This window comes from Pseudoalteromonas sp. T1lg10, assembly GCF_002964545.1.
Lineage (GTDB): Bacteria > Pseudomonadota > Gammaproteobacteria > Enterobacterales > Alteromonadaceae > Pseudoalteromonas.
Map to the genome: position 1 here is coordinate 332 of NZ_PQBV01000037.1, position 57,671 is coordinate 58,002.

The 57,671-nt window shown below is 49.1% G+C and carries 47 protein-coding genes and 6 tRNA genes (1 of these 53 cut by a window edge); 11 read left to right on the forward strand and 42 right to left on the reverse strand.

What is annotated here, in order from left to right; genetic code table 11:
• Nucleotides 1–257: 257 nt before the first annotated feature.
• Nucleotides 258–1,673 (forward strand): alanine/glycine:cation symporter family protein, encoded by a 1,416-nt coding sequence (locus C2M17_RS08690; RefSeq protein WP_105200430.1) that lies wholly within the window; start codon nt 258–260, stop codon nt 1,671–1,673.
• Between the two features lie 30 nt (nt 1,674–1,703).
• Here the strand turns inward: C2M17_RS08690 and C2M17_RS08695 are convergent, their stop codons facing one another.
• Nucleotides 1,704–3,317, reverse strand: coding sequence for a Na/Pi cotransporter family protein (locus C2M17_RS08695; RefSeq protein ID WP_199776012.1), 1,614 nt, complete (start codon nt 3,315–3,317; stop codon nt 1,704–1,706).
• 123 nt (nt 3,318–3,440) lie between these two features.
• Between C2M17_RS08695 and C2M17_RS08700 the strand changes: the two genes are divergently transcribed.
• The gene (locus C2M17_RS08700) at nt 3,441–4,772 is read left to right on the forward strand and encodes an NfeD family protein (protein ID WP_105200431.1); all 1,332 of its coding nucleotides are present in this window, start codon (nt 3,441–3,443) and stop codon (nt 4,770–4,772) included.
• Nucleotides 4,773–4,775: 3 nt separating this feature from the next.
• On the forward strand, nt 4,776–5,552 hold the full coding sequence (locus C2M17_RS08705; protein WP_105200432.1) for a slipin family protein: 777 nt from the start codon (nt 4,776–4,778) through the stop codon (nt 5,550–5,552).
• Between the two features lie 164 nt (nt 5,553–5,716).
• On the opposite strand, the gene C2M17_RS08710 is transcribed toward C2M17_RS08705, so the two are convergent.
• Nucleotides 5,717–5,790: transfer RNA gene (locus C2M17_RS08710), tRNA-Cys, on the reverse strand.
• A gap of 36 nt (nt 5,791–5,826) precedes the next feature.
• A tRNA-Gly gene (locus C2M17_RS08715) sits at nt 5,827–5,902 on the reverse strand.
• A 673-nt stretch (nt 5,903–6,575) separates the two neighbouring features.
• Between C2M17_RS08715 and C2M17_RS08720 the strand changes: the two genes are divergently transcribed.
• Complete coding sequence (locus C2M17_RS08720; protein WP_105200433.1) at nt 6,576–7,850, forward strand: hypothetical protein; 1,275 nt, start codon at nt 6,576–6,578, stop codon at nt 7,848–7,850.
• Nucleotides 7,851–7,922: 72 nt separating this feature from the next.
• Here C2M17_RS08720 and C2M17_RS08725 read toward each other — a convergent pair whose 3' ends face one another.
• The 9 genes from C2M17_RS08725 to C2M17_RS08765 all read right to left on the reverse strand — a co-directional run bounded on the left by C2M17_RS08725 (nt 7,923) and on the right by C2M17_RS08765 (nt 15,776).
• Nucleotides 7,923–9,728 (reverse strand): Ig-like domain-containing protein, encoded by a 1,806-nt coding sequence (locus tag C2M17_RS08725; protein ID WP_105200434.1) that lies wholly within the window; start codon nt 9,726–9,728, stop codon nt 7,923–7,925.
• A 1,114-nt stretch (nt 9,729–10,842) separates the two neighbouring features.
• Nucleotides 10,843–10,918 (reverse strand) — tRNA-Gly (locus tag C2M17_RS08730).
• Between the two features lie 101 nt (nt 10,919–11,019).
• Nucleotides 11,020–11,106, reverse strand: a tRNA-Leu gene (locus C2M17_RS08735).
• A 36-nt stretch (nt 11,107–11,142) separates the two neighbouring features.
• A tRNA-Cys gene (locus C2M17_RS08740) sits at nt 11,143–11,216 on the reverse strand.
• A gap of 9 nt (nt 11,217–11,225) precedes the next feature.
• Nucleotides 11,226–11,301, reverse strand: a tRNA-Gly gene (locus tag C2M17_RS08745).
• A 178-nt stretch (nt 11,302–11,479) separates the two neighbouring features.
• Nucleotides 11,480–12,031, reverse strand: coding sequence for a CDP-diacylglycerol--glycerol-3-phosphate 3-phosphatidyltransferase (pgsA, locus tag C2M17_RS08750; protein WP_105200435.1), 552 nt, complete (start codon nt 12,029–12,031; stop codon nt 11,480–11,482).
• A 44-nt stretch (nt 12,032–12,075) separates the two neighbouring features.
• Nucleotides 12,076–13,896 carry an excinuclease ABC subunit UvrC gene (gene uvrC / locus C2M17_RS08755; RefSeq protein WP_105200436.1) on the reverse strand — a complete coding sequence of 607 codons (1,821 nt, stop codon included), beginning with the start codon at nt 13,894–13,896 and terminating at the stop codon, nt 12,076–12,078.
• Nucleotides 13,897–13,905: 9 nt separating this feature from the next.
• Nucleotides 13,906–14,556, reverse strand: a complete 651-nt coding sequence (gene uvrY / locus C2M17_RS08760; RefSeq protein ID WP_105200437.1) for a UvrY/SirA/GacA family response regulator transcription factor — start codon at nt 14,554–14,556, stop codon at nt 13,906–13,908.
• A 68-nt stretch (nt 14,557–14,624) separates the two neighbouring features.
• Complete coding sequence (locus C2M17_RS08765) at nt 14,625–15,776, reverse strand: dicarboxylate/amino acid:cation symporter (RefSeq protein WP_105200438.1); 1,152 nt, start codon at nt 15,774–15,776, stop codon at nt 14,625–14,627.
• Nucleotides 15,777–16,138: 362 nt separating this feature from the next.
• On the opposite strand from C2M17_RS08765, the gene cysK reads away from it, so the two are divergent.
• A complete protein-coding gene (cysK, locus tag C2M17_RS08770) occupies nt 16,139–17,107 on the forward strand; it encodes a cysteine synthase A (RefSeq protein WP_105200439.1) in 969 nt (322 codons plus the stop codon).
• A gap of 149 nt (nt 17,108–17,256) precedes the next feature.
• On the opposite strand, the gene C2M17_RS08775 is transcribed toward cysK, so the two are convergent.
• Complete coding sequence (locus tag C2M17_RS08775) at nt 17,257–19,533, reverse strand: acyl-CoA dehydrogenase (protein WP_105200440.1); 2,277 nt, start codon at nt 19,531–19,533, stop codon at nt 17,257–17,259.
• A gap of 163 nt (nt 19,534–19,696) precedes the next feature.
• Between C2M17_RS08775 and C2M17_RS08780 the strand changes: the two genes are divergently transcribed.
• The gene (locus tag C2M17_RS08780) at nt 19,697–21,544 is read left to right on the forward strand and encodes a M2 family metallopeptidase (RefSeq protein ID WP_105200441.1); all 1,848 of its coding nucleotides are present in this window, start codon (nt 19,697–19,699) and stop codon (nt 21,542–21,544) included.
• A 72-nt stretch (nt 21,545–21,616) separates the two neighbouring features.
• Here C2M17_RS08780 and C2M17_RS08785 read toward each other — a convergent pair whose 3' ends face one another.
• From C2M17_RS08785 to nagK, 10 genes are all read right to left on the reverse strand, one after another.
• Nucleotides 21,617–22,408: a putative porin gene (locus tag C2M17_RS08785; protein ID WP_105200442.1), complete on the reverse strand. Its 792-nt coding sequence runs from the start codon at nt 22,406–22,408 to the stop codon at nt 21,617–21,619.
• Between the two features lie 125 nt (nt 22,409–22,533).
• Entirely contained in the window at nt 22,534–22,908 is a 375-nt protein-coding gene (locus tag C2M17_RS08790) for a PH domain-containing protein (protein WP_105200443.1), read from the reverse strand.
• Nucleotide 22,909: 1 nt separating this feature from the next.
• Nucleotides 22,910–23,821, reverse strand: coding sequence for an ABC transporter ATP-binding protein (locus tag C2M17_RS08795; RefSeq protein ID WP_105200444.1), 912 nt, complete (start codon nt 23,819–23,821; stop codon nt 22,910–22,912).
• Nucleotides 23,818–24,627, reverse strand: a complete 810-nt coding sequence (locus tag C2M17_RS08800; RefSeq protein WP_105200445.1) for an ABC transporter permease subunit — start codon at nt 24,625–24,627, stop codon at nt 23,818–23,820. Before C2M17_RS08800 ends, C2M17_RS08795 begins: the two co-directional genes overlap by 4 nt.
• A 109-nt stretch (nt 24,628–24,736) precedes the next feature.
• Nucleotides 24,737–25,915, reverse strand: coding sequence for a cystathionine beta-lyase (locus C2M17_RS08805; protein ID WP_105200446.1), 1,179 nt, complete (start codon nt 25,913–25,915; stop codon nt 24,737–24,739).
• A complete protein-coding gene (gene nudC, locus C2M17_RS08810; protein WP_105200447.1) occupies nt 25,912–26,832 on the reverse strand; it encodes an NAD(+) diphosphatase in 921 nt (306 codons plus the stop codon). The genes C2M17_RS08805 and nudC overlap by 4 nt, the downstream gene beginning before the upstream one ends.
• 105 nt (nt 26,833–26,937) lie before the next feature.
• On the reverse strand, nt 26,938–27,732 hold the full coding sequence (nagB, locus tag C2M17_RS08815) for a glucosamine-6-phosphate deaminase (RefSeq protein ID WP_105200840.1): 795 nt from the start codon (nt 27,730–27,732) through the stop codon (nt 26,938–26,940).
• Between the two features lie 228 nt (nt 27,733–27,960).
• Nucleotides 27,961–29,097 carry a transmembrane glucosamine N-acetyltransferase NagX gene (nagX, locus tag C2M17_RS08820; protein WP_105200448.1) on the reverse strand — a complete coding sequence of 379 codons (1,137 nt, stop codon included), beginning with the start codon at nt 29,095–29,097 and terminating at the stop codon, nt 27,961–27,963.
• An 88-nt stretch (nt 29,098–29,185) separates the two neighbouring features.
• Nucleotides 29,186–30,307 carry an N-acetylglucosamine-6-phosphate deacetylase gene (nagA, locus tag C2M17_RS08825; RefSeq protein ID WP_105200449.1) on the reverse strand — a complete coding sequence of 374 codons (1,122 nt, stop codon included), beginning with the start codon at nt 30,305–30,307 and terminating at the stop codon, nt 29,186–29,188.
• 49 nt (nt 30,308–30,356) lie between these two features.
• A complete protein-coding gene (nagK, locus tag C2M17_RS08830; protein ID WP_105200450.1) occupies nt 30,357–31,253 on the reverse strand; it encodes an N-acetylglucosamine kinase in 897 nt (298 codons plus the stop codon).
• A gap of 346 nt (nt 31,254–31,599) precedes the next feature.
• On the opposite strand from nagK, the gene C2M17_RS08835 reads away from it, so the two are divergent.
• Nucleotides 31,600–32,223: a hypothetical protein gene (locus C2M17_RS08835; protein WP_105200451.1), complete on the forward strand. Its 624-nt coding sequence runs from the start codon at nt 31,600–31,602 to the stop codon at nt 32,221–32,223.
• A complete protein-coding gene (locus C2M17_RS08840; protein ID WP_105200452.1) occupies nt 32,216–32,977 on the forward strand; it encodes a DUF3307 domain-containing protein in 762 nt (253 codons plus the stop codon). Before C2M17_RS08835 ends, C2M17_RS08840 begins: the two co-directional genes overlap by 8 nt.
• Before the next feature lie 68 nt (nt 32,978–33,045).
• Here C2M17_RS08840 and C2M17_RS08845 read toward each other — a convergent pair whose 3' ends face one another.
• From C2M17_RS08845 to metE, 3 genes are all read right to left on the reverse strand, one after another.
• A complete protein-coding gene (locus C2M17_RS08845) occupies nt 33,046–33,885 on the reverse strand; it encodes an isopenicillin N synthase family dioxygenase (protein WP_105200453.1) in 840 nt (279 codons plus the stop codon).
• A 230-nt stretch (nt 33,886–34,115) separates the two neighbouring features.
• The gene (gene pyrC, locus C2M17_RS08850) at nt 34,116–35,159 is read right to left on the reverse strand and encodes a dihydroorotase (protein WP_105200454.1); all 1,044 of its coding nucleotides are present in this window, start codon (nt 35,157–35,159) and stop codon (nt 34,116–34,118) included.
• A gap of 120 nt (nt 35,160–35,279) precedes the next feature.
• Nucleotides 35,280–37,553, reverse strand: coding sequence for a 5-methyltetrahydropteroyltriglutamate--homocysteine S-methyltransferase (gene metE / locus C2M17_RS08855; protein ID WP_105200455.1), 2,274 nt, complete (start codon nt 37,551–37,553; stop codon nt 35,280–35,282).
• A 301-nt stretch (nt 37,554–37,854) separates the two neighbouring features.
• On the opposite strand from metE, the gene C2M17_RS08860 reads away from it, so the two are divergent.
• Complete coding sequence (locus C2M17_RS08860; RefSeq protein WP_105200456.1) at nt 37,855–38,745, forward strand: LysR substrate-binding domain-containing protein; 891 nt, start codon at nt 37,855–37,857, stop codon at nt 38,743–38,745.
• Between the two features lie 257 nt (nt 38,746–39,002).
• Here C2M17_RS08860 and C2M17_RS08865 read toward each other — a convergent pair whose 3' ends face one another.
• Nucleotides 39,003–39,755, reverse strand: coding sequence for a Nif3-like dinuclear metal center hexameric protein (locus C2M17_RS08865; protein WP_105200457.1), 753 nt, complete (start codon nt 39,753–39,755; stop codon nt 39,003–39,005).
• A gap of 162 nt (nt 39,756–39,917) precedes the next feature.
• Between C2M17_RS08865 and C2M17_RS08870 the strand changes: the two genes are divergently transcribed.
• Nucleotides 39,918–40,307: a hypothetical protein gene (locus C2M17_RS08870; RefSeq protein WP_105200458.1), complete on the forward strand. Its 390-nt coding sequence runs from the start codon at nt 39,918–39,920 to the stop codon at nt 40,305–40,307.
• A 51-nt stretch (nt 40,308–40,358) separates the two neighbouring features.
• On the opposite strand, the gene prpF is transcribed toward C2M17_RS08870, so the two are convergent.
• The 5 genes from prpF to C2M17_RS08895 all read right to left on the reverse strand — a co-directional run bounded on the left by prpF (nt 40,359) and on the right by C2M17_RS08895 (nt 47,017).
• Entirely contained in the window at nt 40,359–41,534 is a 1,176-nt protein-coding gene (prpF, locus tag C2M17_RS08875; protein ID WP_199776013.1) for a 2-methylaconitate cis-trans isomerase PrpF, read from the reverse strand.
• Nucleotides 41,535–41,594: 60 nt separating this feature from the next.
• The gene (gene acnD, locus C2M17_RS08880; RefSeq protein ID WP_105200842.1) at nt 41,595–44,186 is read right to left on the reverse strand and encodes a Fe/S-dependent 2-methylisocitrate dehydratase AcnD; all 2,592 of its coding nucleotides are present in this window, start codon (nt 44,184–44,186) and stop codon (nt 41,595–41,597) included.
• A 78-nt stretch (nt 44,187–44,264) separates the two neighbouring features.
• A complete protein-coding gene (prpC, locus tag C2M17_RS08885) occupies nt 44,265–45,389 on the reverse strand; it encodes a bifunctional 2-methylcitrate synthase/citrate synthase (RefSeq protein ID WP_105200459.1) in 1,125 nt (374 codons plus the stop codon).
• 35 nt (nt 45,390–45,424) lie between these two features.
• On the reverse strand, nt 45,425–46,303 hold the full coding sequence (gene prpB, locus C2M17_RS08890; RefSeq protein ID WP_105200460.1) for a methylisocitrate lyase: 879 nt from the start codon (nt 46,301–46,303) through the stop codon (nt 45,425–45,427).
• Nucleotides 46,304–46,333: 30 nt separating this feature from the next.
• Nucleotides 46,334–47,017 (reverse strand): GntR family transcriptional regulator, encoded by a 684-nt coding sequence (locus C2M17_RS08895; RefSeq protein ID WP_233997951.1) that lies wholly within the window; start codon nt 47,015–47,017, stop codon nt 46,334–46,336.
• A gap of 240 nt (nt 47,018–47,257) precedes the next feature.
• Between C2M17_RS08895 and rsmF the strand changes: the two genes are divergently transcribed.
• The gene (gene rsmF, locus C2M17_RS08900; RefSeq protein WP_105200461.1) at nt 47,258–48,712 is read left to right on the forward strand and encodes a 16S rRNA (cytosine(1407)-C(5))-methyltransferase RsmF; all 1,455 of its coding nucleotides are present in this window, start codon (nt 47,258–47,260) and stop codon (nt 48,710–48,712) included.
• 316 nt (nt 48,713–49,028) lie between these two features.
• On the opposite strand, the gene C2M17_RS08905 is transcribed toward rsmF, so the two are convergent.
• The 10 genes from C2M17_RS08905 to fabG form a co-directional block, all read right to left on the reverse strand.
• The gene (locus C2M17_RS08905) at nt 49,029–50,870 is read right to left on the reverse strand and encodes an alkaline phosphatase D family protein (RefSeq protein WP_233997952.1); all 1,842 of its coding nucleotides are present in this window, start codon (nt 50,868–50,870) and stop codon (nt 49,029–49,031) included.
• 20 nt (nt 50,871–50,890) lie between these two features.
• Nucleotides 50,891–51,670, reverse strand: a complete 780-nt coding sequence (locus C2M17_RS08910; protein WP_105200463.1) for a TatD family hydrolase — start codon at nt 51,668–51,670, stop codon at nt 50,891–50,893.
• A gap of 34 nt (nt 51,671–51,704) precedes the next feature.
• Complete coding sequence (locus tag C2M17_RS08915) at nt 51,705–52,031, reverse strand: PilZ domain-containing protein (RefSeq protein ID WP_105200464.1); 327 nt, start codon at nt 52,029–52,031, stop codon at nt 51,705–51,707.
• A gap of 13 nt (nt 52,032–52,044) precedes the next feature.
• Nucleotides 52,045–52,944, reverse strand: coding sequence for a DNA polymerase III subunit delta' (gene holB / locus C2M17_RS08920; RefSeq protein ID WP_105200465.1), 900 nt, complete (start codon nt 52,942–52,944; stop codon nt 52,045–52,047).
• A complete protein-coding gene (tmk, locus tag C2M17_RS08925) occupies nt 52,944–53,567 on the reverse strand; it encodes a dTMP kinase (RefSeq protein WP_105200466.1) in 624 nt (207 codons plus the stop codon). Before tmk ends, holB begins: the two co-directional genes overlap by 1 nt.
• Complete coding sequence (mltG, locus tag C2M17_RS08930) at nt 53,557–54,546, reverse strand: endolytic transglycosylase MltG (RefSeq protein ID WP_105200467.1); 990 nt, start codon at nt 54,544–54,546, stop codon at nt 53,557–53,559. Before mltG ends, tmk begins: the two co-directional genes overlap by 11 nt.
• On the reverse strand, nt 54,543–55,355 hold the full coding sequence (gene pabC, locus C2M17_RS08935) for an aminodeoxychorismate lyase (protein ID WP_105200468.1): 813 nt from the start codon (nt 55,353–55,355) through the stop codon (nt 54,543–54,545). Before pabC ends, mltG begins: the two co-directional genes overlap by 4 nt.
• 82 nt (nt 55,356–55,437) lie before the next feature.
• Nucleotides 55,438–56,676: a beta-ketoacyl-ACP synthase II gene (fabF, locus tag C2M17_RS08940; protein ID WP_105200469.1), complete on the reverse strand. Its 1,239-nt coding sequence runs from the start codon at nt 56,674–56,676 to the stop codon at nt 55,438–55,440.
• A gap of 84 nt (nt 56,677–56,760) precedes the next feature.
• Nucleotides 56,761–56,997, reverse strand: a complete 237-nt coding sequence (acpP, locus tag C2M17_RS08945) for an acyl carrier protein (protein WP_010374019.1) — start codon at nt 56,995–56,997, stop codon at nt 56,761–56,763.
• 243 nt (nt 56,998–57,240) lie between these two features.
• Nucleotides 57,241–57,671, reverse strand: the 3' portion of a protein-coding gene (gene fabG, locus C2M17_RS08950; RefSeq protein ID WP_105200470.1) for a 3-oxoacyl-ACP reductase FabG. It continues 316 nt past the right edge of the window; only the last 431 of its 747 coding nucleotides appear in the window; its start codon lies beyond the right edge, outside the window; its stop codon occupies nt 57,241–57,243.

Consider the following 57,671-nt stretch of genomic DNA (forward strand, 5'->3'; position numbering starts at 1 on the left):
GTTGCTTTTCAGCGTTGTGCTCCGTGTCGGTGGATGCGCATTATAGGGAGAAACGATTTCGACGCAACCCCTTTTTTAAAGAAAATGACAAAAAGATTTCACCCCCACTTTTAACTACACCCTACCCACCAGTTATTCACAAATTCCTGTGGATAACCAAATGAATTAGCTATCTTATGTACTAAGGCACTAAAAGTTTGCTCGTCTATATGCTAGATTGCGCCTCAATTTTTTACTCGTTCAAAGGTACTCTTGTTATGACCGAAATCGCTAACGCTATTAGCGGCCTTATTTGGGGGCATGTACTTATCTATCTGCTGATAGCTGCAGGTGTATTTTTCACTGTTCGTTTGGGCTTTATTCAATTTCGAGACTTTGGGTACTCTTTTAAAGTCATGTTCGCTAGTCGTGAAGGAGCCAAAGGCGGTATCTCATCCTTCCAGGCTTTCTGTACTTCACTTGCCGCTCGTGTTGGTACCGGTAATATGGCCGGCGTTGCCGTTGCCTTATACCTAGGTGGTCCGGGCGCGATTTTCTGGATGTGGCTTATCGCACTAATAGGTATGGCCACCAGTTTCGCTGAAAGCACCCTGGCCCAGGCCTACAAAATAAAAGATGAAGAAGGCAACTTCCGTGGTGGCCCAGCTTATTATATGGAGCTTGGTCTAGGTAAGCGCTGGATGGGGGTGCTATTTTCACTCTGCCTTATCCTGGCTTTTGGCTTGGTCTTTAATGCCGTACAGGCTAACTCCATTGCCGCAGCCTTTAATGTGGCCTTTGATATTCCCAAGTATGCTGTTGGCATAGCCCTGGTGATTGGCTCCGGCTTTATTATTTTCGGCGGCCTTAAAACCATTGCCCGCTTTGCCGAAATCGTGGTGCCCTTTATGGCCATTGCTTATCTTCTATTGGCTATATATGTATGTGCGGTCAACGCGGAGCAATTGCCCGGCGTATTTATGCTGATCATTGATCATGCTTTCGGTATTGAGCAGGCTGGTGCCGGCGCCATTGGTTATGGCGTTATGCAGGCTATGATACAAGGCATAAAGCGCGGCCTGTTTTCAAATGAAGCTGGTATGGGTAGTGCTGCCAACGCCGCCGCCACGGCTACGCCTAACCCGCCTCACCCGGCCTCTCAGGGTTATGTGCAGATGCTTGGCGTATTTATTGATACCTTAGTGATCTGTAGTGCCACGGCGGCGCTGATTTTATTATCGGGTCAACTTGAACCTGGCTCTGGCCTGACCGGCATTGCCTTAACCCAACAAGCATTAGTGACACACGTTGGTGAATGGGGCTCAACCTTTATCGCCATCGCTATTTTATTCTTTGCCTTTACCTCTATCGTTGCTAACTACTCTTATGCAGAAACCAACCTGCTGTTTTTGGAGCACAACCATCAAAAAGGCATGTTGATCTTCCGCTTATTGGTGCTCGCCATGGTTATGTTTGGCTCGCTCGGTGAAATTAAGCTGGTGTGGACACTTGCAGATATTTCCATGGGGATGATGGCCATCGTCAATGTTATCGCTCTGTTTATGCTTTCAGGCGTGGTGATCTGGTTAGCTAAAGACTATCGCAGACAACTTAAGGCCGGAGACGTACCCACTTTTAATCGTCGCGACCATAAAAAGCTGGATAAGGACTTACCCCCGGGAATTTGGGAGTAATAATGAAGGCCGCACTTGCGGCCTTTTTTGTTATTTAATTTCTTGCCACCGATTAAGATGCAAACAAACCCGGCGAATATGGTAGATAGTTTTTTGCAGGTGCCGGTATTGCTCCAAGTAGTCCTCGGCCTCTGGTACCCCCAGCCGGCCTACGGCTATATCATGCATCCGCTGAGCTCGGGCCCTCGCTAACTCGCTTTCCACTTCGTCACCCAGGCTCTGCGCCTGTTGCCACAAACGGAGGTTGTCACCTTCATTAATACTCAGCATCATATTATTCAGGGCTTGCTCCGTATTTATAAGGAGTGCGCTAAAATGCCCGTTTCTCATAATAAGTTCGCCATCTCTGTCATACCATGGGTCATCACCCAAGACTTTGCATCTTTCATGCAAACGCTGCATATGATCTAGAATATGAATCAGCTCCAGTAACTGAGACCAGCTCGGTTTATCTTTTTGCTGTAAATGGATCAGGTCAACATAGACATGGGTTTCGTCCAGTGCACTTTGAAGCTCGGGAAAAGAGGGAGCATTAACAAAGTCTCCCGGCTTTAGCCGAGTGCGAAGATAACAGAGGAGATCATGAAATTGCCGATACACACTGGCATGAACCGTTTTTAAAGCAAGGTCCACATCCCGCAATAAGGTGTTGTCCAATGCCTCGGTGTACGACTGCCCCCGTTGAGGAACCAGCATTCGCATGAGGTGCTCAAACTGATTGGTAAAAGGCAAAACCAAAAACAGCCCCAAGACATTAAAGAGCGTATGAAAGGCCACCAGAGCCAGCTGCGCCTGGGTTTCAACTGATTGTGTGAACAGCCATTGCCAAAGATACACAAAGGGTGTAATAAGCAACAGCGCCATCATTGCCGTTAAGACATTATAAATTACGTGCGAAAGGCCAGTCCGTCGCGATGCAACCGAGCCACCCAAGGTCGCAACCAAAGCAGTCACCGTAGTACCCAAATCCATGCCTATGATCAAGGCGGCGGCTTGATGAAAGTTAATACTACCTGCATACAAGGCGGTGAGACTCGCCGCTACGCCGGCACTTGAGGACTGGGTAACCAGGGTAATGGCGACCCCAAGGAGCAAAAGTTGTATTCTGCCAAGCCAGGTATCCGGACCAAAGGTTTCTGGTGTTAATACCTGCTCAAACCCGGACAGACCACTTTGCATCATGCCGATGCCAACAAAAATAACGGAAAATCCCGCTACCGCCATGGCCAGTGAGGCTCGCTTTCCCTTTAAAAACAACTTAGCAACCATGGCAAACAGCAATAAAGGCAAGATCAAACTGGTCAGTTGAAGCTTAAAACCTATCAACACCACTAACCAGCCGGTTATGGTCGTGCCTACATTGGCACCAAAGATAATCCCCAAGGATTCTTTAAAGGTTAACAACCCGGCTGAAACAAAACCGACGGCGGCCACAGTAGTGGCACTTGAAGACTGTAGGATAGCCGTGCTGCAGGCTCCAGTGCACGCTCCGGACACAGGGCTACGTGTTAAGGACATCAAGGCATTACGGATCCGCTGACCAGCAAGTTGATATAAGGCATCGGTCATTATGGTCATGCCCAGTAAGAAAAGCCCCAACCCGCCTAGCGCTTCAAGGAGATGATAGGTCTCGATCATGGTCATTATTAGTCGACTCGGTAAGATTTACTGAGTGCAACCTCAGTATTTCTTTGAATCTTAGTTGTAAATAACGCGGTGCTCCAACTAGGGCTATACTTTGACTAAAGCATCAAGTTCAAATTGATCATGATACGACTCCTCGCCTTAGTATTGCTGTTGACAGCTTTTTATGGATTGGCACAAGAGCAAACTGAGCAACAACCAACAAACATGGTCCCGGTAATTCGCATAGAGGGGGCTATTGGCCCCGCTGTGGCAGATTTTGTCGTTCGCCAAATCAATAAAGCCAATGCACTGTCACAGCCCTTGCTGATGATCACCCTGGACACGCCCGGCGGGCTAAGCAGTAGTTTGCGGCAAATTAACCAGGCGGTGTTAACATCATCCGTTCCCGTAGCCTGCCTGGTATACCCTCAAGGCGCTCGCGCCGCCAGTGCGGGTACTTTCCTTTTGTACGCCTGTCATATTGCCGCCATGGCTCCGGCCACCACCTTAGGCGCCGCAACGCCGGTGAATATCGCCGCGCCTGGGCAAGGTCAGCCTCAAGGAGAAAAAGAGCAAACGCCAAGCGCCATGGATAAGAAGATGCTCAATGATGCTATTGCCTATATTCGCTCACTAGCACAGCTACGCGGACGCAATCCCGAATGGGCAGAGCAAGCGGTGCGCGAAGCGGCAACCCTGACGGCATCGGAAGCCATGAAAGAAAACGTCATCACTCATCTGGCCGACTCACCCACAGATCTATTGGCACAGCTTGAGGGGTTTAGCATCAAAAGCGGTGAGCAACAGACAAAGCTTACGCTGGCTGGGGCTCAATTGCAGCCAGTCGAGCCGGATTGGCGCTTTGACTTTATTGCCACTATCACGGATCCAAACATTGCCTATATATTAATGCTGATTGGTGTCTACGGCCTTTTGCTCGAGTTTTACAGCCCGGGCATCGGCGTCGCCGGTGTCGTCGGCGCCATTAGCCTTATCGTCGCACTCTATGCCTTTCAAATGTTACCCCTAAGTTTCTCCGGCCTGGCGCTGATCGCGTTAGGCATTGCTTTAATGGTTGCCGAGTCGTTTGTGCCAAGTTTTGGCATATTTGGGCTCGGTGGCATTGCTGCTTTTGTTTTAGGCTCAATTTTCTTAATCGATACTCAAAGCCCCTACTTTCAGATTTCCATCCCTTTAATAGCCGGCGTCGCCTTCACCAGTGTCTTGGTGGTGATATTTTTACTTGGTTATTTATGGCGAAATCGAAATGTGGAAGTGGTTTTCGGTCAAGAAAGCATGGCTGGAAAAATAGCCATAGCCGAACAGGATTTTTGCGGCCAGGGTTTTGTGGATGTTGGCGGCGAGCGTTGGGCAGCGCACAGCGATAGCCCCATCAAACAGGGTGATCAGGTCACCATAGAATCAGTTCAAGGCTTAACATTGCATGTTTCGCCACCCCCAGCCAAGGAGTAAGTCATGGAAATCTTCTTAACCAATAGTCAGATATTCTCGAGCACCATAATACTCTTGCTCATTTTAATCATCCTCAGTGCATTTCGCATTTTGCGTGAGTACGAGCGCGGCGTGATATTTTTGCTCGGGCGTTTTTACAAGGTAAAAGGGCCTGGCCTCATTATCGTCATCCCCTTTATCCAACAAATAGTCCGCGTGGATTTGCGTACCATAGTAATGGATGTGCCCAGCCAGGATGTAATAAGCCGGGATAATGTATCGGTACGCGTCAATGCGGTGATCTACTTTCGCGTTATCGATCCGCAAAAAGCCATTATTAATGTTGAAAACTTTCTCCAAGCCACCTCCGAGCTGGCACAAACAACCTTACGCTCAGTGCTGGGGCAACATGAACTGGATGAAATGCTGGCAAATAGAGATATGCTGAACACCGATATCCAGGAGATTTTAGATGCCCGCACCGACGGGTGGGGGATCAAGGTTGCCAATGTCGAAATTAAACACGTCGACCTTAACGAAACCATGGTTCGGGCCATTGCCAAGCAAGCCGAAGCCGAGCGCACACGTAGAGCCAAGGTAATTCATGCCTCTGGGGAAATGGAAGCCTCAGAGAAACTGGTTGAGGCGGCTGAAAAGCTATCAAAAGAGCCCAACGCCATCTTACTAAGGTACCTGCAGACATTAACGGAAATTGCAGGCGAGAAAAACTCAACCATCGCCTTTCCATTGCCCATGGAATTATTAAAGGGGTTATTTGAAACTAAAGGAGATAAGAATTAATACCAATTGCATTAAATAGGTGATCTATTATGGCGTCAGATAAATGGCCCAATAACAAGGCGAATATTTCAATATGTAGTTATTCTACATATGTAATTTTTAACGATGTAAGTGGGTTATTTAGCTCGCAAGAATGATAAGAGCTTTAATAAAATTGGTATGGATGGAGGCGGAACCCGGAGTCGAACCGAGGTGGACGGATTTGCAATCCGCTGCATGGCCACTCTGCCATTCCGCCATTTTGAATTGATTGTAGCAGCTGAACGAATGAAATTGGAGCGAGTAACGAGGTTCGAACTCGTGACCTCAACCTTGGCAAGGTTGCGCTCTACCAGCTGAGCTATACTCGCGTTCCATAGTGAGAATAAACGAACTGCTAGAAGATTTAAGGTTGCGTCTTTACCTTCTTACAGCTGAGCTATACTCGCGTTCCATAGTGAGAATAAACGAACTACTAGAAGATTTAAGGTTGCGTCCTTACCTTCTTGCAGCTGAGCTATACTCGCGTTCCATAGTGAGAAAGCTTATCTGCCTCACTAGCTAAAAGTTATGCCTTCAACTTGAGCAGTAAACCATTCACATCTTACATCCTGACTACCCATCCCTACGGACTCAACCGCATGAACGAGCGCGTAGTCTAACGGATTAATGCGTCCGGTCAACATTAAATTATCACTTTTCTGTTTGAGTGGTTAAGAATTCTCCCAAGCTGCATCCGCGCGGTGTAACACCAATGGACACAGTGTTACTTTCAGCCAACCTCCTTTACCTCCCTTATTATTTACTAACTATTCATAGGGTTAGAAACAGTTAGCCCAGCGTAAACCTGGTGAAACTGTAACGCACCTGCCACAGTTCTACCTAAACGCTCTAAATGAAAATAAAAAATCCTTTAAATACAACAAGTTAAAAACTGGCATAATCTATGCTCCTATACAGCCGGAGTTGAAGTTCCACTCATTAATGACAAACTAACACTGTGTATCGGCCAGCAGTAACGTGCCCATACTCAAAGGAGGTTTTATGAAAACCAATGTGAATTTATGGTGGGGCACAAGCTGGTTTAGTTGTGTCACCATCACTATGAAAAAGTTGTTTACTTTGTTCTTGGTTGTAGGCTTGGCGCTGAGCGCACAAAATGCGTTTGCAGATCACCCTGGAGGACCATCCGACAATGGGGTGCAACCTATTTATGTTGACGGCAACCCAACCTGTGCAGACCTTATGGGGGATGATATTGAAGGGCTATTAGAATATCGAATTAATGAAGTTGGTTCAGGTACCTTCCCCACTGGCGATGGAACAAGTGTATATATAGATGTAAGGCCAGACAAAACCTTTGACTGGGTGGCTAGCGGCATGATTGTCCATTCTATTTTCGTTAAAGGTGGCCCAGCTGGCAATCTTTATGAATATAGCGAGCTAACCAATTCAGACGGTGGATTACATTCTCCTGTTAATCACAAAAATGGTAATTACTATGGCCTAAGCCATATTTCATTTTGTTACGTACCCGGCGCGCCAGATATTGAGATCACTAAAACCTGTACAGAGAGTCAGGTTCTTAGTGATGGTGAAGGTGGCCTGCTTTACGAATACGATTACCGTCTAGAAGTTACAAACACTGGTACCTTGACTCTGTATGACATTAAAGCAACTGACATAACTGCTGAAAATAATTCAGGCAACATGGGGGATCATGAGCACTCGATAGCCATGTTAGACCCTAGCGATCCACCAGTAATAATTAATGGTACATTTACAACTGCAGTTAATGGCCCTGAGAACCACGCGAAAGTTGAAGCTGCTACTGAGCAAGACGGTACTCCTGTCGTCAATGATACGGCTAGTTTTCAGTGCCCAGACCAGCTTGTTGAAGCCGAACTAACAATTACCAAAAATTGTAACGTTGTGGTGGTAAACAACAACGGCGCGTACGGCCTAAAAGTTAACTTCGGCGGTGAGGTCTGTAATGAATCAATTGTTGATATTGCTAACGTAGTAGTCGAAGACTACACAGACGCAGACAATCCAGTATTTATTGAAAACTTAGGAACTTTGGGTGCTGGTGCCTGTGTGCCGTACAATGGTTCATATGTACCAACCCCAGGTGACGGCTTTGAGGCTACTGATGGTTTTAGTCTCGATGGTTTTTATGATGTAGTAAAAGTTACAGGCGAAGACGCAGATGGTGTTGTCGTACTACCGGATTCTGATGATGCAACCTGTACCTTATGCCCTCAGTGTGTAGACATGGAAATGTGCCCTACACCCGCATCGGCAATTGATCTTGAATAGGCAAAGTTAAATCGAGATACCAAAAAGCCTGACTCGTAAGAGCCAGGCTTTTTTTAATTTTAAACGTTCTTACTACTTATTCTTACCTTTACCAGGCCCGCCTTTAGTGCCACCATCCGACTGTAACTTTACAGACACATAGGCTGTTGAGCGGCTATTACCGTCGCTAATGGTATAGCTAAAGCTGTCAGTGTTTTTAAAACGTCGCCCTGGTGTATAGCGCAAGGTACCGTCTGACAACAGCTCTACACTGCCCTTATTAGGCTGAGTGATTGAGGTTACCGAAGCTGCGGCTTGTGCATCAACAATATCATTGGCCAATACATCGATAACAACGGATACCTTGGCACTTAATGCTACCGTATCGTCAACGGCTACCACTTCCGGCGCTATCGTTTCATCGGCAACCACGGTATAACGTACCGATGTGGCAGCACTATAAGCTGAATCGCCACCGTGAGTTGCTTTAATTGACAACGAATAGTCTTTTGCAGTTGCTTCTTGCGCTGAAGTAACAGCGATAGTCACTTGCCCAGACGCACCCGGTGCCAAAGTTACTTGCTCACTTGTTACCTGCCAACCAAAGGGTACCACAGTACTGATATCAAAGCTGGCGCTGGCACAATCGGTTGAGTCATTATTGGTCACGCTCACCTGATATTGCACTTCTTGACCGGCTAAAACCGCACTACTCGTAATAGCTTGTGCCTTTATGCTCGGTGCATTAATAGCACAACTCACTTTATCACCACCCGAGCCAGAATCGGAACCATCAAGGGTAACCGTCACCTCGGCCTGAGTACCGTTTGCACTATTAAGGCTTAGCGTTACACCTGAAACTGGATCTGTGTAGCTACCACCCACGGGCATTGCCGGATCATCCCAGTCCTTTCGGCCGTAGAGCTGAAAATATTCAGCGTTCTTTTTAAAATGAAGTAGGTTGCTGCTACGCCCGTCGCCTTCTAGAGCCGAACGAATCACAATACCATCTGTTACATCATCGCGGTAATATTTGTACGAGCGGGCACCCAAAAAGTCATCAAAACCCACCGACTGACGATATTCGATATAAAACCAGCTCTTTTTACCCGTTGTAGGGTCTATGCCGCGCGGTACCTTGATGGTGACGGGCTCATTACCTTGGGTTTCATAGTTCGTAATTGAATAGGTACCACTTTGAGTCACTTCGATTGTTTTAGCAGCATGGGCACCGTCCAGCCAACCAAGTTGTTCTTTTTGGAAACTATTGATATATCCTTCTACAGCTCCCATCACATCATAGGTATCGCCATATTCACGGCGGTTACACTGATCACCAAGTGGTTGTTCGCCACAATCTAGGGCACCGGAGTGATGCATTCCTAGGTTGTGCCCTAGCTCATGGGCAATAACCATTGCCGTAAATCTACCATTGATCCATGCCCGCGAAGGAGTGCCCTGTTTGGTTCCCAATCCTGATATAACGCAGGCTGTTTTAGTCATCATATAAACAATACGATCGTATTGTTCTAGCTGAATACCAGAGGAGATAGCTTTTTTATCCGCCGCCTCTTGAACAGCGGTTAAATCACAACTCTGATTAGAAAGTGGCAAGGTATACCAGCCTACGACATCACCGGAGAACCAGGTTTGGCCAAAGGAATTTTGGCGATAGAAATCATCTACCGTGCCAAATACCATGTCATTTGCTTCGGCCGCACTCATTGGCTGCTCGCCTGGGTTTTCCTTGAAGTTAAGCAACATCACTAGGGTCTTTTGTTGCCCTAGCGCACTTGCAGCTAGTGCAGGTTGCACACTTTGGAAATATACGAACAGTACCAGTAAAAAAGATAAACTCTTATACATCCCTGCCTTAGTTATTTTAAGTTTTGCTGTCATCGCTACACCTGAAATAATTTATGTAAATAATTGAAATCTCATACAAAAGAGAAATCAAAAAACGGCAAAGGTAGTGAATTAAGACAATAAAAACCCTTGGCCCATATAAATTGAACCAAAAACTGAATGCTTTTATTGAGCTGCTAAATCACAACCAGAATAAAAAAGGCGGCATAATAGCAAGACGAAAGGTCAAAATTCAACCAACTTAAGGTGTGAAATTGAATAGATTTTCGCCAATGGAAATTAAGCTTGCCACATCAATTACTTAAATTTAAGACTCAAATCTATAACGAAAACTTTTCTTATAGTTATAAAGCGCACTCGCTTGAACTGCATGGCTGAAAATAAAATAAAAACAACCAAATCAAAAGCTTAAGAATAGAAAAGAAGCAAAAATAAAATTAAGCAGAGAATCGACACCAGGCAATAAACACCTTTTTATCCCGTCGAGACTCATGCTGTTTTTTAGTGTGATGGATAATAATGCAGCTAGATGAATGCGAAATGACTAAATTATGTTCAAAAAATAACACCCTGACCTAGAAGAATTTTAAATTGAAAATAAAAGTTACTTTGTGCGGTTTTGCCAAACTACCAGGGCAATGAAAGGTTAATTGGCCAAGGTTTTGAGTCACTGTGAATGCCATACCTAGATAGCTCAAAAAAGCTGACCCCCTATTACTCAAACTAACACCTCAGAGTTTAGGCAACCCGCAAGTAAGTATCGGCTGATAAGCTAGGCTTGCAATGAAAGAATACAATAGGTCTAGGGGGAAGATAATAGTAAGGCTAACCTTAAATAATTATCGTCACCGCAACAAATATTAACCCGCTCCTGGGCGCCACCCGCAATAAAAATACGATGCCAGGTTGAGCACAGAGATAAAAAGTATCAATGAGTCATATGGTTACTAAGTTCTGTTATCAAGGCAATGTGTGAAATAAACGACGGGAGGTCCAGTATAACTAACAGCCGGAGCAGTTAGGTTTAGTAATACAGTAAACACTAGGGGTTTTATTAACTTTAGGTAGAATTAAGCGTTCGACAATTTTATATGGCGTTTTTTATTATTTTATTAAGAGAGGGATTTAATTATGAATAAGAGGAAATTGGAGCGAGTAACGAGGTTCGAACTCGTGACCTCAACCTTGGCAAGGTTGCGCTCTACCAGCTGAGCTATACTCGCGTTCCAAAAAGAAAGTTTACCGCCGTTTTATATGAAGGTTGCCTTACCTTCTAGCAGCTAAACAATTCTGTACTCTTAGGTCATTTGACTAAGCAGTCAAATGGTGCCCGGGGCCGGACTTGAACCGGCACGCTGTTACCAGCGAGGGATTTTAAATCCCTTGTGTCTACCAATTCCACCACCCGGGCATCGGGTTGCTTGCGCATGTGGAAACGTTGAGAAAATGGAGGCGGAACCCGGAGTCGAACCGAGGTGGACGGATTTGCAATCCGCTGCATGGCCACTCTGCCATTCCGCCATCAAAGATTGGAGCGAGTAACGAGGTTCGAACTCGTGACCTCAACCTTGGCAAGGTTGCGCTCTACCAGCTGAGCTATACTCGCATCCTACAGTGAGATATTCTCACTGCACGGAAAGCTGGGCTTTCCGTTTACTTTGATTGGGCTAGCGCCCTCTCAACACCGACGCATTCTACAGAGATTATTAAACGCGTCAATACAAAAAATATCAGTTTTGAATCGTTTGCTTAATTTTTATCTAAAACGGTGTGTAATTATACATTTAGCCGTTATCAGCCAGTAAACTATGACGTGCTGCCATTAAATATTGCACCATAGAACCAAAGGTCAACAAGGTCGCAATGTATAACAACACATAGCTTAAACTCACCATCCAGGGCTGGAACTGCCAAATCAAGCCGATAATGGCTAACATCTGAGCGGCGGTTTTAATTTTCCCTAGCTGGGATACGGCCACTTGACCCCGCTTACCCTGTTCGGCCATCCATTCACGCAATGCGGAAATGACGATTTCCCGAGAAACAATGATGATCGCCGGCACCGTCATCCATAAACTCTGATAATGACTAACCAGTAACACCAAAGCAACACTGACCATGACCTTATCGGCTACAGGATCCAAAAAGGCACCAAAGGGAGTCGACTGATTTAAGCGTCGCGCCAGATAGCCATCGAGAATATCCGTGATCGACGCCAACCAAAATACAAATGCCGCTGCGAAAAACGCCCATTGATAAGGTAAATAAAAAATAACTAAAAAAATTGGAATAAGGCACAACCTAAAGGTTGTTAACGTATTGGGAATGTTCCACATAACTACTAGCAGCGTCTTCTTTTTTTTAATATTCGCACGAAGGGCTATGCCTTGTCATGCAAATGGTTAAATATCTTTTCAGCCATGGCCTGGCTGATCCCCGGAGCTTGGCTCAACTGCTCCCTCGTTGCATTCTTAACTCCCTGCATTCCTCCTAGGTATTTGAGCAGCGCCTGGCGTCGTTTTTGGCCCACGCCACTGATTTCTTCTAGCACCGAGCGGTTACGCTGTTTCTGGCGCTTGTTGCGATGCCCAGCAATGGCAAATCGGTGGGACTCATCCCGTATATGCTGGATCAGATGCAGCGCAGGCGAATCACTACTTAAATTCACTGTTTTACGCCCGGCATCGATCAACAAGGTTTCTAGGCCTGGCTTTCGGCTGGTGCCTTTGGCCACCCCAACCAATAAGGGCTCTTTTTCAAAGGGCCAATCACTAAAAAATTCAACCGCCTGATTTAACTGCCCTTTACCGCCGTCGATAAAAATCACGTCGGGGATCTTGGTTTCATCCACCAGCTTGGAATAACGCTTTTTCAAAGCAAATGCCATGGCCGCATAGTCATCCCCAGGGGTGATATCGGTTACATTAAAACGCCGATATTGGGACTTATTTGGCCCTTGGGCGTCAAACACCACACAAGAGGCAACCGTGTTCTCCCCCATGGTATGGCTGATATCGAAACATTCCATGCGGCTAATATCATCTAGATTCAACGCATCTTTTAACAGCGCATAGCGTTTATTGATGGAATCCTGGGTGCTTTGTTTCACCTCCAGGCTACTACGGGCATTTTTATTTGCCAGTTGCAGGTATTGTGCACGCTCCCCCCTTTGCACCGTCACCAGCTTGACCGCTGCCGATTTTAGCTCACTCATGGCCGCTGCCAATTCGGCTTGCTCATCAATGGCAAAGGGTAAGATCAGCTCCTTGGCGATGCGTCCACTGGCTCCCGGTGTGCAGTAGTATTGAGCAATAAAAGAGGTGAGCACTTCATCGTCGCTGCTGTTTTTAGGTACCTTAGGAAACAGAGTCTTGCTGCCCAGCACCTTATGATCGCGCACCATAAGAATATGTATGGCGATCAAGCCATTATGGGAGTAATAACCTATGGCGTCGAGCTCGGCATGCTTACCCGATACCGATTGTTGCTCCTGCACCTTACGCAGCAGCTGGATTTGGTCGCGATATTTGGCTGCCTTCTCAAACGCCAACTCCTCGCTGGCCTGCTCCATTTTTGCTACCAGCTCGGCGATCACCTCTTGGGATTTGCCGCCCAAAAACTTGCGCACAAAGTTTACCTGAGCATCGTAATCTTCATCACTAACCTTACCCACGCAAGGGGCACTACAGCGTTTTAACTGATACTGTAAACAAGGACGACTGCGCGCTTTATAGTAACTATCCTCGCACTGACGCACCGGAAACAGCTTTTGCATTAAGCGTAAGCTGTCGGACACCGCGCTGCTACTGGGAAAAGGACCAAAATATTCGCCCTGAATTTTACGGGCGCCACGGTGGAAAGCTAAACGAGGGTGCTGGTGCTTAGTCAACAGAATATAAGGGTAAGACTTATCGTCACGCAGCAGGATGTTATAACGCGGCTGATACTTTTTGATCAGGTTATTTTCGAGCAGCAAGGCCTCGGTTTCGGTGTTAGTCAGAGTTACCTGGATATCACAGATATTACTCACCAAGACCTGTGTCTTAGTATCTAAACCGGTTTTACGAAAATAACTGGAAAGGCGTTTTTTTAGATTTTTAGCTTTGCCGACGTATATCACCTGCTCTTCTTTGTCGAGCATACGGTATACGCCGGGTTCTTCAGAGACCGTTTTAAGAAACTGGTCAGCAGCAAAGGTCATAAGGTTTGATCAGTGATCGCTATCAATATCGATCATTTTATGGCGGATAGCCAAATGTGTCAGCTCTACGTCGCCGTTCACCGCAAGCTTTTCGAAAATTCGATAACGATAACTGTTGACTGTTTTCGAACTCAGATTCAGCTGCTCGGCAATGCTTTGCGCCTTATCACCCTTAGTGATCATCAGCATAATTTGCAGTTCACGATCGGACAGAGTCTGGAAAGGGCTCTCATCGGTACGACCACTAAACTTGGCCAAAGCTATCTGCTGGGCGATTTCCGGAGCAATGTAGCGCTGACCGGCATTCACGGAGCGAATGGCTTGGATCACTTCTTCCGAGCCGGCGCCCTTAGTGAGATAACCATGGGCACCTATTTGCATCACTTTGCTAGGGAAAGGATCTTCACAGTGTACGGTCAATACGATGACCTTTACATCGGGGCAATACCGGCAGATCTTCTTGGTCGCTTCCAGGCCACCAATACCGGGCATATTCATATCCATCAAGACGATATCCGGCTCATTCTGACGGCAAAACTGCACCGCTTCTTCACCGGTTTTAGCTTCGCCTATCACCTTAAAGCCACGAACATCGTCAAGAATACGTCTAATTCCTGTACGTACCAGTTCGTGATCATCTACAAGTAATACATTAATCAACAGGATTACCCTCTCTAGTTACGCTCAAGTAATTCCTTGTTACCCGAGCGTACCTGTAAACACCTTACTCAAGCCTCTGTTTTAACAGAAAAACGGTCGACCCACAATGCTATGATGCCATCACCGGTAACATTACAAGCGGTACCAAAACTGTCTTGAGCTAAATACAAGGCGATCATAAGCGCAATTGCCGCATCATTAAAGCCCAACATGCTAGTTAGCAGACCCAAGGCCGACATCACCGCACCACCAGGAGCGCCAGGAGCCGCGATCATCACTATGCCTAGCATAAACACAAAGGGCAGCATCTCGGTTAAACTACCAACGCTCATACCCGGCGACAAGGCCATCACTGCCATGGCACAGGTCACTATGGTAATAGTCGAACCGGACAGGTGAATGGTGGCACACAGGGGCACGCTGAAGTTAGCAATATTTTCTTTTACGCCATTGTTTTTACTTGCCTGCAAGGACACAGGAATAGTGGCTGCACTGGACATGGTACCCAAGGCGGTAAAATACGCAGGCAACATGTTTTTAATTAGTTCTAGCGGAGAGCGGCCAAGCAAAATGCCCGTGCCCACATACAACACGGTCAGCCATAACCAGTGCATCACCAATGCAATGGCCAATACCACAGCAAAGGTTTGCAAGGTCGAGGCCACGGTACCGGCGACCGTCATATCGGCAAAGACGCCGGCGATATAAAAAGGCAGCGCCGGAATGATCACCTTGGCCAATAAGGCATCGATCACTTCTCGGCCTTGGTCAACAACCGTTTGCAGCTCACTTAACTGGCGCTGGCTGATGGCTATACCAAAGGTAAAAGCGGTGGCCAAAGCCGTCATCACACCCATTAAAGGTGGGATTTGAATATCAATAAAGCTTTTTAGTGCGCTCTCTTCAGAGCCGGAAAAACTGATGCTACCGCTTAGGTGTGGCGCCGCCCAGATCATCACTAAAGTGGCCAAAGTACCGGCGATAACCGTTGAGCCATAGGCAAACCCAACGGTTTTACCCAACAAGTGATTGGCTCCACGGGGCAACCCGGCAATACCTGAACAAATGTAAAACAGGATGATCAAAGGAATGGTAAAACCAATCAGCTCGCCGATCAGGGCTTTCACCGTGTACAACACCCGCGCCACCAATTCAGGAGCAAAGGCACCAATAACAATCCCCAACAGGATGCCGGCTATCAATTTAACAATAAGCTTCATAATATTAGAATCTAATTTAACAATACTGATGTTTTACCATCTTTTAACACTTATGTACGCATAAATCCGTTCAATCACGCATCGGATGAGTAAGGATTGAACAAACAACTGCCTTATACGCATGCCACTCATGTATATAGAGAACTGGCAAAACGCCCTAGCATGCGCCAAAATTATTTCACCTTCTGGTAAGGAACTGCGAATAAAATTAAAGCATCAGGAATATAAAACTTTGTTTTTATACCCTGCTGTTATAACCGATTAGCTATATCATATAGCCAATCTTTCCTTTAGTTTTGCGCTTCAAATAGTAAAGTGAAGGCATTACCGAATATACGGTCACATTTAGCTAGGTACTGAATATGTCAAAGATTTACGAAGATAATTCGCTTTCAATTGGAAACACCCCGTTAGTCAAACTTAACCGCGTCACCTCTGGTAATGTTTACGCCAAAATCGAAGCTCGCAACCCGAGCTTTAGTGTTAAATGCCGCATCGGTGCGTCAATGATTTGGGAAGCCGAAAAATCTGGCGAATTAACCGAAGGCAAAGAATTGATCGAGCCGACATCAGGTAATACAGGTATCGCCCTGGCCTTTGTTGCTGCATCTCGTGGCTATAAGCTAACCCTGACCATGCCCAACACCATGAGCTTAGAGCGTCGTAAGCTGTTGAAGGCATTAGGTGCAAACCTGGTACTTACCGACGGCGCCAAAGGCATGAAAGGCGCTATCGAGAAAGCCAAAGAAATTCGCGATAGTAACCCTGAAAAATATATTTTATTGCAACAGTTTGAAAACCCAGCTAACCCTAAGATTCACTTCGAAACCACAGGCCCGGAAATCTATGATGCCCTAGATGGCAAGATTGATTTCTTTGTTGCCGGTGTTGGCACAGGCGGCACCATCACAGGTGTGAGCCGCTACTTGAAGCAGGAAAAAGGCGTGGATGTTAAGTCTATCGCCGTTGAGCCAAGCGACTCACCAGTGATCAGCCAAACCATGGCCGGTGAAGAGGTAAAACCTGGCCCCCATAAAATTCAGGGCATAGGTGCCGGCTTTATTCCTGGCAACCTGGATTTAGAATTGCTTGATGGCGTTGAACTTGTCAGTAATGAAGAATCCATGGAGATGGCCCATGAGCTGATGAAACGTGAAGGTATCCTTGCGGGTATTTCATCTGGTGCTGCCGTGGTAGCTGCCAAGCGCATCGCCGAGCGTCCTGAAAACGCAGGTAAAAACATTGTGGTTATCCTACCTAGCTCAGCTGAGCGTTATCTATCTAGTGCCCTGTTTGCCGATGAATTTAGCGACCAAGAGTTAGTACAATAACTCAGTTTCTGATTCTTTATTCGTAATTAAAAGGCGCTCAGGCGCCTTTTTCTTTGCTTGTGATTCGGGCTAATATCCTACAGCGGCTAAATCTGAGCCGGACATTAAAAAAGGGCCTAGTGGCCCTTTTTAGTAGTTATTGAACTTGGCTAGGCAAACTCATCGGCGTCAAAAACATCGACGGCTATCACTTTTTGCCTTAATTCCTCAGCCTTGGATAACAAATTATATTGCTCCTCGGTGATCTTCTCTTTTTCTTTTGCATCCTCAATAAGCTCGGCCAGAGTTAACCCGCGGATCTCTTTGTCGCGTTTAAGTTTATTCAGTAATTTGTAAGCAGATGCAGCTTGATGCTGGGCTTCGAGTGCCGCTTCGAGCACGCCAGTGCCATTTTTTTCATCAACCACGCACAAGTGGGTTAAGCGCTCGCGCACTACACCTATTTGAGTCATGTGCTTGGCCACGGCTCTAGCAACCTCGTCTTTTGGCATCTTAAAGTGATTGCCTAAGGGGAACACCACCAGACGTAACAGGCTACGTAGCGCTAAGCCACCAACATTAGTGATGAACTCGTCAAAGGCCTTGGCGCACAGATACAGGTTACGTTCTACCGAATATTGCACAAAAGGCAGGTCAGCATGCTGATGCCCTTCGTCTTCAAAACGCTTCAGCACAGCAGAAGCAAGATAAAGGTGACTTAATACATCACCCAAACGGGCCGAAAGCATTTCTTTGCGCTTAAGCTCGCCACCAAAGCGCAGCATGGCGATGTCAGAACAAAACGCCAAGGCTCTAGAGAAACGGCCAAGATAACGATAGTAATGTGCTGTGGCACCACCTACGGGGGTACGGGCAAAGTAGCTACAAGTCAAGGCGTGCACAAAGGCCATGGCGCCATTGTTCGCGCTATAGAGGATATGCTGACACAAGAGAGGATCAAATTCCTTCACCCCTTTTTCGCCATCCTCATGTGCGGCGGCCGCCATTTCATCGAGCACATAAGGGTGACAGCGAATGGCACCCTGACCGAAAATCATCAGGTTACGCGTGAGAATATTCGCGCCCTCAACTGTGATCGAAACTGGCGTGCCCATATAGCAGTGTGCCAAATAATTCGAGGGTCCCATTTGAATGCCCTTGCCGGCATGAATATCCAAGGCATCATTGATCACCTGGCGACCCATTTCCGTCATATGGTATTTGGCGATAGCGGTGATCACAGCTGGGCTCAGTTTTTGATCTATGGCCGTGGCAGTTAGCACCCGGGTGGCCTCAAGCTGATAGGTTAAGCCACCGATACGCGCAAGGGCTTCCTGTACGCCTTCAAACTCGCCAATGGCCACACCAAATTGTTGGCGCAGCGCCGCATAGGCACCACTGGTGCGGGCACTTAAATGTCCGGTTGCGGTACTAAGCGCGGGTAAGGAAATGCCCCGCCCCGCTGATAGACACTCGACCAGCATACGCCAGCCATTACCGGCCTGCACTTCACCACCGATAATCCAGTCAAGGGGAATAAATACATCTTCACCCGTGGTGGTGCCGTTAAGGAACCCCATATTCATGGGCTTATGACGCATACCCGTATTCACCCCGGGGTGATCCGTGGGGATCAGGGCGCAGGTGATACCGATATTCTTGGTGTGCCCCAATAGGCCATCTGGGTCGAACATCTTAAATGCCAGGCCAAGCACCGTGGCTTTAGGCGCCAGAGTTATATAGCGTTTTGACCAGTTGAGTCTTAAACCCAGTACTTCCTCACCCTGGTATTCGCCCTTACAAACGATGCCCGTATCCGGGATGGCGCCGGCATCGGAGCCTGCATCCGGTGCGGTTAAGGCAAAGCAAGGCAATTCTTCGCCCTTGGCCAGCTTAGGAAGCCAGAGGTTTTGCTGCTCTAAGGTACCATAGTGCAATAACAACTCAGCCGGGCCCAAACTATTGGGCACCATCACGGTTACCGCCGCACTTAAGCTCTTAGTGGCAATTTTCGCCACTATGGTGGAGTTTGCTAAGGCCGAAAATTCATGACCACCGTGCTCTTTAGGAATGATCAAAGCAAAAAAGCCTTGGTCTTTAAGGTATTGCCACACGGGCTCGCTTAAATCCTGATTCCGGGTGATCTCTTCATCATCAAGCATGCTGCACAAGGTAGCCACCTGATTGTCGATAAACTCACGCTCTTCGCTGCTTAATATGGTGGTTGCGTATTGATGTAGAGTATGCCAGTTGGGATTGCCGCGAAAAAGCTCGCCATCCCACCAGATATCCCCCGCTTCCATAGCATCACGCTCGGTTTGCGACAGCGGCGGCAATGCATTTTTAAACCATTTAAACAACGGCCGGGTAATAATATTCATGCGAATATCACGCACCCCAAACACCACAATAATGGCGACCAAAATAAGGATAAATAACCAACTCATTGCTTTGTTCCTTGATACTCGATCTTAGCCCTCAGTATGGACGAACTATCAAGATTTACAATCATTTGCGACATCTGCATTGTACCAATTCGCAGCGCACTGCTATTATTCTGCTGCTTTAACCGGGATATTTAACCCGGGTCTAACAACAAGAGGAATCTTCATGACCAATTTGCCATTTAAACCAAGCCTAAGCGCCTTGGTTGTCTGCGCGGCGCTCGGCCTAACTGCCTGCTCGGATGCCAACACCGCAGAAACAAAACAACAAGGTGTTGCTAAAACCCAGGTGAGTGTTGCCGATGCTCAGCGTTTCTTAGATAAAACCGAGCAAGACCTAGCCGCCCTATATCTTGAGTCAAGCCGTGCCGAGTGGATTTACGCCAACTTTATTACTCATGATACCGCCGAGCTTTCTGCCGAAGTAAACCGCAAGATGACCGAAACCGTGGTGCGTCTTGCCAACGAAGCGGCTAAGTTTGACAGCTTGGAACTTGATTATGATGCCCGTCGTAAGCTCGACAAGCTTAAGCTTGCTTTAACTCTGCCTGCACCTCAGGATGCCGAGAAAACAGCCAAACTTTCTCAGTTGGTTGCCGAGTTAGGCGGTTTATACGGTAAAGGTAAATATTGTAAAGAAGACGGTACCTGTTTAAGCCTGGGCGAGATGACCGCCACCATGGCCACCAGCCGTGATTACAACGAACTGCTGGACTTATGGCAGGGCTGGCGCCAGGTGTCTAAACCCATGCGCCCGCTTTACGAGCAGCAAGTAGCACTTACCAATGAAGGTGCACAGGAGTTGGGTTATGCCGACACCGGCGCCATGTGGCGCAGCAAATACGATATGCCAGCCGATGACTTCGCCAAAGAGCTGGATCGCATCTGGGGTCAGGTAAAACCGCTTTATGATTCACTGCACTGCCATGTGCGCGCCAAATTGGGCGAAAAATACGGCGAAGACAAGGTACCGCAAGATCAACCTATCCCGGCTCACCTGCTAGGTAATATGTGGGCGCAAACCTGGGGTAACATTTATGACGTGGTCGCCCCGGAAAATGCCGATCCTGGTTATGATGTTACCGAACTGCTCGCCAAGCATAACTATGACGAGATCAAGATGGTCAAAGGCGCTGAGAAGTTCTTCACTTCTATGGGCTTTGCACCGCTACCACAAACCTTCTACGAGCGCTCCTTGTTCACTAAGCCTCAGGACCGTGATGTGCAATGTCATGCCTCGGCCTGGAACATCGACAGCAAGGACGATCTGCGTATTAAGATGTGTATCCAGCGCACCGGTGAAGAGTTCTCTGTTATTCACCACGAACTGGGCCACAACTTCTACCAGCGAGCCTACAACACGCAGCCGCTTTATTATCAGGAAAGCGCCAACGATGGTTTCCATGAGGCCATTGGCGACACCATAGCCCTGTCTGTGACTCCGGCTTACCTAAAAGAAATCGGCCTACTTGATGAAGTGCCGGATGAGTCAAAAGACATCGGCCTGCTGATGAAGATGGCATTGGATAAAGTAGCCTTTATTCCTTTCGGTCTGCTCGTTGACCAATGGCGCTGGCAGGTATTCTCAGGTGAAATTACTCCTGAGAACTATAACCAAGCCTGGTGGGATCTGCGTGAGAAGTATCAAGGTGTACAAGCGCCTATCGCCCGCTCTGAAGCCGACTTTGATCCCGGTGCGAAATACCATGTACCAGGCAATACGCCATACACGCGTTATTTCCTAGCGCATATTCTGCAGTTCGACTTCCACCGTAGCCTGTGTGAAATCGCCGGAAACGAAGAAGCGATTCATCGCTGTTCGGTATACAACTCGAAAGAAGCCGGTGAAAAGCTTAACGCCATGCTAGAGATGGGTTCAAGCCGCCCATGGCAAGAAGCCCTGGCCAGCGTGACGGGTAAAGAAGAAATGGATGCCACCGCCATCCTGGATTACTTTGCCCCGCTTCAAGCTTACCTTGATGAGCAAAACAAAGGCCGTCAGTGCGGCTGGTAATTTTCTAACCAAAGGTTGAAAACAAAAAAGCCGCGATAATCGCGGCTTTTTTTATTCCTAAAGCGAAGCAGATTAGAACTGCGCCGTGGCTTTTAGGTAGTACTGATCTAGGCCTGAGTCATCCCAGTTGTTACCATAACCAGCAGTCACAGCAAAGTTAGTAGTGAAGAAGTGCTTAGCACCAAAACCGTAGTTGTCTTCTTCATCAAACTCAACGAATGCCGAAGTTGCTTTGCTGAAGTAGTAGCTAGAGCCAAGTTGCCAGTAGCTGTCTCCATCTTCAATATCGATAAATGTCCCTTCAACCGTTAGGTAGTTACCGTGCTGCAGGTCTTTAAAGTATTTTGCACTTACTTCACGATGATCGAATCCGTCATCAATTTTTGCAGTGAAACCGATGTAATCGGTGGCGTTTAGCGCGTGATTGTATTGACCTGAAAAGTAGAAAACGTCGCTTGCCTGTTCATAATCTTCACGTTCAACTTTGAACAACAAGTTGTCGTTTACCAGGTAACCTAGGCTTAGTGTATAACCATCGATGTCACCGAAATCATCGTAGTCTGTTGTGTTATATGACGCGCCAAATACAAAGCTGTTGTAGAAGTACTCACCGCCTACATTGTAGCTAGTGGCGAAGTCACTATCAGCAAGACCGCCGTATACATTGGTGGTTTTGTTGATGTATTCAAACTGATCCAACGGGCCAAGTACTTGCTTAGGCGCGAAATAGTACTTAGAGCTTAAAGAAACAAAGTCATCAGAGTCGAAGTTAACGTATTCAAGGTCGGTGATCGACTGATAAGACTGGGCGAATGCAGCGCCTGAGAAAAGTACAGATGCGATGGCAACAGTTAGTTTTTTCATAATAGATTTCCCTATATCTAAATAAAGCAGCGCCACTCTAGCGCCGCTGAACTGAATTATAACTTAACTAACCATTTGATTGTTTTAATTAAATGTTAGGGATTGTTAGGTATGGGTACAAATTCTTACAAAGCATAGCGTGACAATATTCGATAAACCTCATTAATGTTGTCGCCAGCCTTGAAGTTTTTCGTCAACGGCTCCTTATCCGAGCCAATCCAGATTTTCAGCTCCGCATCCATATCGAAGTGACCGGCGCTTTCTTTACTGAATTTAGTAATTTTGCCGTAAGGAATGCTCAACACTTCCATTTTTGACCCTGTCATACCTTGTTTGTCCACCAAGATTAAGCGCTTGTTGGTAAACAAGAATAAATCGCGGATCACCTTGTACGCTTTTTCCAGATTCTCTCCCGGGGCAAGAATTTCTTCGAGCAGGGTTTCCAGCTCCTCACCGTCCACTTCACTGGCATTACCCATTAGTCCGCTTAAAAGTCCCATATTAGGCTCCTGTTGCAAAAAGTTGATTTTCTAGAGTGTGACCATTAACCAGCGCACGATACTGCCACCCTTGTTGATGACATAATCTTAGCACCTGAATGTCCATGGCCTCAGAATCGACCTGATGTTCGTAGCCGATCACAAATTCATTACTTTGACTATTACTCACCTCAATCACCCGTTCAAGGGTTTTTAGTCGCTCTACCACCTGCGCATCTTGCTCTCGCAGTTGCAGGGTAAGATACCTCAGCTGCGTGCCACCTTGATTAAGTTCGTGGGTTGCCAATTGCCCCTGGCGTAAATATAAAACGCGATCGCATAAGCGTTCTAGCTCGGATAAATCATGGGAGCTGAGCACAAAGGTGGTGTGGTCGCTGTGCATACTCACCAGCTCACGAATAGCCCTGGCATTGACCGGATCAAGCCCCGCGGTGGCCTCATCCAACATCACCAGTTTAGGCGAGCCGATCAGCGCCTGCGCTATGCAGATACGTTTTTTCATGCCGTGTGACAGCTCATTGGGACGGTTATTTAAAGTCTCGGGCAGACTCACCAGCTCCAATACCCGCTCACATTCGCTTCGCGCCTCGGCGCGGCTAAATCCTTGCAATCGCGCGAACAGATTTAACTGTTCACCAACGCTGAAATCCGGGCTTAGCAAGGCATCTTGGGGCAAGGCCGCAAGCTGACCAAACAAGGCAGCACTGCCCGGCTTATGACCAAGCACGCGCAACTCACCCCGGCTCGGTTGCAAGTAGCCGCAGATTAAACTGAATAAGGTGGTCTTACCGGCACCGTTAGGGCCGACCAGGGCAATGGGCTTACCCGCAGTCAATTCGATATTCACGTCTTGCAGCGCTTGCTTGGCACCGAAGAAATGGCTGACGCCCTTGGCTTCTATTAACAAACTCATAGACTGCCTCGCTGAAATTTATAAAAGCCAAGCCCTAGGAAGAGCCCCGTTTGCACCAGCGGCCACAACACCGCGCTCATTAAGGGCGGGCGTAAGGTCGCAATCTGGTCGAGCGGCTCACCGGGGAACAAATAATCCAGCGCCTCGGGCACACCCAGTTTCACCTGCAGTATGGATAAGATCAGCAAGCCCAGGGTGTAGAGCAAGATCACGTAAATCAGTGCCATTCGCGATGAGCGCGCCACGGTATTAAGTAGAGACATAAGAGCAATAAAGGGCAGTAAATTAACCAGCAGCAAGAGTTCAAACTGCAGGGCATGCCAAAGCGCTTGTGGAAGAATACTGATATCGCGCAGCGCCACCAAAATAAGCGCCCCGCACAGGCTAATGGCAATCAAGAATGCGGTACTTAAGGCATGACCGAAAAAACGTCCCAGTACAATTTCCAAACGTGTGGCGCGCAAAGCAATAAAACGCAGAGTGCCGCGCTCGCGATCGCTGACAAACTGATCGCTGCACAAGTAAATGATAAAGGGTGGAAAGGTGAGCATGGCGATTAGGCAATACACCGCCATCTCGGCATCGGGCCAATGCAACAGGCTTTGCAGACCCAGGTTGCCAAACACGGCTAAAATAAACTGCTCAAACTCCGGTTGAGCAAGAATATTCACCGCTTCATACACGCCATAGCGGTAAATCATCAGCCACACTAGGGCAAAGGCCAACAGTGCCAGCCAGGCTTTCTTAGTTAAAAAATGCCGCGCTAGCTCAAACTGCATAAGCTTGCCGATACGCACAGGGTCCATTGCGTTATCCTTATTATTATTAGTTGCTTACCACTATAAATGAAAAAAGCGCTCAAAAGTATGAGCGCTTGTAAAAAGATGTTTCAGTAAAGTCTACGGCTTATGGACACTAAGCCTGAGCACAAACCTTGGCGTACACATCCAGGCCCTGACTCAGGTCGTCAATCAAGTCATCAACATTCTCTAAACCAATATGCAGACGAATAATTGGCCCATGCGCCCATCCGGTGACGCTGCGCAGCGGTGCCATGGTAAGGCCTGTGGTGATCAGGCTCTCATAGCCACCCCAGGAAAAGCCCATTTTAAAGTGATGCAAGGCCTCAACCAAGGCATCCAGCGCCGCCTGATTGCCCTCTTTCATCACCACGGAGAACAACCCATTGCTGCCGTGAAAATCGCGCTTAAAGTGCTCATGTCCCGGGCACGTTGATAATGCAGGATGACGCACATGGTCGACCAGCGGGTGCGTACTTAACCAGTTCGCTACTTCTAACGCCGCCTGCTCATGCTGCGCCAAACGTACCGCCATGGTGCGCAGGCCACGCAGTGCCATATAAGCATCATCGGCGCTGCAACACTGACCAAGCAGGTAGGATTGCTCGCGCAAGGTTGGCCAATAGTGCTCGTTAGCAACGCTGACACCCATCATCACATCGCTGTGGCCGACGATATATTTGGTTGCCGCCTGGATGCTGATATCAACACCGTGATCTAAGGGACGAAACTGCAGGCCATTGCCGTATGTATTATCGAGCATGGTGATTAAACCATGATCTTTGGCCACCTTAACCAGGGCCGGTACGTCCTGCACCTCCATGGTGATGGAGCCGGGAGATTCCATAAACAGCACTCGGGTGTTGTCTTGAATTAGCTCGCTTATGCCTGCGCCTATCATGGGATCGTAATAGGTGGTGTTTACGCCCAATCCGCTCAGTACCTTGTTGCAAAAATCACGAGTCGGCTCGTAAGCGGTATCCATCATCAGGATATGATCCCCGGCCTTCACAAATGACAGCAGGGTATTGGCGATGGCCGCTGCGCCGCTTGGGTACAAGGCACAACCAGCGCCGCCTTCAAGCTCGGCAATGGCTTCTTGCAGGGCAAAGTGAGTATTAGTGCCGCGACGACCGTAAAATAAGGCGCGATTACCGCGATTTTTAGCCGCTTCTTTAAATTCGGCCACGCTGTCGAATACCACGGTGGATGCCCGCTGCAATACTGGGTTCACAACCCCCTGAGTGTACTTTTTACTGCGCCCGGCGGCGATCAGCTGCGTTTCTTTTTTCATTCCTGGTCCTCATTCTGTGCTATCCAAGAGTCGATTAAAAATCGTGAAATGGAGTCTTTACGGGGCAATTTGAAATGCTCGCCCTCATCCCCCCAGTTACCAAAATCGCGCAGCTCCTGGCGGGAAAACCATCTCGCCTCACTTATTTCATCCTGGTCGATAAATATATCTGTGCTTTTTGCCTTAGCCATATAACCTAGCATTAGAGAGCTTGGAAAAGGCCAAGGCTGAGAGGCGATATACCTGGGATTTTCAACAGCCACTCCAGCCTCTTCCATCACCTCACGAGCCACTGCAGCCTCTAAGGTTTCGCCCGGGTCTACAAATCCGGCCAAGGTTGAGTAAACACCTTGGGGCCAACTCGCCTGACGGCCCAGTAAACAGCGTTCAACGCCATCGCTAAAGGGATAATGAACCAGCATGATCACCGCAGGATCGGTTCTTGGGAAGGTTAAATGACGGCAGTCTTTGTTGCTGCATTTACGCGCATGACCGGCTTCTGCAATAAAGTTTTGGGTGCCACAGCGACCACAAAACTTATGCGTTTTATGCCAGTGGCACAGACCTCGGGCCAGCACTAAAATGGCCGCATCATGAGCATCAACCACAGGCCCGTATTTGCGGATATCAACGAATTCATAGCCGGCGAACTGCTTCTCTTCGGCCAGAGGCACGCTTACATCCAGGGCAAAATAATGCTGCTGCTCATGCTCGCCCAGATAGATGGCATTATCCACATCAAACTCTTTTACGGCTTGGTAATCGACAAAAGCGGCGATGGGTGAGTCTGCGATAAACAAATTATGGTCGTTATTGATAAGCACATAACGCCCACCTTGGCGCTTGTTAATAAGCCAATTTGGGTCTTTGCGGTCACTGGAGTGACGGTCGAGGGGCAACTGGGAGTATTGCAACATCTAAATCTAAACACGGGCCAAAAAATCGAATGCCCCTACCCTAGCATATTTGCGCGCCCCCGACAGCGACAATAAAAGCTCATTTTAATCTAGCTAATGAAGAAGTTATCTTTTGCCAAGGCGCTTTAACAGCTTTTGGTTTTCGGCTTCAATATGTTTGTAGAAATTTACATCTGCCAATTGACTTGCCGCAGCCTCATCTATCACCAGCACGGCGTTTTGGTGCATTTGCAGCGCCGATGCCGGGCAAGCGGCACTGAGTGGCCCTTCGACCGTGGCGGCAATGGCCGCAGCCTTACTCTCTCCTGTTGCCAATAGCACCACCTTCTTGGCATCCAATATGGTGCCTATGCCCATAGTGATGGATAAATGCGGCTGGTATTCGCCTTCGGCAAAGAAGCGCGCATTATCGGCAATGGTTGCTTTAGTCAGGGTTTTTACCCGGGTACGCGAGGTCAAGCCGGACGAGGGTTCATTAAAACCAATATGGCCGTTGCGACCTATGCCAAGTAGTTGCAAATCAATCCCACCTGCCTCGGCTATTTGCCGCTCGTACTGCTCGCAGGCCTCAATGGGATCGTCCGCATTGCCTGGCGGCACATGGGTGTTGTTAATATCTATATCAATATGATTAAACAGCTGCTGATTCATAAAGTAGCGGTAACTTTGCGGATGTTCACCGGGCAAGCCCAGGTATTCATCGAGGTTAAAACTTTGCGCCTGAGCAAAGCTTATGTCCCCTTGCTGGTTTAGCTTGATAAGGTTTTGATACAAGGCCAACGGCGTTGAACCGGTCGCTAAACCCAATACCGAGGCAGGCTGTTTGTTTAACTGCGCCGCAAACAACTCACTGCCATAGTGAGCAACCGCCGCCGCGTCTTTTAGAATCACAATTTGCATGTCTAGCTCGTTGTTAAAGTTGAAAAAAATGGGATCTATGGTCAAGCGCTCCGTGCAATTGGCCCATGACCATAGATCAGCACCTAATAGGGATGGTTATTAGGCCACACCATTATGACAACGTTGTCATTTTTACCTTTTTCATTTCCCCTTGTAAAGCCAAAGCGACGAAACAGGCATGGATTTTTGATTTAGCTTTGTTCGCTGTTACCTACGCCGGATAAAAGCCTAGACACTGACAAAGATCTTGCGCCTATACATCCAGTGTAGCACCAGCAACTGTACGCCCAGCAGCGCTATTACACCGACCAAGGGCTGCCAGGGCTCGGGCACGGCACGTATCACGCCGCCGAACAGACTTTTCGATATATGGCTCCAGCTCACCAGGCTTGAGGCCAGGTAAATAATGATGGAATTGGCGCCGATAATCACAAAGGGATAAGCCCACCGTTGAAGACCCAGGACATCAACCAAGGCGTAGAATACCGCCAGCAGCATGGCACTCCAGCCCACGGTCACCAGCACAAAGGAGCTGGTCCAAAGCTCTTTGTTAACGGGAAAAATTCCGTCCCATAACCAGCCTAATACTAGGCTAACAAGCCCGCTGCCGAATAAAATAGCGGCTATTCGCCACTGCCCGCGCTCCTGTGCCTGAGCTATCAGACGCCCGGCAAAGACTCCCATCATGGCGTTGGCCACGGCGGGAATATTCGACAATATCCCCTCAGGATCAACCGGCCTATTCTGATAACTAATGCCCGGTAACAGGCGCTGATCAATCCAGGCGTTCCAACTGCCCTCGGCACTTAGGTCACCGGCAAGGCCACCGGGCACGGGAATAAAACAAAGCCAAAGCCAATAACCCACTAAGATGCCAACCAGCACCATCACCTGAGTGCGCATCGAGGTGTGCCAGACCAGCATGGCGGCAATAAACCAGGCAATAGCAATGCGGCCAAGCACACTGGCGTAGCGAATTTCATCCAGCGCCATAGGTATGCCGGTGCCCCAGCCATGGTTATAGAGCACCCCAAAGGCTGATAAAATAACCAGTCGTTTCAGCGCCTTTTGGTAATAAGGCAGTCGTTCCTTAAGATGTAAATGGTCGATGCGTTTAGGGCTTAAGCCCATGGCTACGCCCGATAAGAATATAAAGAGCGGAAAAATCAAATCATAAAAGGTGAAGCCATGCCAGGGTGAGTGCACTGTCTGGGCCTCAAATGCTTTCCAGCCCTGCCAACCCGTTAACACCAAAAGTGCGGCAAATATGCCTTGACCGCCAAGGATCCAAAACATGTCGAAGCCGCGTAAGGCATCCAAAGAGGCCAGGCGTTGCTTCTTTTTAACCGTGTCAGTTGTTGTCATATTCTCTCACTAGTTGCCCGCTCGCATTTCTGGCTGGGCACAATAAAAAGCCCCGCGTTACTGCCTGCGGGGTCTCCAGGGATTAACCTTAAAGCAAGTGCCCACCCAGGTAGGTTGCCTGTGCCTGCAGTTGCTGGTCAAGCACCACAAAGTCGGCATCAAAGTCTTCCAGCAGACGCCCCTTAGTATTCTGTAAGCCCAAATAGTGCGCCGGATAAAGCGAGGCCATTCGTAGCGCTTCGCCAAGGCTAATATCCAGGGTATTGACCGTATTGCGCACGGCACTGGCCATATCGAGCACACTGCCCGACAGCTCTCCGGTACTGGAATTCAAACGATCGCCGGTGCGGTACACCTTACGACCATCGAAGAAATCAAACTCGGTGGCGTCTGTGCCAACCGGCGGCATAGCATCTGTCACCAGCATGATTTTGCCGCGCTGCTTGGTACGAATGGCCAGCTTGGCGGAGTCAGGATGCAGATGATGACCATCCACTATCAATCCACACCAGCTGTTGTCATGCCAAAGGGCTGCACCCACCACACCGGGCTCTCGGGAGGTAAAAGGTGACATGGCATTAAATAAATGAGTGAAGCCATCGGCGCCGGCATCGAGAGCCGCCATGGTGGTGGCATAATCCGCATTGGTATGGCCAAGGGAGACTTTAACACCCAAGGCCACCAGACGCTTGATGTCGGCGACACTGACATGCTCCGGCGCCAGGGTGAGCATTTTCAGACCCAGATCATCGCGCTCGTAAATGGCCATTTCTGCGGCGCTGATAGGACGAATAAACTGCTCACTGTGAGTGCCTTTTTTGGGCAAACTCAGATGCGGCCCTTCGAAATGAACGCCGGCAATACCCGGCACCTGAGCGCTGATAGCCTGAGCAATGGCGTCGGCCGCAGCGCCCATCACCTTAATATCATCTGTGATCAGGGTCGGCATCATGGCCGTGGTGCCAAATTGACCATGGGCATGCACCATCTTCTTGAGACAGGCAAGGTTGGGCTCGGCATTAAAAAACGCACCGCCACCGCCATTGACCTGAACATCGATAAACCCAGGTACCACTAAGCCCTCAAGTCGAGTGGCCTGATCTTGTGGCGATGTCAGGAAATGCAATTTTCCCGCACGCACCTGAAAATAGACGTCTGTTAAAAAACGTTCACCATCAAATAAGCGCTGAGCATGGAAGGCTGTATTCATTTTATTTATAACCTTAGAGTCTGTGGTGCCAATTTATTCTTGCGCCGATTTATTCCTGTGCCAACGATTGTTGCGCAAAGTAAACCGCCCCTAATTCCGGCGGCTGTTTGGGCGTTGCGACACGCGCGGCAATATCCGCATCCAGCCACGGCTGCAGGGGCTCTGCCAGGCCGCCAATCATGGATAAACGCGGCGGCTCAAGTGCCAACAAGCGCTTGGCCATCATGCTGATATATCGGGCACCATCTTTAACTATCTCGGTGGCCAAAGGATCGCCCTGTTGCGCCGCATCCAGGACCATACGTGCCAATTTAGCATAACTACTTGAGGGTTGGCCTGCCATTTGTTCGGCAATCACCATCGCCGATTGCGTATTAAAGTGTAAGGTAAACATAGCCGTAAGCTGGGTATGGGGCCCTAAACCATCCAAATCGAGCAACACTGCCTTTAATGCTTCAAGACCGAGCCAGGCGCCACTGCCCTTATCGCCTTGAGCAAAACCATGACCACCATAGCTTTTGCTCTTGCCCTGAACGGTGACATACCCACAGGAGCCAGTGCCCGTGATGATAACCGCCCCATCCTGCCCTTCATGGGCACCAATACAGGCGGTGTGCAAATCCGTGGTCAGGTACATTTTTTTAAAGGGGTGCTGCCAACCACTGATCTGTTCATACAAGCTTGGCAAATTAACCCCGGCCAGGCCTAAACCGGCCACCAGCTCATGAACGCTGTGCAAATTCATAGAGGCATCGCGCAACGCCTGTTGGGTCGACATCATGATCGACTCCAAGGTGCGCTCCAGACCATGCAAGGGGTTGGCGGGCCCGCCAAGGCCAGTGCCCAAGACTCCATGCGTGGGGCTATAAATGGTCGCCCGGCATTTGGTTCCCCCGCCGTCGATACCAATAAATAGCTGCTCCTGCGTTGCCGCGTCTACCCTCATTACCAGACCTCTATACCTTAATTCAATCCGGGCAAAAACGCTTTACGCACCTTGCCTCAAAACACCTGCTCTTTCATGTTGAAATTATGTTACCCAATTAATGACAGCGTTGTCATTAATTTTTTTAGAATTTATCAACAAAAACCCCATTTGCGGTATAGCTATCTGATATCGTTATGGTTTGCTAATTTTAAGCACCTGGCTAAATACACCAAAAATACAGGCATTCCTGGCAAGAAAAAGCAAAGCTTGTACTTTTAAGGGGGAGTAACTATATTTAGTTACAAATAAAGATGTAACCATTTTCAGTTACTTTCAATTAAGTAACCAAAATACACGGAGATCTATGTCCACGGCCAATTACACAGTACTGAGCGGCGATATTGTCGGCTCCAGCGAGCAGGCAGGCGCACAATACGACGGTCTGCTTTATACCTTGGAGCAAGGCTTGCGCGCCCTGTGCGAACGCTTTGATGGGCACTTCAACATTTACCGCGGCGATGCTTTTCAATGCATTCTTGGCAAGGCCCCTGTCCCTTTACAGGCGACCCTGATGTTACGTCTTTATTTGCGCAGCCATGCCCTTGATGCCCGTGTTAGCGAAGCTATAGGGCCAATTGATAACTATCGCCAGGATGTAAAAACCGCCACCGGCGCCGCCCTGATGCTCTCCGGTAAGGGACTGGATACGATTAAAAACAAGCGCCTGAGTCTAAGCCTCTATCAAAGCCCCTTGAGCGCCAGCTTTGCCTTAAACATCCGCTTCCTTGACCATCTAATTAACCACACCAGTCAAAAGCAGGCCCAGGCCCTGTACTGGTATCACTGGCTGGAAAACAAGGATCATGCCGCTATTGCTGCTCAGCTGGGCAGCTCACGAGCCAATGTCACCAAATTACTCAATGCCGGGCAATATCATTTGCTCGATGAATTTCTAGCGGTCGCCGCCAAGGAGTACACACATGAATGAGCAAATCGCCCTGCTGCTTGGGCTGTTGTTGGCCCATGTGGTCGCCGACTTTTTTTTACAACCCTTAAGTTGGGTTCACCAGCGCAATAAACACCATTTTAAATCCCCTAAGTTGGTATTGCATACCTTGGTGCACGGAGCTCTGAGCGGCTCCTTATTATGGGCCTGGGAGTGCTATTACGGCCTCGGTGATTGGCTCCCTGTGGTGGCGGCCACCGCACTTATTATGACCAGCCACTGGCTGATTGATGTTGCCAAATCCTACAGCAGCCGTGGCTTTGTGCCCTTTATTGTCGACCAAGGCGCGCATATTCTTATTCTTGTGGCGCTAAGCTGCTATTTAACGGATGCCGATACACTCGGCCAGTGGTTTAACGCTCAGCTGATGCACAGTAATACTTATGTGCTGTTGCTCGCCTATTTATTAGTGCTTAACCCCAGTTCCGTGGCCATTCGTATGCTGCTGGAGCGCTGGCACCTGCCCGCCAGCATCGCTGCTGATAAGAGAACAACGCTGCCACAGGCCGGGCACAGCATCGGCCTGTTAGAGCGCCTGCTTATGCTGACCTTTATCATAATCGATGAATTAGCCGGGGTGGGATTTGTGCTTGCAGCCAAGTCGGTCTTTCGCTTTGGCGATTTAACCAATGCCAAGGATAAACAACTTACCGAGTATGTGATGTTAGGCACCCTCTTAAGCGTGGTGATCACGCTCGGTATCGGCCTGGCGGCCCGTGCCTTACTGATAAGCTAAGCATTATAAATGCCAAAACAAAAAAGCCCGTTTTTAACGGGCTTTTTTTTGTGGTCACTCTATGGGCGTTATTTTACGCCGAGTTCGCGTAAACGCTCCTGCAAATAGCTGTCGGCGGTGTAACGCTCAGACAGCACCACATCTGGGCGTGGGTGCAAAAACAGGGGTAACGAGATACGCGACTTGGTCGAAGCCTTACCCGTTGGGTTAATTACCCTGTGAATAGTCGATGGGAAGTAACCACCAGATGCCTCTTGCAGCATATCGCCGATATTGATGATCAGATTACCAAAGTCGCTTGGAACATCCAGCCAGCCACCCTCTTTGGTTTGCACCTGTAACCCCGGCTCGTTCGCCGCAGGCAGCACGGTCAGCAGGTTGATATCGCCATGAGCGGCGGCACGAATGGCGCCCGGCTCTTCATCGCCCGTCATCGGTGGATAGTGCAAAATACGCAGTAAGGTTTGCTCCGAATTCTTGATCATGTCTTTAAGGTCAATGGAGAACTTAGCCTGCACATCAGCCGGCGCATGGGCCTGCACCCAGCTCAGTAATTCGCTGGCAAACTCATTGGCCAAGCGATAATACTCACGAATTTTCTCTTCCAGCTGCTCAGGTACCCGGCCCTTAGGATAGACATGGTAGTATTCTTTGATGTCTTTAACCTTGCAGCCTTTGGCCACTTCACTTATCTCGGGTGGGAAATAACCGTCCTGAGTTTGTTTATCAAAAAGAAACTCATGCTTTTGCTCTGAGTTAAAAAAAGCCTGCCAATCCTGATAAATTGACTCCACCAGCGATTGTGGGATCGGATGGTTGGTTAACACCCCAAAACCGGTATTGCGAAGCGATTCGACAAATTCGGCTGGCGCGTTCGGCGATTGATAGTCCACTGTCGGTAAGTGCATGGTTATTTCACCTGTTTGTTATAGCGCGAGAAGCACTGACTGTGCTTCATTTTAGCGCCAGAGCTTAGTCAAAGCCACTTTAGATCATAAGGACAATTGTCCGCTAAAGGCAGGGCTCTGCAACTTGCTTGCGGCAGATCAACACCCCATCATCCATCTTGGCGGCTAATCCTTACAGGCATAAAAAAACCCGATAACAAATCGGGCTTTTTCTAAGAGTAATCTGAAGCTTAGTCCTTTACCTGCCAGTTCAGCATTTCACCGGCACAAATAGGAATGACCTTGTCTTCTCCCAGCGGGTAGCTTTGCGGCACTTGCCACGGCTCACGTACCAGGGTCACTGTATCGGTATTGCGGGCAATGCCGTAGAAATCAGGACCGAAGTGGCTGGCAAAGGCTTCAAGCTTGTCCAGGGCACCGGCCTGTTCAAAGGCTTCAGCATATAGCTCAAGTGGCGCGTGCGCCGTGTATGCACCAGCACAACCACAAGCCGCTTCTTTTTTGTCCTTAAGGTGTGGCGCCGAATCGGTACCTAGGAAGAACTTGCTGTTACCACTGGTGGCGGCTTCGATCAGGGCTTCCTGATGGGTATTACGCTTAAGGATAGGCAAGCAGTAATAATGCGGACGAATGCCACCGGCAAGCATATGGTTGCGGTTATAAAGCAGGTGATGCGCGGTAATGGTCGCCGCCACATTGGCCGAGGCCGAGCTTACAAACTCAACCGCATCCTTGGTAGTGATGTGCTCTAACACCACTTTAAGCTCAGGGAAGTCCTTCACTACCTTCTTCAGTTTGGTTTCGATAAAGACCTTTTCACGGTCGAAAATATCGATACTTGAATCGGTCACCTCACCGTGAACCAACAACAGCATGCCTACTTCCTGCATGGCTTCAAGCACAGGGTAGATGTTTTCGATATCGGTCACACCTGAGTCCGAGTTGGTGGTCGCACCGGCTGGATACAGCTTGGCAGCAACGATTTTACCCGATGCCTTGGCTTTGCGAATTTCATCAGCCGTGGTGTTATCCGTGAGATACAGCACCATCAGGGGTTCAAAATGCGCCTTTGGCCCCGCAGCCATAATGCGATCACGATAAGCTAGCGCCGTGTCGGTACAGGTCGCCGGTGGCACCAAATTAGGCATGATGATGGCGCGGCCGATATAGCGGCTGGCGTCTCTTACCGTGTCTTTTAGTTGCTCGCCATCACGAAGGTGAATGTGCCAATCATCAGGACGAGTGAGGGTAATACGTTGCGGGGTATGTGTCATTGCGCTTATCCACTAGAAATTTAGTGTGATCTTATGAGGGAAGGCTGTGAAAGTAAAGGGTGAGAAAGGCTTAAAAAAGAGCGGACATTTATAACGTCCGCTCTTTTATGACTCTTTTTGCTAGGCGCTTAATTCCTGGCGCAGCTCCTTGGTGGCAATCACCATGTTTTGCAGGGCCTCACGGGTTTCCGGCCAGGCTCGGGTTTTCAAGCCGCAATCCGGGTTCACCCACAGGCGCTCAACCGGAACTTTCGCCGCCGCCTTGTGGATCAAGTCCTTGATCCATTTGACCTCAGGCACATTCGGGGTATGGATATCATACACCCCAGGGCCAATATCATTGGGGTAATCGAAGTGTTCAAAGGCATCGAGCAGCTCCATGTTCGAGCGCGATGTCTCTATGGTGATCACATCCGCATCCATGGCGGCAATGGCGCCAATAATGTCGTTGAACTCGCTGTAACACATATGAGTGTGAATTTGCGTGCTGTCATCAACGCCGCTGGCCGACACTCGGAAGGCATAGGCCGCCCAATCAAGGTAACTTTGCCACTGGCTGGCTTTAAGTGGCATACCCTCGCGAAACGCCGGTTCATCGATTTGAATCACCTTAATGCCCGCATCCTGCAGATCCACCACCTCGTCGCGCAGCGCCAGGGCAATTTGCTTAGCTATGGTCGGCTTATCCAGATCATCGCGCACAAAAGACCAGAACAAAATAGTCACAGGACCCGTGAGCATGCCCTTCATATGCTTGTCGGTGAGCGACTGCGCATACTGGGTCCATTGTAATGTCATAGGCGCGGCGCGAGACACATCACCCCAGATCAAAGGCGGCTTCACACAGCGGGTGCCATAACTTTGTACCCAACCGAACTGGCTAAAGGCAAAACCATCGAGCAATTCACCGAAGTATTCGACCATGTCGTTACGCTCCGCCTCACCATGCACCAATACATCTATATCCAGTGCCTCTTGCTCGCGCACCGCATATTGAATTTGCTCCTGCATCTGCTGCTCATAAGCCTGGGCACTTAACTCCCCAGCCTTAAAGTCGCGACGGGCCTTACGAATATCCGATGTCTGCGGGAAGGAGCCAATAGTAGTAGTCGGCAACAGTGGCAATTGCAGGGCCGCCTTCTGTTTTTCAGCACGCAGCGCAAACTCGCTGTGACGTTGACCTTGCTCGGCACTTAATTTTGCCACACGCTGCTGCACTTGCGCGTTGTTTACCCTGCTTGAAGTACGGCGGTTTTTCACCGGTGCACTATAAGTGTCGATATCTTGCGTGTTGCAGCGCTCCAGAGCCACTTTCAGCAAATTAAGCTCTTCGCCTTTTTGCTTGGCAAAGGCCAACCAGCTTTTCAATTCACCGTCCAGCAGTTGCTCTTGTTCCAAGTCCACCGGGGTATGCAATAAAGAGCAAGATGGCGCCAGCCACAATGAATCACCACGCTGGGCGGCAATATCTTGCACCTGCTCATAGATGGCACTGAGATCGGCGCGCCAAATATTACGGCCGTTGATCACCCCAAGAGACAACACCCGCTGCTCGCCAAGGGCTTTGTCCAGCGCTTCAATGTTTTGCGGTGTAGCCACCAAGTCGAAATGCGCGCCATCGATGGCATACTCACTGATATCTTTTAAGTAGGCGCTCACCTCATCAAAATAAGTCGCCAGCAGCAGCTTCACGCCCTGATTTGCCAAGGCGGCGAAGCTTTTAGTTAAAGCGCTGCGGTAGTGGGTATCCAGCTCCAAGGCCAAAATTGGCTCATCGATTTGCACCCACTCCACCCCTTGTGCCGCCAACTTGGCCAGCACCTGTTGATACACTGGCAATAGGCGCTCCAACAAGGTGAGCTTATCGAACTCTTCCCCGGCGCATTTAGCCAGGTACAAATAGGTAACCGGGCCAACCAGCACGGGCTTGACCTTATGCCCTAAATTCTGCGCTTCTTCTACCTGCTCAAAAAGTTCGTTAAAGCTCAGCGCAAACTGCTGCTCGGCACTTAGCTCGGGCACAATATAGTGGTAGTTGGTATTAAACCATTTGGTCATCTCACTGGCGGCACAGGCGCAGCCCGTTGGTGCACGACCACGGCCGATACGGAACAGGGTGTCCAGTGCATTGCTGCTGTCGCTTTGATGGCGCGCCGGAATGGCTCCTACCAGCATAGAGGTAGATAACACCTGATCGTACCAGGCAAAGTCGCCCACCGGCACAAGCTCTATGCCCGCCTCGCTTTGCATTGCCCAATTTTCTTGGCGGATTTGCGCACCGCGCTGGCGCAGCTCTTCCTGAGTAATATCGCCAGCCCAGTAGGCCTCGATAGCAAATTTCAATTCGCGGCGTTTGCCGATACGGGGAAAACCTAAGTTATGTATACGTGCCATGATGTAAATATCCGTTTAGCTGTTTAGATGGCTAAACATTACCTCTCAGATCTTGGGGACACAAACGAAGCTTACTCACATTGCTAATGAATTAAATTCATATCAGCGCGTTAACTCACCGCTGAATAAATTTAAAAACAGAGAAAATAGACATTTTTCACAATGAATTTTATCTTTTAATAGCCAACTGAGTATAAAAGTGATAATTTTTTAGCCGTCTAGACTTTTATACATTTATCCAGCTCGGTTTAGTCGCAATCATTATGAGATATGTGACTGGCTTTTATGAGATTTACTAAAGATGATTGAAATTAAACACCTTAAAACCATAGCCACCTTGAAAGAAACCGGTTCTTTAGTGAATACCGCCCGTGAATTATTTCTAACCCAGTCAGCTTTATCTCATCAAATCAAAGACTTGGAAAACAAGCTGGATTGTCAGCTGTTTGAGCGTAAAACCCATCCGGTGCGCTTTACCCCTCAAGGCATGCTGCTATTAGAACTGGCGCAGGATGTGTTACCTAAGGTCGAAGCCACCAAATGCCGCCTGAAAGAAAGTTTAAATCAGCCTATTTCGCAACTGCGCCTAAGTGTGGAATGCCACGCCTGTTTTCACTGGTTGCTGCCGACCATTAAAGAATTCAATAATTTCTGGCCGGATATCCATGTAGATTATGAGCGCGGGTTTAGTTATGACGCCATTCCCGAGCTGCTTGATGGGGATTTAGATCTGGTTCTGACCTCGGACATTCGTGAGCCGGATCGCTTGGAATTTGCCCACCTGTTTGATTTTAAACTCAAGCTTATCGTGGCGCCGGACCACCCCTTGGCCAATAAAGCTTATGTGACCGCCTTAGATTTAAAAGATGAGACCATCATCTCCTACCCTATTCCGCGGGAACGACAGGATATATTCAAACACTTTATTCAAAATGCCCGTTTCGATGGCACCTTAAAAACCGTGGATCAGGGCTTGTTGATTTTCCAATTGGTCAGTGCAGGCATGGGCGTGGCCGCCCTGCCGGATTGGCTGGTGACGCCCTATGAGGCTCAGGGCTTGATCAAGTCAATTCCTTTAGGCGCCCTGGGATTGAACCGCCCCATGTATTTGGCGATGAAAAAAGAAATGAAGGATAACCCGGTTTACCGCCACTTCCTTAATACCTGTAAGCAAAATAACAGCCGCAAATAATTTGTTGCAGCGACAATAAAAAAGGAGCCCCTGGCTCCTTTTAATACCAATTCTGTTAAGTATGTGATCAGATATAGCGCTGGATAAATGATGTGATAACAAGGCGGAATTTTTTTTATGTAGTTATTCTCGGCTTTGGCTCCTGCGCCGCTCTACCGCCTACATCCGTGTAGGCGTACATAGAAAAATTTCAACACAGTTAGCACGATATTTAGCCCGCTAGGGTGATTAGCTATTTAAGTGAATTGGTATAATCTTTATACCGGATTGTCGATGTCGATAAAGGTTACATCCAAACCAAACTCATCCGCTAAAAATTCCCCCAAGGCCTTAGCACCATAGCGCTCGGTGGCGTGGTGCCCGGCGGCAAAGAAATCTATGCCCTGCTCGGTGGAACTATGTATGGTTTGCTCTGAGGCCTCGCCGGTCAGGTAGGCATCCAAACCTTGCGCCGCCGCCAAGTCGATATAACCCTGACCACCACCGGTACACAGACCTATGGTTTCAATCACCTCAGAGCGCACCACAGAGCTCAGCGGCGTGCGCCCGAGCACGGATTCAATGCGCTTGGCAAATTCATCGCCACTGACAGGCTCGTTGACCTTACCCCACACCGGCACGCTAACTGGTCCCGGCTCCATGCCGCCCAGGATCTCGATGCCCAGTAGCTTAGCAAGCTGGGCGTTATTACCTAGCTCGGGGTGCACATCCAAGGGTAAGTGGTAGGCGAACAGGTTAATATCCGCCGCCAGCAGCGCTTTTAGGCGGCGCTTTTTCATGCCACTGATCACTTGCGACTCACCCTTCCAAAAGTAGCCATGGTGCACAACCAGGGCATCGGCTTGCAGCTCTATGGCCTTATCGACCAGGGCCTGACTGGCGGTCACTCCGGTGACGATTTTTTTAATATGCTCGGTGCCTTCAACCTGCAGACCATTGGGACAAAAGTCTTTGATTTGCTCCGGTGCCAGCTTGGCATTCAAAATAGCGAGTAGCTCGTTGCGTTTCATAATCACCTCATGACCTAATTTAGGCCTAAATTTTCCCGTCATTGGCGGAAAAAATAAAGGAAATTAGCAATTTCGCCACAAAAAATTGAAAATCCCAGGACAAATGGGTATAAATATATACTTGTAATAAAATTAACCTGCGTTAACGACTAGGATCTTTTGATGAGTAAACTAGACAAAACAGAAGTGTTAGCTGCTTTTGAAGCTGCGTATGAAGCGGCGAATGGCAAAAAGCCAGAAATCACCACCAAGCCTGGCTGGTACAGCATTGATGGCGGCAAAAACATGCGCCTTGCTGAGGTAGCTGAACTTACTGAAGAGCTTACTTCTGGTAAAACAGAAACAGTCGCTAAAGTAGAAGAAAAGGCTCCTGCCAAAGCAAGCAAAAAAACAACAACCAAAAAAGCGGCTCCTGCGGCAAAAGCAACTGAGAAAAAGGCTGCCTTTACTGTCGTTAGTGAAAACAAAGATGGTTTCACTGCCGAAGAATTTTGGATTAAAGAGCTTGCAGAGAAAGAGCACGACTGTCGCCTACCGCGTGGCGTTGTCTAATTCACCTTCTGCTTTAATAAAAAAAGCCGCTTGAAGCGGCTTTTTTTATGTCTACTCGCCTAATTCAGGCTCTGGTACACGCACCCAGCCTTCCATTAAGCGGCGGGCACTGCGGCTCATGCTGACACTGTGCACATCAGCCTGACCATCAAGCATATTTACCGCTGCACCCACTTGCAGCGTGCCCGAAGGGTGGCCAAAGGTCAGCGACTGGCGTGCTACACCACCTGCAGCCAGGTTCACCAAGGTGCCTTCAATGGCGGCCGCGGTAGCGATGGCAACGGCGGCGGTGCCCATCATGGCATGGTGCAGCTTACCCATGGACAAGGCGCGAACCTGTACATCTATATCTGCCGCATCAATGCGCTTGCCGCTGGATGCCACATAGCTGCTTGCCGGTGCCACCATGGCGATTTTCGGCGTATGCTGGCGCGTTTTCGCCTCTTCAATATCACTGATCAGCCCCATTTGCACCGCACCGTAAGCACGAATACGCTCAAAGCGTGCTAAGGCCTGCTCATCATTATTGATATCGTCCTGCAGCTCTGCCCCGCTGTAACCCAGCTCGCTGGCATTCACGAAAATAGTAGGGATACCGGCATTGATAAAACTTGCCTGTAGCTCGCCCTCGCCCGGCACCACTAAGGTATCGACCAGGTTACCCGTTGGCAGTACTGCACCATCACCGACAGGCGATAAGAAGTCGACCTTCACCTCAGCGGCGGGAAAGGTCACACCATCGAGTTCAAAGTCACCAAGCTCTTGCACCAAGCCATCACACATAGGCACATGAGCGACAATGGTTTTGTGAATATTGGCCTGCCAGATCCGCACTTCGGTGATGCCATTTTCACAAATGCGTGACGCATCCACCAAGCCATTATTAATGGCAAAGGCACCCACCGCAGCGGTTAGGTTGCCACAGTTACCGCTCCAATCGATAAACGGCTTATCAATAGCAACCTGGCCAAACAGGTAGTCAACATCATGACCCGCCTTATCGCTTTTCGATAAGATCACCGTTTTACTGGTACTGGATGTCGCCCCACCCATGCCATCGGTATGTTTGCCGTAGGGATCCGGGCTGCCGATGACCCGCAAAAGCAAGGCATCACGATAGGCGCCCGGCTGCTGCGCTTGTGCAGGCAAGTCATGCAGTGCAAAGAACACCCCTTTACTGGTGCCTCCGCGCATATAGGTTGCCGGTATTTTTAGCTGTTGTGTCATTATTAACCTCAAAAAAAGGTGAGAGCCCACCTCTAAAAATGGGCTCTCACCTTCTGCAATTTATACTGAGCCTTCAAGGAAGTCCTGCGCAAAGCGTTGCAATACACCGCCTGCACTGTAGATGGACAATTCCTCTTGGGTATCAAGGCGACATTTGGTGGTAATAGTCAGCTGTTCACCATTGGCGCGGGTGATCTGCACTTGCATATCCGCACCCGGTGCTGGCTCGCCTAACACCGTATAGGTCTCGCTACCATCAAGGTTAAAGGTCTTACGGTTTTCACCCGCTTTAAACTCCAGAGGTAACACACCCATGCCAATCAAGTTGGTACGGTGAATACGCTCGAAACCTTCGGCGATGATCACTTCCACACCCGCTAGGCGAACGCCTTTGGCTGCCCAGTCACGGCTTGAACCCTGACCATAGTCGGCACCGGCAACGATACATAGCGGTTGCTTACGCTCCATATAGGTTTCAATGGCTTCCCACATACGAGTAACCTGGCCTTCTGGCTCAATACGCGCCAGTGAACCTTGCTTCACCTCACCGTTTTCATCGCGCACCATTTCGTTAAACAGCTTAGGGTTAGCGAAGGTTGCACGTTGCGCCGTTAGGTGGTCACCACGGTGCGTGGCGTACGAGTTAAAGTCTTCTTCAGGCAGACCCATTTTCGCCAGGTATTCACCGGCCGCACTGCTGGCCAGAATCGCATTCGATGGTGACAAGTGGTCGGTGGTGATGTTGTCACCCAGCACCGCCAGTGGACGCATGTCTTTCATGGTGCGTGGTGCCGCAAGCGCCCCTTCCCAATAAGGTGGACGACGAATATAGGTGCTCATTTCGCGCCAGTCATACAGTGGATTGTTCTTTTCACCGTAATCCACGTCTAAATCGAACATGGGTTCGTACACCTGACGGAAGTGCTCTGGCTTCACGCTTTTGGCAATAACCGCATCGATTTCTTCGTCGCTTGGCCATAGATCCTTCAAGGTTATAGGCTGACCTTGCTTATCATATCCCAGGGCATCTTTTTCGATATCGAAACGTATAGTACCGGCAATGGCATACGCCACCACCAATGGCGGTGAGGCCAGGAAGGCCTGTTTAGCATAGGGGTGGATACGACCATCAAAGTTACGGTTACCTGAAAGTACCGCCGTCGCGTAAAGGTCGCGCTCGATCACCTCTTGCTGGATTTTCGGGTCTAACGCGCCACTCATGCCGTTACATGAGGTACAGGCAAAACCCACCACGCCGAAGCCCAGGGCTTCCAGCTCAGGAAGAAGGTTCGCTTCTTCTAAATAAAGTTTTACCGCTTTTGAACCCGGTGCCAGTGAGGTTTTAACCCAAGGCTTGCGCACTAAGCCAAACTTGTTGGCGTTACGGGCTAACAAGGCTGCGGCAATCACGTTGCGCGGGTTAGAGGTATTGGTACAGCTGGTGATAGCGGCGATAATGACCGCGCCATCCGGCATCAGGCCCTCTTCTTGCTCAACATGCTTGGCGATACCACGGGCTTGCAAGTCCGCTGTCGCCAAACGGGCATGCGGGTTTGATGGACCGGCCAGATTACGACCCACAGAGGACAAATCAAAGCTTAATACGCGCTCGTATTTCGCACCCGTCATGGCATCGGCCCACAAACCAGTTTCTTTGGCATATTGCTCAACCAGCTTCACCTGCTCGTCTTCACGGCCCGTCAGTTTCAAATAGTCGATAGTTTGCTCATCGATATAGAACATGGCCGCCGTGGCGCCGTATTCCGGTGTCATATTCGAGATGGTGGCACGATCGCCCAGAGTCAGATGCGAGGCACCCTCACCGAAGAATTCAAGGTAACTTGAAACCACACGCTCTTTACGCAGGAATTCGGTCAGCGCCAGTACGATATCTGTGGCGGTAATGCCCGGCTGCGGCTTACCCGTCAACTCAACACCAATAATGTCCGGCAGGCGCATGTAAGAGGCACGACCCAGCATCACGCTTTCGGCTTCAAGACCACCTACACCCACGGCGATTACGCCCAGCGCATCAACATGCGGGGTATGACTGTCGGTACCTACCAGGGTATCCGGGAAGGCGACGCCATCGCGTACCTGGATCACCGGCGACATCTTCTCCAGGTTGATCTGGTGCATGATGCCGTTACCCGGCGGGATCACATCAACGTTTTTAAACGCTGTTTTGGTCCAGTTAATAAAGTGGAATCTGTCTTCGTTACGACGGTCTTCAATAGCACGGTTCTTTTCGAACGCGTCTGGGTCAAAGCCCGGTGCTTCGACCGCCAACGAGTGGTCAACGATCAATTGAGTTGGTACCACGGGGTTTACCTTGGCCGGATCGCCGCCTTTGGCAGCAATGGCATCTCGCAGACCGGCAAGATCCACCAGCGCCGTTTGACCTAAGATATCGTGGCAAACCACGCGGGCCGGGAACCAAGGGAAATCATGTTCGCGCTTACGATAAATAAGCTGCTCTAGGCTTTGCGTTAAATCGTCTGGGTTACAACGGCGAACCAGGTTTTCGGCAAGCACTTTAGAGGTATAAGGCAAGCCATCGTAGGCGCCAGGTTCGATTGCATCAACGGCCGCTCGGGTATCGTAATAAACCAGCTCTGAGCCCGGCAGCGTCTTACGGTATTGGGTATTCATAATCATCTCTACATTGCGAATGGATGTGGTGCGCCAACGAATGTGCCGCACCGACAGGCAAGCTGGCTAAGCCGTGGCTTAGCGCTCGCTTAGCTCAGGTACAGGGCGCGCTTCTGGGCCGATATAACCCGCACTTGGGCGGATAATACGGTTGTTAGCACGCTGCTCTTTCACGTGTGCAGTCCAGCCCGTTACGCGACTCATTACAAAGATAGGCGTAAACAATTTGGTTGGAATGCCCATAAAGTGATAGGCCGAAGCGTGGAAGAAATCGGCATTACAGAATAGCTTCTTCTCGCGCCACATCACTTCTTCACAACGTACAGACACAGGGTAAAGCACATCATCGCCTACCTCTTGAGCCAAACGCTCTGACCATTTTTTGATGATCACATTACGCGGATCGCTTTCACGGTAAATCGCATGACCGAAGCCCATGATCTTCTCTTTGCGCTCAAGCATACCCATCAGCTCCTGCTCGGCTTTATCGGCATTGCTGAAACGCTCAATCAGTTCCATCGCCGCTTCGTTAGCACCACCGTGTAAAGGACCACGCAGTGAACCGATAGCACCGGTTACACATGAATGAATGTCAGACAGGGTTGAAGCACATACACGGGCGGTAAAGGTTGAGGCGTTAAACTCGTGCTCTGCATAGAGAATCAAAGACACATTCATCACATCGGCAAACAACTGCGATGGCGCTTTGTCGTGTAACAGATGTAGGAAGTGAGCGCCCACCGAATCGTCATCGGTTTCAACGTCAATGCGCACGCCATCGTGGCTAAAGCGGTACCAGTAACAGATGATGCTTGGGAAAATAGCAACCATGCGATCGATGGCATCATTAGCCTGGTCGAAATCGGTTTCCATTTCCAGGTTACCCAGCATAGAACAGCCGGTACGCATCACATCCATTGGGTGCGCATCTTTTGGAATGGCTTCTAGCACTGTTTTAAGTGCCGCCGGTAGGCCGCGCAGTGATTTAAGCTTGGCTTTGTATTCAACCAATTCACCCGCGGTAGGTAGCTCACCGCGCGAAAGTAAAAAGGCCACTTCTTCGAACTGTACTTTATCCGCCAGCTCGCTGATGTCATAACCACAATAAGTCAGGCCTGAACCTGTTTTACCTACCGTACAAAGGGCTGTTTGACCCGCTTCTTGACCGCGCAGACCCGCGCCACCTAATGCTTTATCTACCATAATAATTCTCCTGAATTTTTCCTGTTGAAACTCGGTTACTTATTCTTGCCTTCGGCAAAAAGGGCATCGAGTTTTTGTTCGTATTCGTGATAGCCAAGATAATCGTACAGCTCCATACGAGTTTGCATGGTGTCTATTACGGCTTTTTGATCGCCGTTAGCCAGAATCGATTTGTATACGTTTTCTGCCGCCTTGTTCATGGCACGGAATGCCGACAATGGGTAAAGCACCATGTCCACACCCCACTCGCCTAGCTCTTTGCAGTTCCACAATTCGGTTTTACCGAACTCGGTGATGTTCGCAAGGATTGGCACGTCTAAGGCGTCGGCAAAGGCGCGGTAATGCTCTTCGGTTTGTACCGCTTCGGCAAAGATACCGTCGGCACCGGCGGCCACATAAGCCTTGGCACGTGCAATAGCGGCTTCTAAGCCTTCTTGGGCAAATGAGTCGGTACGAGCCATGATGAAGAAATCTGGGTCGGTACGGGCATCTACCGCCGCTTTAATACGGTCGACCATTTCTTCAACGGGAACGATTTCTTTATTTGGACGGTGACCACAGCGCTTTTGCGCCACCTGGTCTTCGATGTGCACCGCAGCGGCACCGGCTTTTTCCATATCGCGGATGGTCTTGGCAATGTTAAATGCACCGCCCCAACCCGTGTCGATATCCACCATTAGCGGTAAGTCGCAGGCCGAGGTAATACGCTGTACATCGGCAATCACATCGTTCAATGAAGTCATACCTAAGTCAGGCAGACCGTATGAGGCGTTGGCCACGCCACCACCGGACAGATAAATAGCCTGATGGCCTAGTTGTTTAGCCATCATGGCACAGTAAGCATTGATAGTGCCGACAATCTGCAATGGCTGATTGGCTGTTAATGCGTCTCTAAATTTTTTTCCTGCGGACATTGTAAACTCCTGCTCTGTGAACGGTTGCGGTTATTGCGCCGCGTTAAATTTGTTTTCTATGTTATTCATTGAATAGCTGATATGTCGCTTCATCAACATCTCAGCCAATTCGCCATCACGATTTTCAATGGCGTTAATAATAGCCAAATGCTCGTCAAATGCTTTGGAAACTCGAGGGCCCGTCATCCCCATTTGCACTCGGTACATGCGAATAAGCTGATATAAATCGTGAATTAGCAAATTAAATAGGTGCTCGTTTTTTGAACCCTTAATGATGCGGTAGTGAAAATCCAGGTCGCCGGCCTCTTGGTAATAGGACTCCCCTTCTTTCACTCGTTGCTCATTAAGATGCTTGTTTAACAAGGCTTTAATATTGGCAATTTCCTCGTCGCTCATGTTCTGCGCGGCAAGCCGACAGGCCAAACCTTCTAGGGCGGCACGCACCTGATACACCTCGATAAGGCGCTCCGGCGTCAAGGCCACCACGCGACAACCGACATTGGCTTTGCGCTCAACCAGGTTGCAGGCTTCTAAGCGATTCAGGGCATCACGCAGGGTTGCGCGCGATACACCATAGCGTTTTGCCAATTCCGGCTCGGAAATTTTCGACCCCTGTGCCACGTCTCCCTCGACGATGGCGCGGCGCAGCTCCACAAAGACTTGATCTACTGCGGTTGTCACCTGCTTTTGCGGTTCTATTGATTCATTAGTCACGGATTGATTGCTCACGCCTTTCTCAAATTGTCGACAATCTTGGCACCTACTATGGGAGAGGATGTTGATATTGTCAACCGTAGCCACCTTGTATTGTCGACATAAATCCTGTTTATACCGGCTGAAGTTAGCGCTTTGTGTAAAATTGAAACAAAAATGTCGACACTTTAAAAACATCGGCATTCACTATGGTGATGCGATACACTATGCCTAGATTATTTGCCCGTCATTACCCTATCTATGAACATCAACACCTATATCCCTGATGCTTTTATTGAAGATGTTAAAAGCTATTTGCCCGATCACCTTGAACTAGAAGACTTTATTAACGCCTGCCAAACCCCGCTAAAACGCGCGGTGCGGGTTAATACGCTAAAGATGTCGACCGAAGAGTTTGAGCAAGTATGTAGTGAGCGCAACTGGCAAATAGTCCAGGTACCCTGGTGTGAAGAAGGTTATTGGTTAGAGCGTCCCGAGCAGGAAGAAGAGGCCCTGCCTTTGGGCAGAACCGATTTGCACTTAAGTGGCTGCATCTATGTACAAGAGGCCAGCTCCATGCTGCCACCTACGGCACTTAAAGAAGCCTTGAACCATGCCTTGGGCAATACCCATACAGTACTGGATATGGCTGCGGCCCCGGGCAGTAAAACCTCACAGTTAGTGGCCATGCTTGATAATGAGGGCTTCTTAGTCGCCAACGAATATTCCTCGTCACGTTTAAAGGCACTGAGCGCTACCCTTAAACGCGTCGGCGCCCATAATGTTGGGCTCACGCATTTTGATGGCGCCGTGTTTGGCGATTATATGCCGGAGATGTTCGACGCCATTTTATTGGATGCCCCATGCTCCGGCGAAGGCACGGTGCGTAAAGATGCCGATGCGTTAAAAAACTGGTCGTTGCAATCGAATATCGACATCGCCGAGGTACAGAAATCGCTGATCAAAAGTGCTTTCCATGCCCTTAAGGTTGGCGGCACCTTGGTTTATTCCACCTGTACCCTGACTCCGGTAGAAAATCAGGCGGTGTGCCAGTACCTGCTCGACGAGTTTGATGGCTTAATCGAAGTAGAGCCGCTGAATGATTTGTTTACCGGCGCAGAAAAAGCGGCGACACAGGAAGGCTATCTGCATATCTGGCCACAGCTGTTCGACAGCGAAGGTTTCTTTATCGCCAAGTTTAAGAAAACCGGAGCCAAAGCGGTCAGCGAGCCGAAACGTAAAAAAGGCGCCTTCCCTTTTGCGCCAATGCCAGCGAAACAACTGCAAGAATTTATGCAGTATCTTAAAAAGCAGTTTGGGATAAAAGCCTTACCCGGCACTGTGTATAGCCGTGATAAGGAAGTCTGGTTGTTCCCGGATGCGGAGAGTGTGCAGTTGTTTGAGGCGGTTAAATACTCCCGCATCGGTATCTTGATCGGCACCACACACAAAAATGGCGTGCGTCTTGAACATGAGTTTGGCAGTTGCCTAGGTAAACTGGCCAACAAAAACACCATTGAATTAACCGCCGAGCAAGGCGCCGACTACTTTAATGGCAAAGATGTGCGCCTAAGCGAGCCAAGTACGGCTCAAGGCGAGGTGATCATCCGCTTAAATGGGGCCAGTGTCGGTCTTGGTAAGTGGCAGAAGAATAAAATAAAAAACTCCCTGGCTCGGGATCTGGTGCTGGATGGGCGGTTAATAACTTGGGAATAACTTGGGTATAAGAGGTATAAAAAAACACCTGTTATTTTTACAGTTTTTCACAAAGACCAGTAACACACTGTTTTAAATGTATTTTAATCTTGTTCATTTATTTCACTTTTTGCAGTGCGTTAACTACAATTAAGAAGACTTTCGCTTCTCCCGTACGAATGTGAACAGTTTATTTAGTTAGCGCACGGCTCATCAAGAGCCATTCCCCTAGGCCCAGGACAATGCGGATTCGTCCTGGGCGTTTTTTATTCCACATTTAAATTTTCAGCTTAAATTTCAATCTGTTGTGAGGGGTTCTTGCGGCGTTTCTGCGTCCTTAATCGAGTTCATACTCGGTGCAGCTGCCATCACTGTGTAGCAAGCGATAGCGACTCAGCTCGCCCTGCTCCAACTCAATCAGGCTGATCGCTGCCTGGCTCACCAAATGCTTTTGCGGACCCGTGGTGGTATCGTGCTTATCGACCTTCATTTGCCAACGTTTAGTAAACATATTCAAGGGGCTGCGCGGCGAATAGAGTATGGAGTCGAGCCTATCCAAAAAGTTAATCAGCTTACGAGGAAATTCATTTTTAATGCCACTGGCGGTCAGCTGCCAAATACGGTTATCACGCTCACCAAAGCGCGCCTTTACTGAAAAGCAAAAGGAGTAATGCACATCGCCGGAGAGAATAATGGTTTCTACCGGTGTCTCTAAACGCCGGAAGATATCGAGTAACTTTTTCGCCGAGCCTTCATGGGCCATCCAGTTTTCACAATCCACCATCAGCGGCTTGCCGCACAAGGTAAAGAGCGCCTGTATCGCCTCAATAGACTTAACCCCAAATACGGGGGCGGCAGAAACCAGCAAGACCTTGTCACATCCTTCCAGGGTGCTCTCCAGCTCGAGTAATCGCTCCCAGTCCAATAAGCCCGAGGGCTCATTAAAGTCCTGCTCATTACGCCATCTATGGGTGCGAGTATCGAGCACCACCACCTTAGGTACGGTGGGAAGCTCATAATGCCAGTAGTCGTAATGCAGTAAGGGCTTATACACGTCCTTCAAGTGCCAGTGATTCTCTCGCGAGGCGCTATTGAGCAAGGAGAAAAATGGCCAGTCCTGTTTCGCATCCGTGTTTCCCCAGCCCTGAAACAGAGCATACGCCAACATGGCATTACAAATAATGCCGCGGCTGGCGCCATGGGTATACACAGCTTGCTCCCAATTGGCGGTGAGGTTCCAGTCATCGGTAACATCATGATCGTCAAAGATCATTAAGGTACTGGTATGGGCCAACAGCCGCGCCACCCGAGCCTGACTGGCGGCAAATTTACGCAAATGCTCACGCTCGGCGCTAAACTGGGCATGCTGAGGGTGCTCGGCGGCAAGATCTAAGCGGGCAAAGTCGACCAATTGCCAACTCGCAGCGCTAAAGCTCAACAAGTACAGAGCAATAAACTCTTCAAAGTGGATTAAATGGTTGGCACTTTTAATGCTGCTAAAGTGCGGCTCGTCTTTGCGCAGCCAATAGCCGCTATGCCACTTTGACAGCTGCTGCCAAGGGGTTTTCGGCAGCAACTCGGCGCGCTGATAGAGCTCATCCACAACCTGCTCGCTCACAGCTAACAGTGGCGCCGATTCTTTGTAAATGCCCAGCTTAGCAATCAACTGATGAATCGCCATTAACATGGGACCCGCCACATCATCGGCATACACCTGATCACCAGAGAGCAGGAGCAGCTGCGGACGCTGAGTCTCACTGCCGTGCTCCATTGAGCGTGCCAGTAAGGCATCGGCTTGCACCAGGGCATCGTCACTATAATGATGGGGATTGCGACAAGAGCCGTGCAACACTGAGTGTAATAGCTGGGGTATTAATAAGGTCGGGCTGGCTTGGCCTGGGTAGCAAAACGCATTTAAATCGATGCGCTTTAGGCCATCAAACAACTCGTAGGCAATGGCAAGATCGCTTACAAAGGTGCCGTTGACGGGCGTTATGGTCAGGTTGTAAAGGTATAAATGCTCGCCCAAGCGACACATATCCACCTGCTGATAAAGCTCGACCCCGCTGAGCTCTAATCTTGGGTTAATCGCCTTAGAGGTCGCCAGTTGCAGACGAATAAGCTCGGGCTCGGCGCGCCGTAGCAAAGGGCCAAGCAGCAGCAGAGGAAGTTCTGTCACAATATTGGCCCCATCAATCCTTAACGCCTGTTGATACCGTTAAACAAACGATAAAAGTTATCCGTTGTTGCGCTGGCCAGCTCTTTATAACTCACCCCTTTGAGGTCGGCAATAAAGTAGGCCACATCCTGCACATAGGCCGGTTGATTGGTTTTACCCCGATGCGGCACCGGCGCTAAATAGGGTGAGTCGGTTTCAATAAGCAAGCGATCCAAAGGCACCTGTTTGACCACATCCCGCAATTGCTCTGCATTGCGGAAAGTGACTATACCTGAAATGGAAATATAAAAGCCTAGATCCATGGCTTTTTTAGCCATATCCAGGTCTTCGGTAAAGCAATGCAAGACGCCACCGCAGCGCTCAGCATTATGCTCACGCATCAAATTAATGGTGTCGGCTTTGGCATCTCGAGTATGAATGATCAGCGGTTTATTAAGCTCATTGGCCACCTGAATATGACCGACAAAGCTGTCTTGCTGCACCTGTTTGGTGTCGCCGCTGTAGTAGTAATCTAGCCCGGTTTCACCTATGGCAACCACCTTATCATGCACCGCCAAACGGCGCAGCAGGTCGATATCCAAGGCATCTTTTTGGTCTAAAGGATGCACACCGCAGGAAGCGGAAACATCATCAAAAGCGGCGATTTTTTCCAACATTTGTGGAAACTGCTGCAAGGTCACGCTGACACATAAGAAGTGTTCAACATCTTTGGCGCGTGCCTGAGCTAATACACTTGGCAAGTCTTGACCAAGCTTATCGAAATCCAACCTATCCAGGTGGCAGTGGGAGTCTACAATCATGTGTTACTGCAATATGAATGTAAGGCCGAAGGCCTTACATGGTGTACGTGGGATGTCCGGAGTTTAGCATGGTTCCGAGCTGCTTTTCGATTTTATCACGCAGATGCACTTTATCATCAACAAAGCCAATGCCGATACCCGGCGGGTTGGAGCTCTGAGCACCAATGGGCGTCACCCATACTACCTTGCCTGTTACCACCTCTTCTTCGAGGGAATTGGGTAGACTCACGCGCAGCGCCAAAGACTGACCCATTTCATAGCTCATGTTTGTGCGTACAAACAAACCACCGGTTTTTAGATAAGGCATATAACAACGATATAATTCGTCCAGATCGTCTAATTCTACAAGTAACTCTTGCACAACGGCTCCTTTGTTATCCTAATTCTTGCTTTAATACACGCAACAGCTTTGCCAGTGCTAAGGACATATTTAGCCCTGGGGTTTGCGTTACCTGCTCACTAAAGTGTTGTAATTGCCTATAACAGCGTTCAAAAGCCGTAAAGCTTAACCCCTGCTGAGACTTATGTAATAAAAACTGGCTGACGAACAGCCTAAAGATAGCAATATATTGTGAGTTTTGCGCCAAAATATCAACCAGCTTTTGTTCGTCACCCGCCAATTGCTGTTCATACAGCGCCTGGTATAAGGTTTGGATTTGCCCTAGTTCATCGTTTTCCTGCCATTGGCGTAATAACAAGGGCTGAGTTTTAAAATGTACGGCAAAGGGCTGCTGTATCGCCAACGAGGCATGATTCTGCAGCCAGGTATCCAAGGCTTCATTGTCCTGCACCCTAATCTGTTGCTTAGCACAGCGACTCAAGATGGTGGCCGATAAATTGGCGGTGCCTGGACTTAATAACCATAAATAACAATGATTATTGGGCTCTTCCAAGGTTTTCAGCAAGGCATTGCTCGCCGCTACCGTCATACGCTGGGCATTGGGAATAATCACGCATTTGGCGCCGCCTTGCTGGGCACTGTGTTGGATAAAGTCGCTGATCGCACGTATGGCATCCACGCCTATGCTGCTGCCATCGCCGCTGAGCATAAGTAAATCCGGATGGGTGCCAGCAGCGATTAGCTTACAGCCCTTACATTGGCCGCAGGGCTGCATCTGCAGCGGTTGTTCGCACAGTAGCGCCTGACTGAGCTGCTCGGCCAAGGCGCGTTTTCCCACACCTTCAGCGCCGTATAGCAGGTGGGCATGGTGCAATCGCCCTTGCTGCTGCTGTTGGGCATATTGTTGCTGTACTGTGCTAAGCCAGGGATACATTATTGCTCCGCAATAAAAGGCACAAGCACATCGGCAAGGGCCTGATGCACCTGCTCCATGCTTTGACTGGCATCGATAATATATATGCTGTCATCCGCATGCGCCAAAGCCAGATAACGCTCTCGGGTGCGGACAAAAAACGACAGGTCTTCTTGTTCGATGCGATCCAACTCACCACGGCCTCGGGCACGCTCAAGGCCCAACGCCGGGTCAATATCCAGATACAAGGTCAAGTCCGGGCGCAGCCCGTCTAATACATATTTGCCAAGAAAACTCATCACCTCGGCGTCAACTTCTCGGCCACCGCCCTGATAGGCCTGAGACGATAAGTCATGACGGTCGCCCAGCACCCAGGTGCCCTGTGTCAGGGCCGGGCGGATCACATTTTCAAGCAACTGAGAGCGCGCCGCATACATAAGCAGCAATTCGGTTTGGGTGCTGATTTGCTCACCCTGACATTCCTTTACCACACTGCGCAATTGCTCGGCCACAGGCGTACCGCCCGGCTCCCGCGTGGTGATAAAGTCAATGCCGGCATTCTTTAATAGCTCGGCACAGACCTTCATGGCGGTGGACTTGCCACTGCCTTCAAGGCCTTCAATCACAATAAACTTAGCTGTCATTTGCTCTTCTTAACTGATACTGGCGCACGGCGCGGTTATGCTCCGCGAGTTGCTTGGAAAATTGATGACTGCCATCGCCTTTGGCGACGAAATAATAATAGTCCGACTGTGCCGGTTGCACAGCTGCTAAGAGCGCTTTGCGCGATGGCATGGCAATAGGCGTCGGCGGCAGGCCATGGATACGGTAGGTATTGTAAGGCGTCGTCTGGCGTAAATGGGCACGGGTAATATTGCCATCGAAATCCGGACCGATCCCATAGATCACTGTGGGATCCGTTTGCAAACGCATACCCTTGTTTAAACGATTTACGAACACGGATGCAATCAAGGCGCGCTCGCCGGCCACACCGGTTTCCTTTTCAATAATAGACGCCAAGATCAAGGCTTCATAAGCGCTTTTCAGTGGCGTGCTCTCGTCACGTTGCTGCCAGATCTGGGCTAACTGCGATTCCATTTTATTGTAGGCGCGCATTAGGATCTGCTCGGCATCTTCATGAGCATGGTAATGATAGGTGTCGGGGAACAACTTACCCTCGAAACGCTCATCCAAGGGCTGGTCGATAAAGCTATCGCCCCATTGCAATGGCGCGCTCACATATGCGGACTGGGCCAATCGTGCCAATACCTGACGCAGGTTGTCACCTTCGATAATGGTGAAGCTGAATTCATGCTCCTGACCCTGACTTATCTGTCTAAAGGCACCAAGCGCTGTGCCCGGTACCAACTGATACACGCCGGCTTTTAAATCGGTCAGAGTGGGATCGAGCTTGGCGAGCACCTGCAGCGGCCAACACTCTTCGACCCATTGTTTTTGCTGCCACTGACGGCATAACTGGTTGAAACCAGTGCCGCTTGGAATTTCAACTAATTGGGTGTGCTCAATATTAAAGGGCGCTAGCATGGCTTGACGCAATTGATAATATCCAGCAGAAGTAAGTACTAACGCCAGCAATACAACGCCGACAATGACCCTTATCATATCTTGATCCCTTGTTTTGCTAGCAGGCTATGAGCGACATCCAAATTAAAATCATGGTGAGCGATGCGGGTAATGGGCACCAAGCCCATCAGGCTATTACAGCAAAACACCGCATCCATCGACAATACCTGGGCCAAATTGAGCTGACAACTGATCACCGGCATACGCTCTTGCAGATGGGCTAAATACACGCCCTGCACTCCGGCCTGATCTAGGCTTGGTGTGTACCACTGCCCCTGCTTATACATCAGCAGATTTGCGCTGGATGTTTCTATCACCTTGTCTGTGGTGTCTAATACCAACAAATCGTCGCTGTTTTGCTGCGCCGCTTCTTGCTTGATAAAGACTTGCTCAAGACGATTGAGGGTTTTTAGACCGGCCAATAAAGGCTGTTGCGCTAACCGTGTTTTGGCCACCGCAAGACTCAGGCCTTTTTGCGCTATCTCTCGGTATGCATCGGGATAAGGCAACAAGCTAAGTATGCGCGTAGGCTGAACATCACTCGGAGGCGCATAACCTCGCCCACCACTGCCACGGGTGTAGAGCACCTTAAGGACCGCCGGCTCATCAAGGGCGTTTTCGCGGCTATTGAGCAGCTGCGCCACGTCCTGCTCAAGGGCGGCAAAGTCCAAATCCCCAAAGCCTAAACGACGGGCACATTCACTTAGACGAGCACGGTGTAAGGGCCATAGTTGCACCTTGGCGTCGACCACTTTGGCCGTAGTAAAAAAACCATCGCCGTAGTTTAAACCGCGGTCATTAATATTGATTAGGTGCCCCGGCTGGCCATTTATAATAGTTTTAGTCATAAAAAAAGCTCGGTCATAACCGAGCTTATGTTACCAGCTTAGTCCTAACTTGGTCTACGCTGGTAGGCAGTTGATTTCACTGTTAGATCTTTTTAAATAGCAGTGAGCCGTTAGTGCCACCGAAACCAAACGAGTTACACAGCGCATAGTCTAGTTTTACATCACGCGCAGTGTGGGCAATGTAATCCAGATCGCAGCCTTCATCCGGGTTATCCAGGTTGATGGTTGGTGATACTTTTTGGTCTTGTAGCGACAGTACCGTGATGATTGATTCTACCGAACCGGCAGCACCTAGCAGGTGACCCATCATAGACTTAGACGAGCCTACCATCACTTTGTCGGCAGCGGCGCCAAAGATGCTCTTAACCGCACTGGTTTCGGCCTTATCACCCGCAGGTGTTGAAGTACCGTGAGCATTGATGTAACCCACTTGCTCAGCATTGATGCCTGCATCTTTAATAGCGTTAGCCATAGCAAGTGCCGCACCGGCGCCATCTTCTGGCGGCGAGGTCATATGATAAGCGTCACCACTCATACCGAAACCAACAAGCTCGGCATAAATCTTCGCACCACGGGCTTTGGCGTGTTCATACTCTTCAAGAACCACAACACCGGCACCGTCAGACAGTACAAAACCGTCACGGTCTTTATCCCAAGGGCGTGACGCCGCTTGCGGGTTGTCGTTGCGCGTTGACAAGGCACGCGCCGCACTGAAGCCACCCATGCCCATAGGCGTAGAGGCTTTCTCAGCACCACCGGCAACCATGGCATCCGCATCGCCGTAAGCGATCATTCGTGCCGCATGGCCAATGTTGTGCAGGCCGGTTGTACAGGCGGTAACGATAGAAATGTTCGGTCCACGCAGGCCCTTCATAATAGAAAGGTGACCTGAGATCATATTAATGATGGTTGACGGCACATAAAATGGCGACAACTTGCGCGGCCCAACATTTAAAAGTTTTTCATGGTTTTCTTCGATCAGTGTTAAACCACCGATCCCTGAGCCCACAGCAACACCAATACGGTCGGCATTGGCTTCGGTCACTTCCAAGCCTGAATCATCTAAGGCTTGAATACCAGCGGCGATACCATATTGGATAAACAAATCCATTTTCTTGGCATCTTTTTTCGCCATGTATGCTTCGGCATCAAAATCTTTGATTAAACCAGCAAATTTGGTACCAAAATCTGTTGTATCGAAATGGGTTATAGCACCTATGCCACTTTGACCATTCAATAAGCCCTGCCAGGTTGACGCTACATCATTACCCAGCGGCGTAAGCATACCTAAGCCAGTAACTACGACTCGACGTTTAGCCACGGTGTCCTCCAAAAAGGGAATAAAAGATGGGGGTCTCAGATAGACTAAGGGCAGCGGATGCTGCCCTTAAAAGAAATGCGTTGATTACTCAGCGTGAGCTGTAACGTAATCGATAGCAGCTTGAACTGTAGTGATCTTCTCAGCTTCTTCGTCTGGGATCTCAGTATCAAATTCTTCTTCTAGCGCCATTACTAGCTCAACAGTATCAAGAGAGTCCGCACCTAGATCATCAACGAAAGACGCTTCAGATTTTACTTCTTCTTCTTTAACACCTAGTTGCTCAACGATGATTTTCTTTACGCGTTCTTGGATGTCGCTCATTCTTCTTTCCTTTATTTAAACGCTACTGCGTTATTTTTTCAGATTGCGGCGTAGTTTACGCAGCATATTTGTCTGATTCAAGGATTTGCCCTGAGTTTTTTCTCTGGTCAAACCTGTATCAAAGTAAAGTTGCACTTTTATCGCCCATTTTCATAGCGATTTCAAGTATGTTTAAAGCAAGATCACAAAAACTTCAATCTTTTTAGTCGAGTTTTTGTGACCTTTCTTGGCCCCGATAGAGCCTTAAACCATATACATCGCGCCGTTAACGTGCAGAGTTTCGCCGGAAACGTACGCCGCGGCGTCAGACGCCAAATAGCATACAGCCGCTGCAATTTCATTCGGTTGACCAAGACGACCAGCCGGTACATTGGCAAGCGTTGCCGCCTTTTGCTCTTCGGTTAGCTCGTCTGTCATATCGGTTTGGATAAAGCCAGGAGCAACAACGTTCACCGTGATACCACGTGAGGCCACTTCACGAGCCAACGACTTAGAAAAACCAATTACGCCCGCTTTCGCAGCAGCATAGTTGGCCTGACCAGCGTTACCCATGGTGCCCACAACAGAACCTATGTTGATGATACGGCCCGACTTTTTCTTCATCATAGGACGCAATACGGCTTTTGACAGGCGGAAGATAGACGATAGGTTAGTATCGATAATATCCTGCCATT

Bases quoted from the DNA above. Each gene is read 5' to 3' on its own strand.
- C2M17_RS08695 (WP_199776012.1), bottom strand. From the start codon at position 3,317: ATGACCATGATCGAGACCTATCATCTCCTTGAAGCGCTAGGCGGGTTG.
- mltG (WP_105200467.1), bottom strand. From the start codon at position 54,546: ATGATAAGGGTCATTGTCGGCGTTGTATTGCTGGCGTTAGTACTTACT.
- C2M17_RS08725 (WP_105200434.1), bottom strand. From the start codon at position 9,728: ATGACAGCAAAACTTAAAATAACTAAGGCAGGGATGTATAAGAGTTTA.
- C2M17_RS08910 (WP_105200463.1), bottom strand. From the start codon at position 51,670: ATGATTGTAGACTCCCACTGCCACCTGGATAGGTTGGATTTCGATAAG.
- C2M17_RS08690 (WP_105200430.1), top strand. From the start codon at position 258: ATGACCGAAATCGCTAACGCTATTAGCGGCCTTATTTGGGGGCATGTA.
- C2M17_RS08705 (WP_105200432.1), top strand. From the start codon at position 4,776: ATGGAAATCTTCTTAACCAATAGTCAGATATTCTCGAGCACCATAATA.
- prpF (WP_199776013.1), bottom strand. From the start codon at position 41,534: ATGACACAACAGCTAAAAATACCGGCAACCTATATGCGCGGAGGCACC.
- cysK (WP_105200439.1), top strand. From the start codon at position 16,139: ATGTCAAAGATTTACGAAGATAATTCGCTTTCAATTGGAAACACCCCG.
- C2M17_RS08805 (WP_105200446.1), bottom strand. From the start codon at position 25,915: ATGAAAAAAGAAACGCAGCTGATCGCCGCCGGGCGCAGTAAAAAGTAC.
- prpB (WP_105200460.1), bottom strand. From the start codon at position 46,303: ATGTCCGCAGGAAAAAAATTTAGAGACGCATTAACAGCCAATCAGCCA.
- C2M17_RS08840 (WP_105200452.1), top strand. From the start codon at position 32,216: ATGAATGAGCAAATCGCCCTGCTGCTTGGGCTGTTGTTGGCCCATGTG.
- C2M17_RS08860 (WP_105200456.1), top strand. From the start codon at position 37,855: ATGATTGAAATTAAACACCTTAAAACCATAGCCACCTTGAAAGAAACC.
- C2M17_RS08765 (WP_105200438.1), bottom strand. From the start codon at position 15,776: ATGAAGCTTATTGTTAAATTGATAGCCGGCATCCTGTTGGGGATTGTT.
- pabC (WP_105200468.1), bottom strand. From the start codon at position 55,355: ATGACTAAAACTATTATAAATGGCCAGCCGGGGCACCTAATCAATATT.
- C2M17_RS08870 (WP_105200458.1), top strand. From the start codon at position 39,918: ATGAGTAAACTAGACAAAACAGAAGTGTTAGCTGCTTTTGAAGCTGCG.
- C2M17_RS08700 (WP_105200431.1), top strand. From the start codon at position 3,441: ATGATACGACTCCTCGCCTTAGTATTGCTGTTGACAGCTTTTTATGGA.
- metE (WP_105200455.1), bottom strand. From the start codon at position 37,553: ATGGCACGTATACATAACTTAGGTTTTCCCCGTATCGGCAAACGCCGC.
- uvrC (WP_105200436.1), bottom strand. From the start codon at position 13,896: ATGACCTTTGCTGCTGACCAGTTTCTTAAAACGGTCTCTGAAGAACCC.
- acpP (WP_010374019.1), bottom strand. From the start codon at position 56,997: ATGAGCGACATCCAAGAACGCGTAAAGAAAATCATCGTTGAGCAACTA.
- nagB (WP_105200840.1), bottom strand. From the start codon at position 27,732: ATGCAAATTGTGATTCTAAAAGACGCGGCGGCGGTTGCTCACTATGGC.
- tmk (WP_105200466.1), bottom strand. From the start codon at position 53,567: ATGACAGCTAAGTTTATTGTGATTGAAGGCCTTGAAGGCAGTGGCAAG.
- C2M17_RS08845 (WP_105200453.1), bottom strand. From the start codon at position 33,885: ATGCACTTACCGACAGTGGACTATCAATCGCCGAACGCGCCAGCCGAA.
- C2M17_RS08790 (WP_105200443.1), bottom strand. From the start codon at position 22,908: ATGGGACTTTTAAGCGGACTAATGGGTAATGCCAGTGAAGTGGACGGT.
- holB (WP_105200465.1), bottom strand. From the start codon at position 52,944: ATGTATCCCTGGCTTAGCACAGTACAGCAACAATATGCCCAACAGCAG.
- C2M17_RS08800 (WP_105200445.1), bottom strand. From the start codon at position 24,627: ATGGACCCTGTGCGTATCGGCAAGCTTATGCAGTTTGAGCTAGCGCGG.
- pyrC (WP_105200454.1), bottom strand. From the start codon at position 35,159: ATGACACATACCCCGCAACGTATTACCCTCACTCGTCCTGATGATTGG.
- C2M17_RS08775 (WP_105200440.1), bottom strand. From the start codon at position 19,533: ATGAGTTGGTTATTTATCCTTATTTTGGTCGCCATTATTGTGGTGTTT.
- nudC (WP_105200447.1), bottom strand. From the start codon at position 26,832: ATGTTGCAATACTCCCAGTTGCCCCTCGACCGTCACTCCAGTGACCGC.
- C2M17_RS08795 (WP_105200444.1), bottom strand. From the start codon at position 23,821: ATGAGTTTGTTAATAGAAGCCAAGGGCGTCAGCCATTTCTTCGGTGCC.
- rsmF (WP_105200461.1), top strand. From the start codon at position 47,258: ATGAACATCAACACCTATATCCCTGATGCTTTTATTGAAGATGTTAAA.
- C2M17_RS08780 (WP_105200441.1), top strand. From the start codon at position 19,697: ATGACCAATTTGCCATTTAAACCAAGCCTAAGCGCCTTGGTTGTCTGC.
- nagA (WP_105200449.1), bottom strand. From the start codon at position 30,307: ATGAATACAGCCTTCCATGCTCAGCGCTTATTTGATGGTGAACGTTTT.
- acnD (WP_105200842.1), bottom strand. From the start codon at position 44,186: ATGAATACCCAATACCGTAAGACGCTGCCGGGCTCAGAGCTGGTTTAT.
- pgsA (WP_105200435.1), bottom strand. From the start codon at position 12,031: ATGTGGAACATTCCCAATACGTTAACAACCTTTAGGTTGTGCCTTATT.
- C2M17_RS08865 (WP_105200457.1), bottom strand. From the start codon at position 39,755: ATGAAACGCAACGAGCTACTCGCTATTTTGAATGCCAAGCTGGCACCG.
- C2M17_RS08720 (WP_105200433.1), top strand. From the start codon at position 6,576: ATGAAAACCAATGTGAATTTATGGTGGGGCACAAGCTGGTTTAGTTGT.
- nagK (WP_105200450.1), bottom strand. From the start codon at position 31,253: ATGAGGGTAGACGCGGCAACGCAGGAGCAGCTATTTATTGGTATCGAC.
- C2M17_RS08835 (WP_105200451.1), top strand. From the start codon at position 31,600: ATGTCCACGGCCAATTACACAGTACTGAGCGGCGATATTGTCGGCTCC.
- C2M17_RS08785 (WP_105200442.1), bottom strand. From the start codon at position 22,408: ATGAAAAAACTAACTGTTGCCATCGCATCTGTACTTTTCTCAGGCGCT.
- prpC (WP_105200459.1), bottom strand. From the start codon at position 45,389: ATGGTAGATAAAGCATTAGGTGGCGCGGGTCTGCGCGGTCAAGAAGCG.
- nagX (WP_105200448.1), bottom strand. From the start codon at position 29,097: ATGACAACAACTGACACGGTTAAAAAGAAGCAACGCCTGGCCTCTTTG.